We start from the raw sequence: 57,671 nt of genomic DNA on the forward strand, positions 1-57,671 counted from the left end.
ATTTAATTATGTGTATGTGCAAATACTATCCATTATTTTAAAATAGATCAACCTAAAAAGACTTATTGGTTATCAGTAAAAAATTAAGGACCACCGAAGTGATCCTTATCTATAAACAGCCTTTGAATTATTATCGAATAAAGAAATTGATTAATTGCTCTCTGGTTGTATCTGCACCGAACTCAACACAGATATCATATAACTTATTGAGTTTATTTAGTGAAGGTTTGCGTTTTGCATAGCGAAGCTGATGTGATAGATACAGTTGGCTATACCCCGTTCTTTGAGAGAATGCTTCTCTTTGCTTAATCGTTAAGCCATTCCAAAATTTTTTAAAGTCGAAAACTTCCATACATTCACCTGATTGATTAACCTAATAATGATAATAATCAATTTGGTACTTTACCAAAAGGGTTATTTATCTATTTAATACACCATAAGTTAATCAAATTTGTATAAAGAATAGACACCAAAGGACTTGGAAATGAAAAGCATTGCTGAAATTAGAAAAGATAATCTGATTTATATTATTGAGCGTTATTACGAAGGTAAGCAAAAATTGCTGGCTGATGCTCTTGGTGTAGCACCAAGCATGATCTCTCGTTATCTGTCACCAAAAGATTTAAAGAGTCACCGTGAACTCACTGACCCAATGTCACGTAAAATTGAATACGTAACAAAAATATCTAAATATTGGATGGATGTAGACCATCTAAAAATCGGCCACGTTGAGTCAGAAAATGAAGAATATATTCCAACAGAAATTGGAAAAATAATTTCAGATAATATTACGACATTCATGCTAAAAGACGGTATCAAATCAAGAGTGAAACTCGCCATTGATTCCGGGTTAGCTCAATCAACCGTAAATCGCATTATCAATTGTGAAGCCAGTGCAACTGCTGAGAGCATCGATGCAATAGCCAAAGCAATGGATCGCCAAGCATACGAACTACTAATCCCTAAAAATAACAAAAGCGATATCAATTACGATAGAAAGTTATATGCTAGATTACCTGCAAGCGAACAATCAGCAATTGAAAATTTTATTGAGTTTATTATCAATAAACACCATCCAAAAGACCTTGAGTCATCAGCTGAATAACACAAAAAAAACAACCAAATTGGTTAATTTTATATTTTTTATTTTACATTAATTAACCATTTTGGTAATTTACATTCCCTTATTTATGCGCCATAGTGATTATTCATCAGCAAAATCTGATGTCGGGATTGGTCTCCTGATAACTACGAAGGCGCATACACCGCGCAAGCGGTTTTTTTGTATGCGAAATACAGCTACACCTATTCAATGGTGGACTGTGCGGAGGCACCTCAGGGTGCGCCGGTTCCCTTTGTAGCCGGTAAGACCAACTCCGTACAGTTCACCACCAGTCTGATTGGTCTCAGCTGTGGTGATTAACCTAACTACAAAGGTGATCTCCATGACAAGTTTAAGTATTTCTCCATCTAATTTACCCTCCATTGTTCATAACAATATGCCAGTTATTACTACTGAATTATTGGCTAATGTTTATGAAACAGATACCAAAAACATCCAAATGAATTACTCAAGAAATAACCAGCGATTTATTGCTGGTAAACATTTCTTTAAACTCACAGGTTCTATTTTAAAGGATTTTAAAAACAGACCCACTAATTGTTGGTCTGTTGCAAAGCAAGCTCGTAGCTTAATTCTATGGACAGAACGTGGTGCTGCACGCCATGCTAAAATGTTAGATACCGATCGCGCATGGGATGTATTCGAAATTTTAGAAGATAACTATTTCACTAAACATAAACCTAATACTCGTATCGGTAACTCATTACCAAACAACGCATCAACAGAAGAATTACTAGCACTTGTCGATCAGTTACAACGCACCATCCATGAAGGTGAGTTTATCCCTGCCAACCAATGCAAATTCCCACTTACCAACAAAAAACCATCTCAATTAATCGATGAATTTGCTAATAATCCTAATCAGTGCGTTTTGCATAATGCTATTTCATATCTAAAGAAGTGTGGAAACAATGTTACTGAAGCAGAACGAGCTTTAAATCACATTCGTTTTTCTCTTATTGAGTTACATGAAACAATCAGAGAAATACGCATTCACAATCAAAGAGTTGAAAAAATAACTAGGCATTTATAACGTTTTTAGGCACTAGAATAAACTGGTGCCTTTTTGACCTTGTTCACAAATTCATATCCATTTTGGTAAATTATTTATTTTTATCGGTTGACATTGGTTAATTTGTGGTTATGATTAAAAACAAAGATTAACCAATTAGGTTAATAGCTCTTTAACAATATGGATAAAAGAGACTGATTTTTTAATGCGCTCAGACATAACCAATTTGGTGATTAGTCATGATCTTTTATATCAAAGACGGTAAGCATGTATTTACCTTATCTGGCTTAAATGAGTCACAGTCATTTGACAATTTTAAAGCCGGTATTGAGTGGGCTTATGTAAGAAAGCTCGCATTACAAACAGAACAATTAGTAGGTAAACAAAATGTCAGACACTAAGCACTTAAATGTGTTGATTGCAAAAGCTCTTTTACTTAACCAAGATATTACTGATAGCGAACAAGTAGATGCGCTAACAGCTCATATCAATGGTGATATTGAAAAAGAAGAGTTTAAGCAATATGAACACTTTATTAATATCACGTTACTTGCACTTTCATTGGTTCCTAATATCAGCAGCGAACTCAGTGAAGAGCAAATCGTTAACGCTATTATGTCATTTATTGATAACCCTGATATGCGTAGCGTTCGTCATAGAGTTAATCACTTTAACTCATTAATAAATCCAAAAACAACCTCAAATGAGGTAGAAAAAAAGGAAGTACCTCAGGAAGAGGTGACTTTTAACGCCAGTAAAGATAACCAAAACGGTCAACACAAGGAGGCGGAAGATATTCCAAAGGAAGAAAATGACCAACCTGCTTATTTTGAACCTGGTCGTTATCCCGATATTCCTAACGAGGTGTATCACAGTTCAAACGGTATCAGTAGTTCGATGCTAAAAGATGCTCGTATTAGTTTGATGTATTACGAGTTACGCCATGTAACAAAAGTTATTGAACGTGAAAATAAGCGTTGTTTCGACTTAGGTAGTGCATTTCACACGTTAACAATGGAGCCTGAAAAGTTTGATGCTGAATTCAGTGTTAAACCAATTATTCCAGAAGGTGCCTTTACAACAACGGAAACAATGAAGTCATGGATTGACGAATACAACAATAAGTTGCCTAAAAAGCTCTCACAAGATGAGTTAAAAGCGATTATTGAAGAACATAATGCCACTCTGACACCGCAACTTTCCACCAGCGGAAAAGCCGAAGAGATAGGTCAGATATACATGCAGTTGCCCGATGAATTTAAAACCATCCCTGAAGATGGGAAATTTACTGGTGCAGCAATGAAAGCCTGTATCAAAGCCTATAACGATACTTTGCCAACACCATTGAAAACCTCAGGTAATACAGACGCATTACTTGAGCAGATAAACGGCATCAATCCTGAATTATATTTAGCAGAAACAAATAAACCTGAGCCACTTAGAAAACCCGTCAAAAAAGATGATCTCATGCAGGTCATTAAAGAAGTTAACCCTGATGCTGTATTTGAGGATGAAATCATTAGCCAATGGCTTAGTGACGATTCAAAAATTCACGTTCAAACCGTTGACTATGAAATGGCAAATAACATGCGTAACGCTGTTATGAACCACAAAGAAGCATCCAGTTTATTAAATCACCCTAACCGCGTATCAGAAGTGAGCTACTACGGCATTGATGAAGATACTGGTCTTGAAATTCGTGTTCGTCCTGATATCGAAATTCAAACAGAAAATAACCGATTAGGTTTTGACCTCAAATCAGTAGCACTTGGTCGATTTAAACAAGATGCCATTGAAGCCATGATCCGCAGAGAAATCATTAATCGCGATTATCACATCAGTGCAGCTATGTATTGTGATGTGGCAATGCTGGATCAGTTCTTCTGGATATTCGTTAACAAAGACGAGCATTACCACTGGGTCGCTATCGTTGAAGCATTACCTGAATTACTTGAATTAGGTCGTGCAGAGTACAAAAAGACACTGCGTGATATTAGACGCGCTATGGATACAGGATATTGGCCAGCGCCTATCACCACTACTCTCACTATCGGTATCACTGACTTTGAGCAGAGAAAGTTAGAAGAACTGCAAAACGAAGTCGCTTAATAAAACTGCACTTGAACAATCAGTCGCACGCTTGGAGTAAATATTATGTCAGAAGTAGCAACTCTCGAAAGAAACCAATCAGTAATGAATAACACATCATTACTTTTTAATCCTGAATCATTAGACCGTATTGTTAAATTTGCTGAGCTAATGGCATCAGGTACAGCAACGGTGCCAAGACATCTGCAAGGTAAACCATCTGATTGTCTTGCTATCACAATGCAGTCCGCACGTTGGGGAATGGATCCTTTCGTTGTCGGTCAAAAAACTCATGTCATCAATGGTGTGCTTGGTTATGAAGCCCAATTAGTAAATGCAGTTATTACCAGTTCAAATGCTGTTGTAGGTCGGTTCCATTACAAATACGGTGGCGACTGGGAAAAGATTGTAGGCATGAAAGATAAACGTGATGAATCGGGTTTATTTATTGAAGTCGGTGCAATTTTAAGAGGTGAAGAAGAAATTACATGGGGTGAGCCTGTTTACCTTGCTGATGTACAGACTAGAAACTCACCTCTTTGGAAAACAATGCCTAAGCAACAAATCGCGTATCTCGCTGTAAAATATTGGGCCCGTCTTTATTGTCCTGAAGTTATTCTTGGTGTGTATACGCCAGAAGAACTTGAAGATCGTCCGATTAAAGACATCACCCCACAGAAAGAACGTGTAAGCATTGATGAAATCACTACCCAGCAACAACCAAATAATGCTGAACCTGTAAAAGAAGCTCAAGGCGAGTTTATACCTAAGTTCGATGCTGAAGCATTTAGATTAGCTATTGATGATGTTCAGACTGTCGAAGAAGCTAAAAATATTCGTGCAGAAATTGAGAATTTAAAAAATGAAATGGGGATCAACCTGTTTACTGAATTAAAAAATAAAGCAGTACAGGCATACCACCGCATTGATACACGTAATGCCCTAGAAGCTTCTATCAACTCACTTCCTGAATCGGGTTCACCCGAAGCCACAGAAGCATTTGAAAAAGTAGACAAGCTACTTAAATCAAGCAAAAGAAAACTTGGTGATGAATTATACGAGTCTTTCTCTATCACACTTGATGATATGCGCCCTGAATACCAGTAATCCTATTTAATGTGGAGCTGTATCGCTCCACAGGAGTTTAGATATGAATATTAAATTACCTATCAACCCTATTCGTATGCCTGCTGTTTTAAAGCTAACAGGACTTTCTCGCTCAACTATTTATACATTAGAAAAGAACGGAGATTTTCCAAAGCGTATGTATTTGTCGGTGCGTTGTGTTGCTTGGGAAGCGGAAGAAGTTGATGAGTGGTTGAAAAAACGTTCTCAATCAAGAAAGACGCCTAAGTATTACACCGAACGTAAGCGTAATGAAGCTGGGCAGTTTGTGAGTAACGCCTAACCATCCTACCCCTTTAACCAAAGGATATAACCATGAAAACTTTACACGGTCGCTGTATTCAGAGATGGAAGCAACGATTCAAGAGTGTTTGTGATTCTAAGGTTTCACCTTATTACAGAAAACGCGACTTGAAAGGATTTTGTCGTGAATGTGGCGTCATTGCTGCTGACATGATGATCCAAAATATGGCAGAGAATAATGCAATTGTTGACTTCAATGGATGCTGGCAGGGATGGTCGCCTGAATTTTCAAAGTTCTTTGACGAGAACCGAGAAAAATATATTACCGAGGCTCGTTTGTTTCTCAACGAAGAAGCCACTAACGACGAAATAGACGACTTAATCGAAGAAGAAATCTCTAATTGGAATTAGGGCTCAGTGCAAGGATGCAAACAGGAGATAGATATGACAAATAAACTCAAAGAAGAAATTAACGCGATTCAAGGTAGAGCCGCAATGGCAAATATTGATGCATGCATCATGGTAAGACTCTCCTTAACTATTCAAATTGCATCCTTTTTAATCGAGAAAGGAAAAACAATTGAAGCTAAGGACTGGTTACTTGGCGCGTTAGAGTGGGGAGCTGATGTAAACATCTTTGATGACCTAGATGATAGTGACGGGAGTTCAGAAGATATTCAAGCGTGGTTCGATAAGCGAATGGAAGGCGAAATTAGCTTTGCAGAAGCAATTGAATTAATCCGCAAACATTACACCGAACTCGAAAAGCTACGGACAGCTTAATTTAACTCGCAGGGATGCAATAAGAGGAATGAATATGAAAGAGCGTGGAATTATTTTTAATGCTGAAATGGTTCGTGCCATTCTCGATGGGCGTAAAACTCAAACACGGCGGATTATAAAGTCTGTGCCAGCGACTCATAACTTTCATGGCTGGGTAATGTCGAGCACACAAGCTAAAGATGAAGGTAAAGCTTGCTGGGCTATCGGTGATTCACCGCTACTCAAAGAACCTATTCGCCTTAACTGCCCACTAGGTAAAATCGGTGATCGTCTTTGGGTTCGTGAAACATGGCGTAAATTTGATTTTTCAGATGAGTGTGGTTGCAGTGAATATCCATGTGGATGCCCTGAAAACGGAGCTATTATGTATCGCGCAACGCAAGATGACGGTGAATCTAAATGGAGGCCATCTATACACATGCCTCGTAGATATTCGCGCATTACGTTAGAGATCACCGATGTTCGTGTTGAGCGCCTGCAATCAATTAGTGAAGCAGATGCAAAGGCAGAAGGCTTTGATAATTCACAATCTGATGCGACTAATTCCATTGGATGGTTTGAAAAACCAATAAGGGCATTTCGGCGTATTTGGGAAAATATTTACGGTGATGACGGATGGAATAATAACCATTGGGTATGGGTTATTGAGTTTAAAAAGGTGGAATGATGAAAGTTGAACAATCTCAAGTTACTAAGTTAGTAATAACGGATGTTGAGCGACATGATCCTATCCATGTTTACCTTGAGGACTACGGCGATAATCAAAACGGCCGTATCACAATTAGCGAAAGTGGTTGTTCGTGGTCTTGTTTTTGGGGCTCTATGGGTGGATCACTGACTGAGTTTATTCAGAGAATTAATAATCACTACTGGATAGGTAATCTAGATTCTAATTTAATCTATGAGATAGACGCTGATAACGATGCAAATGCTGAATACGCTAAAAAGAAAGTTATCGAACTACGCAAATATGATGAAATAGATAAATACGAAGCAAGGGAATATTGGGATTTAATCGAAGCATCAGATGATGTTAAAGATGATTGTTGCAATAGTTTTTTAGGTGGTAAATTGCTTAGCTTGTTTGGTGATGATGCTTGGTATAACGATTGGCCTTCTATTCCCAACCCTCAATACCTAAGAATGGAATCAAGATTAAACGCTGTTCGTGAGGCATTAAAGCAAATAAAGGCGGAGTGAAAATAAAAAATGGATAAAGAAATGTTAGAATATGCAAAAGAATTAAAAAAACGTAGTGAGTCATTAATTAAAGCTGAACTTGAAAATGACGAATTTAATTACAGGTTAAGAAATTGGGATAAATTAATACATCCCAAAAATTTAATTCAACTATGTAATGCGTTAGAGTCATCAATTAAAACTAACGAAGATAGTAGCAAATTAATAGAAGCATTTTGCGCCGACGATGTTGATTGGCATAAATTAATAGATAAAAAGAACATGGAAAGCTCTCAGCTAATTGATTTAATCATGAAGCTAGTCGATAAATTTTGTAACGCTGAAAATAAAGTTGATAGAGAACAAATGAAATTAGGTGTTCTTTATGCTCGCAATCATTTAATTAGTGCATACAGAGCTAACTTCATTGATTGTGATGAAAAGCAGTTTGCAATGTTTATGAATACGTTAACTTATATTGCAAATAAATCAATTGATATTGAATTAAGAATGGATGATGTATTAGTTTGTAATGACGAAGCTGAAAAATGGATTGAATCAAAATTGGTATATAAAAATGAAGCCAATACTTGATATGTGTTGTGGCTCTCGTATGTTTTATTTTGATAAACATGATGACCGCGTTTTATTTAATGATATTAGAGCCGAAGAACATATTTTATGTGATGGGAGAATTTTAAATATAACACCAGATGTTATTTCTGATTTTAAAAACCTTCCATTACCAGATAATACCTTTTATCAGGTGCTATTTGACCCTCCTCATTTAATTAGAGTTGGTAAAAATAGTTGGATGTTTAAAAAATACGGCTCGTTAAATAAAGACTCATGGAGAGACGATTTAAGTAAAGGGTTTAGTGAAGCATTTAGAGTGCTTAAGCCTGGAGGAACATTGCTGTTCAAATGGAATGAAACCCAAATACCTGTTAAACAAATTTTAGCACTAACAGACCAAAAACCAACAGCAGTACAGCGTGTAGGTAAAAATGATAAGACGCACTGGATCTCTTTTCTTAAGGAGGTTAAATGAAAAAATACGACCTTATCTATTGTGATCCTCCGTGGGATTACAAAAATAAAGTTTCAAACGGTGCTGCTAAAAACCATTATCCAACAACCTCCCTCTTCAATTTAACTCATATCCCTATTCATTCTATTGCATCTGATAACGCAGTTCTTGCCATGTGGTATACCGGTAATTTTGTACTCGAGGCTATTAAATTAGCTGAAGCTTGGGGCTTTAAAGTCCGCACAATGAAAGCTTTTACATGGGTTAAGTTTAACCCTTTAGCATGGCAACGAATTGATAAGGCTATTCAAAACAGTGAGTTATTTGATTATCACGACCTGTTTGAACTATTAGATGCTGAAACAAAAATGAATGGGGGAAACTACACCAGAGCCAATAGTGAAGATGTTTTAATCGCTACTCGAGGCAATGGATTAGAGCGCATTAGTGCTAGCGTTAAGCAAATCGTATTTAGTTGTTTAGGTGAGCATAGCGAAAAGCCATGGGAAGTAAAAAACCGTCTTGAACAGTTGTACGGTGATGTAAGTCGCATTGAGCTATTCGCTCGTGACATGTCACAAGGTTGGGATGCATGGGGCAATCAATGTCCTAACAACAGTATCGAACTTATCAACTCTCATTTTATTTGTAAGGAATAAATATGCCTGATATCGCAGATGATGCTAATGACTTAACGGCTCTACAAATCAATACCGCATTAGCAAACAGAGAGCCACCAGCAAAAAGCTTAACTGGGTTTTGTATCTGGTGTCGTGAAGAGCCAGTAACAGAGAACAGCGCTTACTGTTCTAAAGAGTGTGGGGATGATCACGCTCAGTACAAAAGGAAAAACGGATAATGATTATTGTACTCACGTTATTAGCCGTGTACTTATGGCTTGCTGGATATCTGTTTTCAGAATCTAAGCACGAAAGCGACAATATAAAAGATATTGTGGCCAGACTGTTTTACTCAACAATCTGGCCTGTTGTTGGTGTGCTTTACCTATCGTCACTACTTGCTTATAAAACACTTGGCGAAGAATGACAAAGCGTTAATCTTTCTCTTTTATCCATTCATCCACCATATCAGCCCACTCTTGTAACATCTTCCTACGCTGTTCAGCATATTCAGCTTTGTTGTAAACGGCTCTAACGCCATTTTGAACGTGTGCTAAACATTTCTCTATCCAATCTGAGTTATAACCTGCTTCGTGCAATAGCGTGCTGGCTGTGCGTCGTAAATCGTGAACAGTAACCGGTTCGAACTCAATACCTTTTTCATTGATACGTTTTACGGTGCCATCAATCACGTTATTCAATGCAGCATTAGAAAGTGGCTTTTTAATATCATATCGACCAGGCATTAAGTAATCGCTTCCCATCGCGCAGACTTTCATTCCGGTTAGGATATCCATTGCTTGATCAGAGAGATAAATAACATGCTCTTTTCTCCCCTTCATTCGCCCTTTAGGGATCACCCATTGCCTATTTTTAAAATCTATTTCATCCCATGTAGCATGAATAAACTCAGACTTTCTGACTAATGTCAGCAAGACAAACTTAACGGCCAATTTTAAGGTTGGATAACAACTATAGTTTTCTAATTCACGAAATAAGATACCGATTTCTTTCGGTGACATTGCCCTTTCGCGCGCTTGAAAAGTCCCTATCGAAGATGCCTTTATTGCATCTGCTGGGTTACTAATTTCATAACCTCTATCTATGGCATAAGTAAAAACGGATCCAACAATCTCACGTACTTGTAATGCGGTCGCTTTTGCTCCCCTATCTTTTATCTTTTCACACAATGCTCTAAGCCGTGGTGTGGTGATCTCTTCTAGTTGAAGCTTGCCGAATACAGGATAGATTTCTTTTTCAATAATCGCTTCTTTCATGGCCCTTGTAGAGTCGGCATATTGAGCATCACGAAGGAAATTGACGGTATAGTCTTTGAATACCGTCCCTATTTTTTTACTCTCAATACCGTCACGTTTCTTTGAAGCTGGCGATATACCTACGTTTAGTAGCCTTTTTGCTTCAATTAATTCGGCTCTTGCTTCTGCAAGCGTGATACCGTCAGCACTGTATCGACCAAAAGTAACCGTTTCTCTCCTTCCATTAAAACGATAATCATATCTAAATGAAATAACACCACTTTTTGTCACTGCAACGTATAAACCATCTCTGTCAGACACTTTATAAAGCTTGTCTTGTGGCTTTAAACTTCTCAGTTTTGTATCGGTCAGCATGCTATAACCTCAATGCTGATACCGTCAAATGACAGCAAATTCATGACGGTATCAGTATCTTAATTTTATAATTTATATTTTGATACCGTCTACTATACCGTCATTTTTTTCGGTTCTTGTCAACCATTACCAACCATAGAAAACAAAAAAGCCACCAGTAACATACTGATGGCTCTTGGTTTTTTAACCTTTATCAACTATTACTGATAAACGGTATTTTATTCCCACTCAATGGTTGCTGGTGGCTTACCGCTAATATCATAAACAACACGGGAAATTCCACTTACTTCATTGATAATGCGGTTAGAAACACGACCTAAGAAGTCATACGGCAAATGTGCCCAATGCGCAGTCATAAAGTCCACGGTTTCAACTGCGCGTAATGAAACAACCCAGTCATATTTACGGCCGTCGCCCATAACACCCACTGAACGTACAGGTAAGAACACAGTAAATGCTTGGCTTACTTTGTTATATAAGTCAGCTTTATGTAGTTCTTCAATAAAGATAGCATCAGCACGGCGTAATAAATCACAGTACTCTTTCTTGATCTCACCTAATACACGAACCCCTAAACCAGGTCCTGGGAATGGGTGACGATAAAGCATATCGTAAGGTAAACCTAACTCTAGGCCAATTTTACGCACTTCATCTTTAAACAGTTCTTTTAATGGCTCAACTAAGCCCAGCTTCATATCTTCTGGTAAACCACCCACATTGTGGTGTGATTTAATCACATGAGCTTTACCAGTTGCTGATGCTGCTGATTCAATCACATCAGGATAGATAGTACCTTGTGCTAACCATTTAACTTGTGGCTGTTTAACGGCCTCTTCATCAAAGATTTCAATGAATGTATGACCAATGATTTTGCGTTTTTTCTCAGGATCGTTTTCGCCTTTCAGTGCAGTCAAGAAGCGATCTTCGGCTTCAACATGGATAATATTAAGGTCAAATTTACCTTTAAACATTTCCATCACTTGTTCTGCTTCATTCAGACGTAATAAACCATTATCAACAAATACACAGGTTAAACGTTTACCAATTGCACGGTTTAATAGTAATGCGGTAACAGAGGAATCAACACCACCTGATAATGCTAAAATAACGTGATCATCACCAATTTGCTCCTTTAAACGCGCAACTGTGTCTTCAATAATTGCAGCCGATGTCCACAAAGCATCACAACCACAAATATCTAAAACAAAACGTTTTAAAATCGCTAAACCTTGGTGAGTATGTGTCACTTCTGGGTGGAATTGAACGCCATAGAAGCGTTTTTCTTCATTGGCCATAATAGCAAATGGGCAAGTTTCAGTGCTTGCTACTGTCACGAAGTCTGATGGAATAGCAGTAACTTTGTCACCGTGGCTCATCCACACATCTAATAATGGTTTACCATCTTCACTAACTGAATCTTGAATATCATTGAACAGTGCACAAGTTTCACGAATTTCAACTTGTGAATAACCAAATTCACGCTCACCAGAAACTTCGACGTCGCCACCTAATTGCATCGACATCGTTTGCATACCATAACAAATTCCTAATACAGGAACACCTGCATTAAATACATATTCTGGCGCACGAGGACTATTGTCTTCTGTAGTGCTTTCAGGGCCACCAGACAGAATAATACCATTAGGATTAAATTCACGAATTTGTTCTTCTGTAACATCCCATGCCCAGAGTTCACAATAAACGCCGATTTCACGAATACGACGAGCAATAAGCTGCGTATACTGTGAACCGAAATCAAGGATAAGAATGCGATGATTATGGATATTTGCTGTCATTTGTGGTGAATTCCAAAACAGATAAAGTCATAAAGTTGAAAGGCTTGCGCTGTATTATTACCACAAGCCTTTCTCGGAATAAATTACATACCTAAGCGATAATTAGGTGATTCTTTTGTGATAGTAACATCATGAACATGGCTTTCCTGAATACCCGCACCACTGATGCGAACGAATTCAGCTTTAGTATTTAATTCTTTAATGGTTGCGCAGCCTGTTAAGCCCATGCATGAACGTAAACCACCCATTTGTTGATGAACGATGGTTTTCAATAATCCTTTATAAGCAACACGACCTTCAATGCCTTCTGGTACTAATTTGTCTGCGGCATTATCAGTTTGGAAGTAACGGTCTGATGAACCTTTAGACATTGCACCTAATGAACCCATACCACGGTATGATTTATAAGAGCGACCTTGGAACAGTTCAATTTCACCTGGAGATTCTTCAGTACCTGCAAACATTGAACCAACCATAACGCAAGCTGCGCCCGCTGCTAATGCTTTCGCGATATCACCAGAGAAACGAATCCCACCATCGGCAATAACAGGAATGTTGCGATCTTTTAGTGCTTCTACCGCATCTGCAATAGCGGTAATTTGCGGTACACCAACGCCTGTTACGATACGTGTCGTACAGATTGATCCTGGGCCAATACCTACTTTAACCGCGCTTACACCAGCATCAGCTAATGCTAAAGCTCCTTCTGCGGTTGCAACATTACCACCAATAATAGGTAAGTTAGGATATAAAGCACGAGTATCACGAATACGTTGCAGTACACCTTCAGAATGACCGTGAGAAGAGTCAATAAGCAAAATATCAACGCCAGCAGCAACTAATGCAGCCACGCGCTCTTCATTACCTGCCCCCGCACCAACAGCGGCACCAACACGTAAACGACCATGTTCGTCTTTACAAGCATTAGGTTTACGTTCTGCTTTTTTGAAATCTTTTACAGTGATCATACCTTTCAGGTGGAAGTGGTTATCAACCACTAACGCTTTTTCTACACGTTTTTCATGCATTTTTTGCATAACGATATCGCGTGCTTCACCTTCTTGTACTGTCACTAAGCGTTCTTTAGGTGTCATTACCGCAGTAACAGGTTGGTCTAAATCAGTTACAAAACGAACATCACGACCAGTAATAATACCCACTAATTCGTTATCATTCGTCACAACAGGATAACCGGCAAAGCCATTGCGTTCAGTCATTGCTTGAACTTCACGTAAAGAAGTTTCTGGTGTTACGGTGATAGGATCAGTGACAACACCACTTTCATGTTTTTTCACACGACGAACTTCTTCTGCTTGGCGTTCGATAGACATGTTTTTGTGGATAAAACCAATTCCACCTTCTTGAGCTAATGCGATAGCTAAAGGCGCTTCAGTCACAGTATCCATTGCAGCAGAAAGCATAGGAACATTTAGGCGGATTGTTTCAGTCAGTTGAGTAGATAAGTCGGCAGTATTAGGAAGAACAGTGGAGTGTGCAGGAACTAACAAAACATCATCAAATGTAAGTGCTTCTTTTTTAATTCGTAACATAGCAATATCTCACCAAGGCGGCTTTTAAGAAATAGAAAATATTGCCGCGGCATTATACACACCGAAATCGATTGCTTCTAGCTTTTTTTCAAAATTTTTATTGACCCTACCACTAACTTAGGTAGTATCAATCAATTAAGTCTTTGTTTTAAAATTTGATCTGGCTCACATGACACTACCAATAAACAATAATATTTTTACTGTTAGCCGTCTAAATAAGACCGTTCGTCAGTTATTAGAAATGGAAATGGGTCGCATTTGGATCAGCGCTGAAATTTCCAATTTTACTCAGCCTTCTTCTGGTCACTGGTATTTTACGTTAAAGGATACTCATGCCCAAATTAGAGCTGCGATGTTTCGTGGGCAAAATGCTAAAGTGACTTTTCGCCCTCAGCATGGTCAGCAAGTCTTAGTTCGCGCAACAATTACATTGTATGAACCACGAGGTGATTACCAATTGATTGTTGAAAGTATGCAACCTGCTGGTGACGGGCTTTTACAACAACAATTTGAACTATTAAAACAAAAACTCAGTGCAGAAGGATTATTTGATGCCATTTACAAAAAACCTCTGCCATCACCAGCAAAACAAATCGGGGTCATCACTTCTTCAACGGGTGCCGCATTACACGATATTTTAAATATTCTTCGTCGTCGTGATCCTTCATTACCTGTGCTTATCTACCCAACCGCAGTTCAAGGTGCTGAGGCGCCTATGCAAATTGTTCATGCCATCGAACTTGCTAACCGCCGTAAAGAGTGTGATGTCTTAATCGTTGGCCGTGGCGGTGGTTCATTAGAAGATCTCTGGGCATTTAATGATGAACGCGTTGCCCGTGCTATTTTTGCCAGTGAAATTCCCATTGTAAGTGCTGTTGGTCATGAAACTGATGTAACCATAGCTGATTTTATTGCTGACCTTAGGGCGCCAACACCTTCTGCAGCAGCAGAACTAATCAGCCGAAACAAGCTTGAGCTATTGCGCCAATTGCAATCACAACAACAACGCCTTGAAATGGCAATGGATTACTACTTAGCGAAAAAATTACGCGCAATAACACAGCTTTATCACCGTTTACAGCAACAGCATCCTCATTTACGTCTTGCTCGTCAGCAAAATGTATTAGCTTCCACACAACAGCGTTTAGTTTCTAGTTTTCAGCGACTATTGCAAGCCAAACAACATCAACAAACACAACTACAAAAACGCCTTAATTACCAAGAGCCTAGTTCTCAAATTCAAACATTACTTCGCCAACAACAGCTGTTGATTTACCGTATGCGAGAAAGTATTGCACAACAGCTATCTCGTCAACGTGAACAGTTCGCTATTAGCTGTTCTCGTTTAGAAAGTGTGAGTCCTCTCGCAACACTTTCTCGCGGTTACAGTATTAGTGAAACTATGTCTGGAGAGGTGCTGAAAAATACTAAACAAGTAAAAGTGGGTGATCCTCTAAAAACCCGAGTTGAAGATGGTTGGATCACTAGTGAAGTGGTGAAAACACAAAAGATAAGAGCAAAACGCAAAACAACTGCTAAAAATAACGATTAAGTCAAATCAAGTGATTTAAGCTTTATATAAATATAAAAGAAAGACGGCCTCAAAATCATATTTGGTGCCGTTTTTTATTATTTACTCAGATGACATCTTCAGATAATTATTATTAAATACTAAAAACGCACCTCTCCTGCAAACAAGTAACTTCTACCGCGAGCCGTCTGAGTGTTAGCACCCGGATCTTGCATAATTGGCGCTGAATTACTTCTATCAAGTGCATTAGAATAATTTTTATTCATTAAATTATGCACAGCAAATTTCAATGAGACATTTTTATTAATTTGATAATTACTGTAAACGTCAATTATCGTTGGGATTTTTTCTTGTTCAACCATAGGTACTATACCTAAATCGTAGTCTACCCCTTCCGGTGCTGATTTACGCGATTTACCTGTTATTTGGATCACCGTACCTAATTCTAATGACTGGTCATCAAAGAAGCGAACACCAGTATCAATAGTGGCATAATATTTAGGAAGTTCTGAAGCAGGAGTTTGTCCAAAATCTAAACTCGCAATTGATGTGGGTTGTGAAGTGCGTTGATCACTATAGGAAAGGTTAGCGTAAAATATCCCTGCATCATAATTAGCTTGTAGCTCATAACCACGCAAAGTCACAGGATCGATACTGTTAGTATGAAGATGAATGTTACCGTCATTTTCCATATTGGCGTAGTCATCCAATGTTAATGAATCATCAGCTCTACAACGGATCCCTCCTTTACACACTATAAAAGATTCACTAGAAATATAATTTTTGATCTTGGTGTGATACCACAATCCTTTAAATCGTAAGCTATCCCCTTCAACAATTAAATCAGGACGATAACTATTAAATCCAAGTTGGAATGTATCAGCCTTTTCACTCTTTAAATATGGGTTCATTGAAGCACCGCCTTCATTGGCAAAGAAGATCTCTTGTGAAGTTGGCGCTCTCATAGTGTGAGCATAACTTGCAAAGGGCTGAAATTCAGGAATAATTTCAGCTGCAATTAGCATTCCCGGCTCCCAATTTCTATCATGGCGATTAAGATCCATTGCACCTTCAGGGAAACATGCATCACGGCTAGCACACGCTGGTTTATGCCCTTTTATATTGTAATCCACATAATTTAAATTGAAATTTAGCGTATAAATATCATATTCAAATTTCATTTGTGAAAAGAAGCTGGTTAAATTATTTTTCCCTTGAGGTGCAAATACGTTATTTTCAACCATATTGTTTGCTTGCCAAGCATCTGTTGATGGTGCAATAACGCTACGTTTATATTCTGTAAACATTAACTTTGAGCCTAATGTAAATGCCATATCCAATTCGCCGTAATTAAAGCGACTGGTATTTTTAGCCACTAATGAATCAGAGATATTTTCTGCATTTGCATTACGCAAGCTCATTAAAGAATCACCTTCAAATTTTTGAGAGGCTTGGCTGTGACTTAAACGAATTTCACTATCAAAAAGGTCATTTAATGGCGTATAGCGATATTTTGCATAATAATCTTTAGCATCAATTTTACGTCGATTAAAGTTATTATTATAAAACCGACCACTTAATTCTAATTCATGAGAATCATTAGGTTTAATATTAATTTTCGCCAATTCTGAGTGTGGTTTTTGATTAAAGTGTTTATTAGTGGCAAACTCTTCACTATTAAATCCTGCACCATTCTTATAAGACGATTCTATTTTATGCCCACTTAAAGCAAGCATTGCGCCAACTGAACCATCATCATTAAATAGAGAACGTTGCCCTGCAAAAGCAATCATACCGTTATACCCAAGACCATTCGTGCCACCAGCAGCTTTACTTCTTACTCCCCATGAATTCCCTTTAAATAAAACATCTTCGACACCAATGGTTTTAAAGTTAGCGCTACCCGCCAACGCATTAATGCTATTTTCACCATCTTGTTGACCGCGCGAAATATCCACTTGAATAATAAAGTTTGGGTCAAGCATGCTATTAAATTGGTTATATGGTTGACCGCCATGACTAATTTGACTAGGGGATGTGCTATATGTCGTTTGTGTGACACCATCCACCATCATATTCACGCGCCCAAAACCACTAAGCCCGCGAATATTGACACTAACGCCCGGTTGACTTACATCCATTTGAGTATACGTTCCTGGCGTTGAACGTAATGCTTGTTCTACAGATTCAAGATTATTAATTTCACCAATAGCGCTATAAGCCCCTGGTTTTCCCAATGCTTTTTGTTCTGGCGTTTCTTTTTGTGCTGATGAAACTTTTAAACTACTAAATTGAACTGCTTTATCTGTTTCAGATGCGATGACAAAATGATTAACACTCGAAAATAAAATAAGAGTGCTAAGAATTTTCCTTGTAAATTTCATAATAAACCTATTCTTTATTTTTCTTTAAATAGGCTCACGTTGCTTTATATAAAGTTATTAAACTAGAAAATATTATTATTGTTATATTCGTTTTAAATAATAGCACTGTCTCTCTTAAAGAGAGACAGGCTAAATTATTAAACTGATTTATTATACCGATTATTCTATTTTATATTTTGAGTTTTAAAATAGACTTCAGGCTGTTCTAACATCAGAATAAAGGCATATTCTTTTGCGGTATCACGTAAGCGATTAAAACGTCCTGATTTGCCACCATGCCCTGCACTCATATTAGTATCAAGTAATAGTAGGTTATTATCTGTTTTTAATTCACGTAATTTAGCAACCCACTTCGCAGGCTCCCAATATTGTACTTGTGAATCATGTAATCCTGTTGTGACTAATAAATGAGGATAAGCCTTAGCAACGACATTATCGTATGGGCTATATGATTTTAAGCGGAAATAAACGTCTTTATCGGCAGGGTTTCCCCACTCTTCATATTCTCCTGTTGTTAAAGGAATTGAAGCATCGAGCATGGTTGTCACAACATCAACAAATGGAACTTGGGATACCACACCACGGTATAATTCTGGTGCCATATTCACAACAGCGCCCATTAATAAACCACCCGCACTGCCACCCATAGCGTAAACGTGTTTAGGTGCTCCGTAACCTTCTGCAATTAGGTATTTAGTGGCATCAATAAAGTCAGTAAACGTATTAACTTTATGTTCCATTTTACCTTGGTTGTACCAACGCTTACCTAATTCACCACCACCACGGACATGAACAATCGCATAGACAAAACCTCTATCTAACAAACTTAAGCGAGGAGAACTAAATGATGGATCAATGCTACTCCCGTAAGAGCCATAACCATAAATTAAGATAGGATTTTCACCTTTCTTAAATAAGTCTTTGCGATAAACCAATGATACGGGAACTTCAACACCATCTTGTGCTTTTACCCAAATGCGCTCACTTTCATACAAATCACGTTCAAAACCTTTCACTTCTTGCTGTTTAAGCAGTTTCTTTTGATGTGTTTGCATATTCCATTGATAAGTTGAAGATGGTGTTGTCATGGATGTATAACCAAAACGAAGCTCTTCACTATCTGCTTGAGGGTTAAATCCTAACCATGCCATATAAACAGGATCGTCAAACGTGACATTAGTTGATTGACCTGTTTTCCAATCAATCTGACGCAATGAGACTAGACCTTGTTTTCTTTCTTCCACAACCAACCAGCGATTAAACAGATCAAAACCTTCTAAATCGACATCTTTTTGTGGTGCAATGACGGTTTTCCAAGGTTTATCGATTGATGCCGTTTTATAAAGACCAAACAACTCACTCTCATGATTCGAACGAATATAGAATTCACCATTAAAATGGTCGATATCATATTCGCGCCCTTCTTGACGTGCAGAGAAGATAACCATTGGTTTTTCTGGTGCATTCGCATCAATTAAACGAGACTCTGAGGTTGTTGAGCTTTCAATAGAGACCAGAATGTAATCTTCAGATTTGCTTTTACCCATCCATGTATAAAAGCGATCGTCGTTTTCTTCGAAGATTTTGACGTCTTGTTTGCGATCAGTGCCATATTGATGGCGATAGATTTGATAAGGCAGTAGCGTTTGCGGATCTTTATCAACATAAAATAGTGTTTTGCTATCATTTGCCCACACTAAGTTTGCTGAGATATTGGTTAACACATTCTCTTTCCATGTGCTATCTGACAAATCTTTATAGGCAACATTATAGTTTCTGCGCCCTTCTTTATCTTCAGCAATCGCTATACGTTTGTTATCTGGACTGATAGTCAAATCACCTAATTGATAGAACTCATGCCCTTTAGCACGTTCGTTTCCATCAACGAGAACTTCCCATTCACTCTCGCTATTAACTGGTTTACGCTGATAAATAGGAAAATCTTTACCTTCTTGGTAAATAGTACGATAAGTATAACCATTATAAATGTAAGGCACAGACTCATCATTTTGAGCCATGCGGCTCACCATTTCATTAAAGAGTGTTTCTTCTAAGGCCTTACCTTCTTTCATTACGGATTCGGTATAGGCGTTTTCAGCATTAAGATAATCAAGCACTTTAGGATCTTTACGTGAATCATCTCTTAGCCAATAATAATTGTCAGTACGCGTATCTCCATGTTCTGTCATCACATGAGGTACTTTATTTGCTTTTGGTGGCGTCACTAGGGAGTCCTTTTGATTTTGAGCCAATGCAGGTGTTGTTGAAATTAACAATGCTATGATCGCACTCGTTAATTGCAACGTCATCCGTTTTTTGGTTGCGACTAGCATAACGTTTATTTCCTTTTTAACCTGTCGTTAGAATGTTAGTGTAGAAAACTCAATTGGCATTTCAACCATTATTTTACCTTTCGACAATAACTCAAGAGGCGGTACCGGTAAGGGTTCAGCACGTTTGAGTACTCTTTGCGCTTCTCTATCTAAAGAACGCACACCACTACTGAGAATTAGTTCACTCGATATGACATAACCTTGTTCATCAACAATAAAGCGCACTTTAGAAATCCCCGTTCTCCCTTTGCTTTTTGCTTCTTCAGGATAGGCTTTATAGCGATTAAGATGTCCTTTTGTTTTAGCTTGCCATAATGCTAATGCGCTTTCTGAACTATCCGAATCACTGTCATAATTTGCACTAACATCACTAGATTGCTGTCTTGCCGCAGAGCGGCTACTTGAAGGTGCTGATTGGCTAGACACATTTTCACTAATGGTAGGTGCTGGCTTTACAGGAGAAGTAACAGGGGCTACTTTAGCAGTTTGCTCTACATTGACCCTTTTTTTAGGTTTTTCGATCAAAATATCAGCATTTTCATTCACAATCAGATCATGCTGCTTTTCAGCAATATCTTGCTCTACCTTTTTTTGGCTTGCCACCGCCAGTTGTTGATCGGCGCCTACAATCTGTTTTTCATCGCTGATTGCTTGTACGTTTTCACTTAAGCTCATCATTACAGCTACTTCAGGCTCTTGTATAAATACCGTATTCTCTTTATTGAAATAAAAATAAGCCATGACAAAAACAGCATGTATACCGATAGCCAAAATAAATGCTTTAGAACTATAAAGCTGAAATTTCGGCATTTGATCCATAAAAGAGGAAATAAGCATATTCGTGTTATCAATAAATTAAGGTAATGCGACAGGTGTTATCCAAAGATAATCGGCATGAGCTGAAGTGATATCACTTCCCTCTTCCATCATTATCACGACTGTCACATTTTCATTCGGTGCTAAATCAGCAACGTGCAAAGGTACACCCATTACTTTTGTGGCATGAAAAGAGCCAGCAATTAAAAGTGCGGGTGTCGGCGCATCTAATAAACTTTTCGCCATTGCACGATCACGCAATTGCTGAATAACTGTCATTTTTTCTGCTTGTGTTTTATCAAGCTCACCACCATGAGAAAGCTTGATTGTTTTTTGAATAAGTTGACGAACAGCTGTATCAGTTGAATGTACACCATCAATAATAGGTGGATTTTTATACGCACTAGATATTTCACTGCGATCAATATTTGCCGCTAATAAAGGATAATCAGCGCTTAGCCCTGCTTTAACAATATTGCCATACCATTTCCAAGGCCAACCTGAATTCCATTTTAATGCCGCCATTAATCGCTCATCCCGTAGGTATTCTGAGCCTGAATAACGTTTTTTTGTGTTATCAACTAATGATTGCTGACTTGGTGTTAGCATCTCAAGTAAAACCGCGCCTTGAGGGCGTTTTTTAGGCAGTTCTGTCATTAACCAATATTCAATGTCATGATGATAAGCATTGTCATGTTTTTCACCAATAATCACACGTGCTTGACTTGCTAATCGTGTTAACAATGTATCTGCCGTGATGGATTGCCCTGTCTGAGTATCAATGATGTTTGCCGACTGAATAATTTCTAAATCTAGGGTTGATACCGGTTGTTTTTCTATCGAATGACATGCTGAAAGGCTTATTAATGAGACTAGTAGTAAGATCCTTTTTAATATTGAGAAAAACATAATCATCCTATTAGTTATATATACCTACTTTGGTTAGACGAACAGGTTAATATTATTGCTAATAATTATCAATATCATTCTTATATTAATTTGCATTTGATATTTTATATCTATTCCAAGAGTATAAAAAAAGCGCCTAATAAAAGGCGCTTTATGGATGAAATTATTTAATTAGTTACAATTAATTTTGAGATTGAGCCTGAGCTTCAACAACAGCTAATGCCACCATATTTACGATACGACGTACTGACGCAATTGGCGTTAAAATATGAGCTGGTTTAGCAACACCCATTAATACTGGACCTACGGTCACACCATCAGAACTCGTTACACGTAGTAAATTATAGCTAATACGTGCCGCTTCCATTGTTGGCATAACTAACAAGTTTGCAGAGCCTTTTAATGGGCTGTCTGGCATCACATCACGGCGAATAGACTCTACTAATGCCGCATCGGCATGCATTTCACCATCAATTTCTAATTCAGGTGCACGTTGTTTGATTATCTCTAATGCTTTTCTAAGTTTAATTGATGATGGGCTATCAAAAGAGCCAAAACTTGAGCGAGAAACTAGCGCTGCTTTTGGTTCAATACCAAAGCGGCGAATGGTGTCCGCTGCCATCAGAGTAATATCGGCGAGTTGTTCGGCTGTTGGATCTTCATTAACATAAGTATCTGTAATGAAAGTATTACCACTTGGCAATAACAGGGCATTCATTGCTCCTGCCGTTTCCATACCTTCACGTAAACCAAACACATTTTTGTAGATTTCGAAGTGTTCTGCATAGCTCCCTACTGTACCGCAAATCAAACCATCTGCTTCACCTCTGCGAACCATAATGGCGCCAATAAGTGTTGGATTGCCAATCATTGCACGGCGAGCTTGCTCTTGTGATACACCGCGACGTTTCATAATTTGATGATATTCTTGCCAATATTCTTTGAAACGTGGGTCATTTTCATTATTCACCACTTCAAAGTCTTTACCCGCTTTAATATGTAAACCCAATTTCTGAATACGCATTTCAATCACACTAGGGCGACCAATTAAGATTGGTGAGGCTAATCCTAATGTGACTAATTCTTGAGTTGCATGCAGTACGCGGTTTTCTTCCCCTTCTGCTAACACAATACGTTTTTTCTCTTTTTTCGCTTGAGAGAAAATAGGTTTCATAAATAAGTTCGTTTTATAAACAAACTCATTAAGGTGTTCGATATAAGCAGAGAAATCCTCAATTGGGCGTGTTGCAACACCAGAATCCATTGCTGCTTTTGCAACGGCTGGCGCAATTTTCACAATCAAGCGTGGATCAAATGGTTTTGGAATAATGTATTCTGGGCCAAAAGAAAGCTCTTGATCACCATACGCTGAAGCGACTTCTTCGTTTTGTTCAGCTAACGCTAATTCGGCTATCGCATGAACACAAGCAAGTTTCATCTCTTCATTAATTGTCGTCGCACCAACGTCTAATGCACCACGGAAGATGAAGGGGAAACACAATACGTTATTAACCTGATTTGGATAGTCAGAACGACCAGTACAGATAATTGCATCAGAACGTACCGCTTTTGCTAGTGGTGGTAAAATTTCAGGCTCTGGATTTGCAAGCGCGAGAATAAGTGGATCGCGAGCCATTTTCTTGACCATTTCTTGCGTTAATACGCCAGGCCCTGAACAACCTAAGAAAATATCAGCATCATTAATAACATCATCTAATGTACGAGTGCCGTTATCTTCAATCGCATAAGCAGCTTTGGTTTCTGCCATATTAGCTTCACGGCCACGATAGATAACCCCTTTAGAATCACATACTGTGATGTTTTCGCGTGCTAACCCTAAAGCAACTAATAAATTCATACACGCAATTGACGCGGCACCCGCTCCTGATACCACTAATTTTACTTTGCTAATCTCTTTTTTAATAATGCGCAAGCCATTGAGAATAGCGGCTGTAGAAATAATCGCTGTACCATGCTGATCATCATGGAATACAGGAATATTCATTCTCTCACGCAGTTTTTTCTCAATATAGAAACACTCTGGTGCTTTAATATCTTCGAGGTTAATACCACCAAATGTTGGCTCTAATGACGCAATAATATCAACAAGTTTATCAGGATCTGTTTCATTAACTTCAATGTCAAAAACATCAACGCCAGAAAACTTCTTAAACAAAACGCCTTTACCTTCCATTACAGGCTTACCTGCTAAAGCGCCGATATTTCCAAGTCCGAGTACCGCAGTACCATTTGAAATCACCGCGACAAGGTTACCTTTTGCCGTATAGCGATAAGCAGCAAGAGGATTTGCTGCAATTTCTAAACAAGGAACAGCGACGCCTGGTGAATAAGCTAATGCTAAATCACGTTGGGTTATGAGTGGTTTTGTTGGTGTTACTGTGATTTTGCCAGGTACGGGAAATTCATGAAAATCTAGAGCGCTTTGTTTTAATTTGTCTTCCATCTTCATATCCTTTGTATCAATAGGGTAAGGGCTTCGTTAGTATAATGGTAATGGAGCGTTAAATCATGACGGCTACGACACTTTTTTCAAATTAGTAAACTTGATTTATTAGAAACAATTAATACCTAGTTATAGGTATACTATTAACACTATTTAATTTCATCGCTGTAATAAACTCGAACAGAAAAAAGACAATATTTGTTTATTATTTACCAGGTATTAAATTAACATTTAAAATAATTAAATTTTTTATATAGTTTAAAAAAACAATAACTGTTTTCACTTGTTGATTATTTTTAATATAGGCTCTCTTCTTTACAACTCATTGTAACTATAAAGATTTTATAGAGTTAGATTTTTTGTTAGTCTTTTCGGTTATTTTCTTTTTTACCCGTAACAATAATTGGTGTAATATTGCCAACCGTCAATTTTATTTTCTTATTGTTTTAATAAGATGTCTGATTCTAATTTTTATTCCTCATTTGGAATTTACTTTTTTATTTTCTGCGCTTGGAAAGATTACGCACATTATTATTTTTTTTAGGGAGAGGGGTTATGCCTAGCTACTCAATTATGATAGTGGATGATCACCCTATCATGAGATATGGATTACGGCTATTGCTAGAAAAAGACAAAGATTTTGTCGTAGTAAGCGAAAGTGGCAATGCTCAAGAGGCGGTAACCGCTGCAAAACAGTTAAATCCAGATTTAATTATGATGGATTTAAATCTACAAGGGCGTTCAGGTATTGATATTATTCGAACACTTCGTCGCTCTGGTTTAACATCTTATGTTCTTGTTTTATCCGTTTCTGATTCACGTAATGATGTTTACGCTGCGTTGGATGCAGGCGCAAACGGTTATCTCTTAAAAGAGTGTGAGTTAGATATGCTATTACTTAGCCTACGCAAAGCGGCTGTTGGGCATCCGGTTTATAGTGAGCGAGTGTGGCAATATATTCAGCTTAGACAAAACTATTCTGATCCACTTTCAGCATTGACTAAAAGAGAGTTGGATGTACTTCATGAAGTGTCTGCTGGAATGAAAAATAAGCAAATTGCTGAAAATTTATTTATTTCAGAAGAAACAGTGAAAGTTCACATTCGTAATATTTTAAAGAAATTGCAAGTCACGTCTCGTTTAGCTGCCAGTCTTATTCTTATTAAGCATCAGTACTAAACGTATTACCCCGACACTGGGTCGGGGTAATAAGATATATCGCTTTAACATTCCATTTAAATTTATGTTAAATCATGTATTACTCAATCGGTACTGGATAACTCAATACTTTAAAATGGTTATCAGGTAATTTTTCGATATTAAGCTGATACAGCTCTCGATTTATTCCATTAATCACAATATCAAGTTCGCTAAAGGCGGATTGTATTTCCTCATTGGTTGCCCATGAAGGGATACCTCTTACACCATAATAGAAATAAATTTTACTTTTACCTGAGTCTATTGGCTGAATTTCTTTTATCTGACTAATAAAAAGGTGACCATAGCAGAAGTCTTGATAAGGTTGCCAAGCTTTACGTCCTTTATCACTAAGATTAAACACCCATTCTTCTCCATTTTCGGTTTGTTCAATCAATCCTGCTTCAACTAATGCATGCATTCTTTCTAAAACCCATGGTGCATCATCTTCATTGCTGTAGACAGGCCATTTCCCTTCGCCCAAACACAATAAATAATCACTGTTAAAAAAGGCCTCTAAGGCTATTTTATACTCATCAACTTTTGGGTCATCTTGTTCTTCATCAGCCCAACTAAAAGAAGAGAGTAAAAGCAATATAAGACTCAGTGAAATACTTTTCATATTTTCTTTTACCAACGGAAATCTTTATTCGTATTTATATTACCCTACGCTACACAATTCGTTACACTAACGTGACAGTTTAATATCCGATATATTTTATAATGTAAATAGGATTTTTCACTACACCAAAAGCTGTTATTTTGGAATTGTATAACACTCATTCTCATCAATACTAATATTACGTATTGTCATATAAGGAAAATATCATGTCCACGACAAACCTGACATATACCATGTACGGCATAAAAAATTGCGATACCATCAAAAAAGCGCGTAAATGGTTAGATGATAATCATATTCCTTACGCGTTTCATGATTACCGCAAAGAGGGTTTGACGGAAGCATTATTACGCACCTTTACAGAAAATTTAGATTGGCAGACACTTGTGAATAAAAGAGGAACAACTTGGCGCCAATTATCCGATGAAGAAAAAAACGCAATCACTGATGTTACCTCTGCAATCTCGTTGATGTTAGATAAACCCGCCATCATTAAGCGCCCTATTCTTGTCTCATCAGATAACCGTTTTATTGTCGGTTTTAATACCAATGACTATTTGACCTTTACAGGAGCCTAATATTTATGTCCTGTCCTGTTATTGAACTTGCACAACAATTAATTTCACGCCCTTCGATAAGCCCTGACGATCAAGGTTGCCAACAATTGATTATCGATAGGCTAACTCCTCTTGGTTTTACGATTGAAAGAATGCCTTTCGGTGAGACTGAAAACTTCTGGGCTTGTCGTGGTGGTGAAGGTGAAACACTGGCTTTTGCTGGTCATACTGATGTTGTACCAACAGGTGATCCTAATTTGTGGGATAACCCGCCTTTTGAACCATCTATTCGTGATGGAATGTTATATGGGCGCGGAGCAGCAGATATGAAAGGCTCGCTTGCTGCCATGATTGTCGCGGCTGAACGTTTTGTTCACTCTTATCCGGATCACCGTGGACGGCTTGCTTTTTTAATTACTTCAGATGAAGAAGCTAAAGCCACAGATGGTACGGTGAAAGTCGTACAATCTTTAATGTCACGTGGCGAACGCCTCGATTATTGCCTTGTGGGTGAGCCTTCGAGCCAACATCATTTAGGTGATATGGTAAAAAATGGTCGTCGAGGCTCAATAACAGCAAATTTAATTATTCAAGGTGTACAAGGTCATGTCGCTTACCCTCACCTTGCAGAGAATCCTATCCATCTTGCCTCTCCTTTTATCCAAGAACTCATTAATACGGTTTGGGATGAAGGTAACGAATTTTTCCCGGCGACCACAATGCAAATTGCCAATATCCATGCCGGTACAGGCAGTAATAATGTGATCCCTGGTGAGCTATTTATTCAATTTAATTTCCGTTTTAGTACGGCTATTACAGATGAAGAAATTCGCCAACGTACAGAGGCGTTATTACAAAAACACCAACTTCGCTATCAGCTGGAATGGTCTTTATCTGGTCAGCCTTTTATTACTGGGCAAGGAAAATTACTTGAAGCTGTATGTTACTCCGTTAAACATTACACCAATTTAGAACCAGAACTCTCCACCAGTGGAGGGACTTCTGATGGTCGATTTATTGCCCAAATGGGAGCGCAAGTTGTCGAGTTAGGCCCAGTTAACGCAACAATTCATAAAGTTAATGAATGCGTTAATGCAGCCGATTTACAACAACTTAGTCGAATTTATCAGCGGGTTATGGAGCAACTTATTTTATGATAACGCCTTTAATGCTAACAGGCCGTTCTACTGACCATTTAGTCACTTTATCCGGTCAGCATCGCTTACAATTTAATGCCACTAAGGCTTTTTTAGCATTACAACAACAAGCCACGAAAGCTGGCTTTAAATTAATGCCAGCCAGCTCTTTCCGTGATTTTAATCGCCAATTAGCAATATGGAATGGCAAATTTGAAGGCACTCGCCCTGTTTTAGATGCACAAAGTCAACCAATAGATATTCATGCATTATCAGAAGGTGAACGCTGTATCGCGATTTTAAAGTGGTCAGCGTTACCTGGTGCAAGTCGTCATCATTGGGGTACTGAGATTGATATTTATGATCCTTTTCGTTTACCTGAAGGCCAGTCATTACAATTAGAACCTTGGGAATACGAGGATGGTGGCTATTTTGCAGAACTTAATGAATGGTTAACAGAAAATATGTCAGCGTATGATTTTTATCGCCCTTTTACTCATAAAGAGAGCGATATTGCTTACGAACCTTGGCATATCAGTTATTGGCCTCTATCTCATGAAGCGTCTCTTGCTTATACACCTGATATTCTAAAATCTGTGTTAGAAGAAGAGAATATTGATGGTAAACAGTGGCTATTAGCTAATCTTGACGAGATATTTGCTCGTTACATTATTTTGCCTGAATAATGTTATTTTTCATATGGAGCTTCTTGTTGATCATTAACAGGAAGTCTCCACATAAAGATCAATAAACAACCTAAGATTATCAGTAATAAGATCCTGACCCAAAGCATAGACACAAACCATAGTGAAATTGCAAAGGTAATTAAGATCACTAAAATAGCTTTAGGTTTTGCCCCTTTAGGCATAGCGCGATAAGTTTGCCAATATCGTAAATAAGGACCGAACCAAGAGCGATAAAGTAACCAATAATGGAAACGCTTTGACGAACGAGAAAAACACCATGCCGCAAGTAATAAGAAAGGTGTAGTAGGTAACACAGGCAAAATAACACCTAATGTGGCTAATCCAACACATAACCAACCTGCTATAATTAGTAATACCCGTTTCATGCTGTGTTTTTCCAACCTATGCTTTATTGCGTTATTTTATAGACCAAATAAAAAAGATCCTCATTCTCAACAACAATTTTAAAATATAAGGCTTATTTATGCACTGGTTTGCTGACTATTGGTGGATAATTTTAATTCTTTTAGTAGGAATTATTATTAATGCTATTAAAGATATGAACAAAATCGATCCCAAGCAATTTCTTAAAAATAAGCGGAAGTTGCCTCCACATCGTGATTTTAATGATAAATGGGATGATGAAGATGATTGGCCTAAACAAAATCAAAACAAGAAGGATGAGAATAAGTAGATAACCATTGTTGATAACGCGATGTTAATTGAGCATCTTTTTCAGCCATTAATTGCGCACATTGCTCTCTTAATTGCTTGGTTAAGACTTTTTTTCCTGATAAAGAAAACTCAGCCACACACTGTTCAACTGATTTATTGTCTACAAAAAAAGCGACTAATAACGGATAGTGTTGCTCATAACCGACCAGAAAGTTAGCAACACTCTCATAAACAGTAAGAACTGAACGATGAGCAAAGGCAAAACCCGCCATCATTAACCAATTATCTTGTGCTGTCGCACTATGACTTGGTATTGACTTATCTGCTAAGCAGAGCTTTGTTTGCCGTTCTATCTGCTGATATTGCAAAGCAAAGGCACTTAAAGACGAGCGCAATAGCTGTTCGCCTTTTTCAGTTAGTGGATAAATCGCCATTGCGGTATAACATCCGCTACTTGCCTCTTTATGTACCCCCAGTCGTACTATTTGAAAACCACATTGCATCCAAAACTGCACTAATGTCTCAGTGTAACCAAAGCTCACTGAAAGATAATCAACAGCCTGTTTTTGACTCTCTTTTACAATATTAGCAATCAAAGTCGCAGCAATTTTTTGCCGCCGATATTGAGGTAAAACAGCGATACGACTGATACGCAATGAGTTTAAACACATCGCATCCGGTGTTAAACCATAGGTGACTAATGATTGAGCAACCAGATTACCTCTAGGCCGACGAATACCTAACCAAACATCGTGAGCAAGTTTGAAAGGTAATCCCCCTTCTTCGATACACCACACAGCACCTACGATCTTTTTATTGATTGATGCTGACCAATAACGCTGTTTTCGACCATCAAGTAAACGTCGTAGATCAAGTGGTGTTGTTCGATAATGCGCACTAGTAAGAAGTTGATAAAAACCATGTAATTGTGGAATATTATTATGCCAATTTCCTTGAAGCTGTTGGATATCGACATCACCTTGTTGCTGACAATCAAAATTGTATTCCGGCTCATCAAGCAGTAACAACTGATTAAGCCAATTTTCTAATGGGCAATCTTTAGCCCAACGAATAGGTATTTGTAATTGATAGGTACGCAAATTAGGAATGTTGTCTCCTAATTTAAGCATAAAACCGCGGCCAGTTCCTTCATAACCTTGTACTGTGGTTGTCATTAATACATTAGGAAAGTAACCACACAACGCTTCTAATTGTGCAATGGGCACAGAAGCCGCCTCATCAATAATCAGCCAATCACTTTGAATTTCGTTATTGATACACTGCGCTAATAAATTATCAGGGGAATAAAATGAAATAGCTTTGTTGGTGTGTGAAGATAAAACATCTGTACTATTTTTAGCTGGCGCACATACCAATACATTTCCTTGATATTGCTCGATAAACATACCAGCAAGCGCTGATTTTCCTCGACCTCTTGGTGCAATAACACTCCAAACACCCGATGTCGATAGGAGCAATTTATCTAAAATAACTTGCTGTTCTGTGGTCGGTTTACCCTGTGGAAGCGCCCAAGGTTTAGCTTTTTCAATCAATGTGGGTAATTTAAATGGCGTTGATTGTTGCCATACAATCACTTGACTATCACCTAACGTGATATCTTTTAGCCATTCCATAAAATTTGGTGTTGAAAGTACACCTTGAGCATCATTCCAGCGCTGACTATCGTTATCTATGTAGCTATCCCAATTCTCAATATCGGGTAAGCACAAGATCAATAAACTACCGGCTTTTAATGTGCCCGTTAACATCGCTAAAGCATCGGTATTAAATCCCTCATTAGCATCAAAAACAGCATGTAAGAACTCACGCCCTAATAGGCGAATAGCATGATCAGGTAAAATTGCATTAGGCTTACTGGAGGAAATCGTTATCCAATCACCTTGGCATAATTGGATAATTTGCTGGATTTGTTCTGTTTGCCATGCAGGTTTACCCGCTAATAACAGTAATTGGCGTTGCCCTAATTGAGCTAATTTTTGCTGATATTGATGTAAATGGGAAAATGACACAGCTAGGATTTACCGATTAACAATGAAAGAATACCAGCTGCAATTAATGGCCCAACCGGTACACCCCGGAAAAGCGCTACTCCAATAACCGTACCTACTAATAAGCCGGCAACCGTTGAAGGTTGGTTATTCATTAAAGAAACACCTCTAGCGCCCAACCAAGAAACAGCAATACCAATAGCAATCGCTAATAGTGATTTCCAATTTAAGAATGAGTTAAGCACTTCTTGTCCTGAAATACGCCCCGTTGCAATAGGTGTCATTACCCCAATCGTCAGAATTAAGATCCCGATGGTCATGCCATATTTTTCAACAACAGGAAAATATTGGTTTAATGGTGTGATTTTAATGACTAGCAAAGCCAGCATAGCTAATGTTACAGTCATATTATGACTAATAATGCCAAGTCCTGCGAGAACCAGCAAAATTAATAGTGAGGGATCAACGTTACTCATGTTTGTTCCTAAGCCTTTCGCTTTATAGCGTTAATTATCTTATAGTTACCGACGAATGGTATTAGTTCAAAGACGAAGAAGCAAATGTATCGCAAGATTTGATGCTACCACTGTTATAGCCTATCATAAACCAAGTCTTGCGCTGTTCTGCCGTGCCGTGTGTAAAACTATCCGGTACAACATAACCTTGCTGTTGTTTCTGTAACTTGTCATCACCGATCGCTTGCGCCGTTTTGATCGCAGTTAATAAATCGCTTTCATCAATACGACCTTCACCCGCAATAAAACGTCCCCACATTCCAGCAAAACAGTCTGCTTGCAACTCTAATTTTACGGATAAACGATTTACCTCTGCTTTCGAACGCGCCATTTGTTGTTGTTCACGCATTTGATTAGTGATACCCAATAAATGCTGAACATGATGCCCAACTTCATGAGAAATCACATAACCTTGGGCAAATTCTCCACCACCACCTAAGCTATTTTTCATTTCATTATAAAAGGAAAGATCAAGATAGATTTTTCGATCAGCGGGACAATAAAATGGCCCCATTATTTTTGTGCCAGTTCCACATTGTGTTGTCGTGCTATTGGTATATAGCACGAGTTTAGGATCACTATATTGTTTTCCTGCTTGTGCGAAAATTGTTCGCCAAAAATCTTCAGTACTGGCTAAAATAACACTACTAAAATCGGCAGCTTCATTATAAAGTGCGGTTTGTTGCTCATTACGTTGTGAGGCTTGATTGTTGCTCCCCGTTAATGTGTTAAAATCAAATCCCATAAAGCTGGCGATAACTAAAACAATAATTATTACAAAACCATATTTAGTACGCAGTAAAAGTGCAATTAATCCTAATGGGAGATTACCACCGCCAGATGCGGAGGAAGATTGCCCTCTTCTATCTTCAACATTGTCACTTCTTCGGCGATCATTCCAACGCATAACTTATCCCCACAGTTTAAATAGATGATTTTAGCTTTATAATGAATAAATTTATCACTTGATTTGAGATAATAACAAAAAATTACAAACACTATTCTCTATTTTTTAAGAGCAAGATAATAGAGACTATCAGAGTAAAATAGCACTCGTTAGCACCACGAACAAATGAGCATCATAAGGAATTAAAACGGCTTTCTTAATGATTTCATAATAGAATTCTTATATCTTGCTTCTGTTTTTCTTCACTAATAAATAGATACCTTAAATGACCCGAACTCAACGTTTACTCACTTTATTGCAGATTTTAAAAGAGAATCACTATCCGATAACGGCAGAAGTGTTAGCAAATAAATTACAAATTAGTGTCAGATCTATTTATCGAGATATTGAATCTTTACGTGATCAAGGTGCTGAAATCACGGGTGAAGCAGGTATAGGTTATCAGCTAAAATCCGGTTTACTCCTACCACCACTAGCCTTTGATATTAATGAACTTGAAGCACTTATTCTGGGATTACGCTGGGTAGAAAGTAATACAGATAAAGAATTAAGTCACTCTGCATTACGGGCAATTAATAAAATCAATGCGGTGGTAACAACACAACATCAAACATTGCTTGAACAAAATACCTTGTTTGTTCCCACACACCAAATTATTGAAGTTGATCATGCCATTGCTAAAGATATGCGTTTTAGTTTACGCGAAGAAAAGAAAGCCCAAATAAATTATAAAGATGCCCAAAAACAATTAAGCACTCGAATTATTTGGCCTATTGCTGTGGGCTACTTTCAAGATTCTCAAGTTATTGCTGCATGGTGTGAATTACGCCAAAGCTATCGCCATTTTAGGCTTGATAGAATTATCTCTTATGAAGTATTAAGTGATAATTTGCCTTACCCTAAAAGTTATTTATTCTCACGCTGGAAAAAAGAGATCTTAAAAGAGGCTCCTGACAAAAATTGACACAATGTTTGCGTAATATCTTCCTTGCTGTTCTTCATTTAGCTATTTCAGTTTAAATAACATCATATTAATCAACACAGTAAGGAAATATTATGAATGAACTTATCCTTTATACTAATACAATGTCTCGCGGTAACACTGTTGAACTTTTCTTAAAAATGTTAGATGTGCCTTATCAGCGTGTCGAATTAGAATATGGCGAACCAATGCGTACCCCTGAATATCTTGCTATTAATCCTATGGCAAAAGTTCCTGCATTAGTTGATGGCGAAATCGTGGTTACAGAGACAGCGGCAATTTGTGCTTATTTAGCAGATAAGTTTATTGAAAAAGGATTTGCGCCTGCCATTAATTCACCTGAGCGTGCAGTTTATTATCGTTGGTTCTTTTTTACTGCTGGTCCTATTGAATCCGCATTTACAGTGAAAGAGGTTGGTATTGAACTTAATGAAGAACAGCAAAAATCATCTGGGTTTGGTTCTTTTGAACGAGCCTTTCATTGTTTAGAAACAGGGATAGCTAGTGCCAATCCTTATATTTGTGGCAAAAATCTGACTGCTGTCGATGTGTATGTGGGCTATTTCCTTATATTTTTATGCAAGTATGCGCTTATCCAGCCTACGCCACTGATTAATCAATACCTTGATAGCCTTGCGCTTAATAATGAGATTAAACAATTATTAGAAAGCTTAGGATTACGATAAATTTTTTATTATTAAACGTTATTTATCAAGCTATCTACATAGCTACTGAGTTATGTTCGTTTAATACACTCCATTTTAAACGCACTACTTAAGACAAAAGGCCAGCTTTAAGCTGACCTTTTCTATTTACATCTTGTTTAACTTGACGTAATCGTTTGCGTATTTAGTCTAAAGAAACACCGATTCGACGTGCAACTTCTTCGTATGCTTCAATCAATCCGCCTAAACTTTGACGGAAGCGGTCTTTATCCATTTTATCTAAGGTATTTTTATCCCATAAACGGCTTCCATCAGGAGAAAATTCATCACCTAATACAACTTTGCCATGAAATAAACCAAACTCAAGTTTAAAATCGACTAAAATAAGTCCAGCTTTATCAAAGAGTTTGCTAAGGACATCGTTTGCTTTATAGCTCAAACGTTTCATTTCTGCGAGGTTTTCTTTAGATACCCAATCAAAGGTTTCACAGTAAGATTCATTGACCATAGGATCATGGCGAGCATCATCTTTTAAGAATAAATCAAAGATTGGTGGATTTAAAAGTGTACCTTCTTCGATACCTAAACGTTTAACTAATGATCCCGCTGCACGATTACGGATAACGCATTCAACAGGTACCATATCGAGTTTTTTGACTAGCACTTCATTATCAGAAAGCAAACGTTCCATCTGCGTTGGGATACCCGCTTCTTCCAGTTTATTCATAATGAAATAGTTAAATTTATTATTTACCATCCCCTTACGATCAAACTGTTCAATACGTTGGCCATCTAACGCTGATGTATCATTTCTAAATTCAAGGATAAGAAAATCAGAAGATTCAGTGGTATAGACTGTTTTTGCTTTTCCACGATACAACTCAGCTTTTTTCTGCATCTGACACACTCCAAAGATGTGATAGGTTTAACAAGAAATTTGCTTCCCATACTCTACTCTAGATTAGATAAAAAAGCTTTTAAAACGTGAGTACTATCACTAAAAAAATCTCATCGACAACCCACTACCTACAACGTTTTTTTATTAAAAACTACACCATCATTAGAAATCATATTTCAAGTAATTCCATTAAATAATAGCACTAATAAAAAATAGTTTGATAAAGCCAGAATATATAAAATATAAAAAGTCAGAATAAGAATAATTATAGATTATATCACCATATTATTTCTTTTTTTTAGATTATATTATTAGTAAACACTAGGTCTGTTTCAGGTTACACTTATTTAGCGTAATCAATAATAAAAAACCAGATTAATTTCTTTTTATGGAGAATTAATCTGGTTACCAATATTAGCATCAACACGTTTTGATGATTTATCTCTTATCTATTTTTATATTTAAAATACAAATATTATCTCTTAATAATGTAATGCTTGAATTAAATAATAAAACAGTAGATCTCATAAGCAAACCAACCTAATAAAGCACCGGCAGGTAAATCAATTAAGTAATGTTGTTTCGTAAACATGCAAGATAATGCAATAAACAATGGAAATAAGAAAACCCATGGTCCTAAGCTTGCATAAGCAAGACATGCAGTGAGTGTTGCTACGGAAACATGCATACTTGGAAAACAGTTTGATGAGTCATCAAAATACTGAACGAACTTAAGAAATTTCTCTGATGCGGTTTTACCTGGATTTAAAGTACGCCAATGTGCTGGGGTTGCAACAGGGAATACAATAAAGAAAAACATTTGCATGACTAACAAAACAATATAACTAAAAACAATCATAATAAATTGTCTTGAGTCTTGAATGATCCAATTAAGATATAAAATTGCAGGATAATATAAAAAGCTATAGATCCATGACCACCATGGCCAAAAAGGAATTTTTTCATCAATCGGTGAATTAATAATTTTCACTTCTCTCAATGTATATCGTTGAGTAAAAAAATAAAATTGATAAACACCTACAATAAGTATCCCACTTAATATCAAGTGAATAATCATATCACCAGCGCTCATAAATGCTCCTTCATATAGTCAGAGAGTGCTTTGTTATTTTTATTTAAAAATAAGAATTGAGGCAATATTGCATAAATTTAAACGTATTGCATTAAGATTAATATTATTAATAACTTTAAATTAAATCCTATCATTAAAAGAGTATTCAATTAATGATGTTTAATCTGATAGTTCCAATTGTCTTGTTGTAAACACATTTCAATTTAGATTAATACCATTAAATTAAGATAATAAAAAAAGCCGCACAACCTTTATTGTGCGGCTTCTCATATTTTTCAAAAATAATACTTATTTAACAGGCTTACTGAAAGCGGCTTTCAGTGCAGCAACCATTTGATCATTTTGTGATTGTGTTAATGGTTTACCTTTATCACTGATAAATTGTAAACTACTACGGTTATTTAAATCACCGACTTGTAATTTATAATCCGCCTCATCAACAGTTGGTCTATCAACACCTAATGCACTCCAGTTTGCACTGCTCATTCCTTTATAGGTTACTTCTATTGAACCTTTAGAACGTGTGCGATCGCCCATCTTCATGCCAATACTTTCTAATGCGATTGGTAATCTATCCCAAACCACATCGAATGGAGCACGAACGATAATGACTGGAAGGCCAGCATTATCACTACCACTTTGAACATCAATAATACCTTGTAAGCTACTACTTGCCGTATTTTCGCTTAAATTACGCATACGGTTTAAGCCATCAACCAATTCGTTAAGCATTAAAGTATTGTAACGCTTCACTTCATCCGGATCTGTCATTTCCGTTTCGCCTTGGCGTAAACCTTCGTTAGTCACTGTTAACGAAATAACATTACCTGACTGAGCAATCACTAAACGCTGACGTGTTTGGAAAGGTACGTTTTCATCAGCACGTAACCATGTGATCCAATCTGTATGGATCTCTTTTTGCTCTGCATCACTTTTAACAATCGCAACACCTTTCTCTGTTAAGATAGAGCTAACTTGCTCGTATAGTGTTGTATTTTCTGGTGAATTTGGTAATAACAAACGGCTGTTATCTGCATTGTTTTCACTGCGTGAACCACTTAACAGATTCAGTGCTTGAGTTGGTGGACGAATATCAAGCGCTAAACCAACAGGTTCAGTTTTTTTAGGGGTTGGAATGTCATATTCCCCATTTTGCAAAGGCAACACCATACCCGCCGGAATCGCTAAATTCTTTAGCCCTGCCGTCTCTAAATAAGACTCATCACCACTGACCTGACGTTTATAGCGCTGATCACTTGAACAGGCTGCCAGTAAAACCACCAGCGACAGACCCGCGACTTTCATAATCTTTGATTTATGCAATAGTGTTGCCATTAAAATTCCCTAAGTTTTACAGTATTCCCGCTGTTAACAGCGCTTTCTCAACAATTTGCTGACCTGATGATGTCAACGGAGTCATAGGTAAGCGCAATGTGGCGTCTTCAATCAACCCAATACGTTGACACGCCCATTTAGCTGGGATTGGATTAGGTTCAACAAATAACTGATGATGTAAGTCCATCAGACGTCGATTAAGTTCACGTGCTTTCGCAAACTCACCCGCATTTGCTAATCGACATAATTCTACCATCTCTGACGCAGCAACGTTAGCAGTAACCGAAATAACACCGTGACCGCCAAGTTGCATAAAGTCTAATGATGATGCGTCATCGCCACTTAATAAGATAAAACTATCATCATTAACCAACTCTTGGATTTGACTAACCCTACTTAAGTTCCCTGTCGCCTCTTTAATTGCCACAATATTATCCAACTTGGCTAAACGTGCAACTGTTACTGGCAATAAATCACATCCAGTACGACCCGGCACATTATACAGGATTTGTGGTAATGCAGTGCTTTCAGAAATCGCTTTAAAGTGCTGATACAAGCCTTCTTGTGACGGTTTATTATAATATGGCGTTACACTTAAACAACCTGCGATACCTTTATTTTCAAACTGTTGCGTAAACCAAACAGCTTCAGATGTTGCATTAGCTCCCGTACCAGCAATTACAGGAATACGTCCATCAGCCATATCTAATGTCATTAAAACGACATCAACATGCTCGTCATGACTTAATGTTGCAGATTCGCCTGTTGTACCGACAGAAACAATGGCAGCACTGCCTGCATTAACATGATAGTCAACTAATTTACGTAAACTAACCCGGTCAACATTGCCTTTTGCGTCCATTGGTGTAACCAATGCCACCATACTGCCTGTAAAATTAAATTCGTTATTCACCATAATCATTGCTCCGAGATAGACGTATACTCAATGGTACTCATTCATTGCTCTATTGAAAACTACTTAACTCTAGGTTTCTAATGAAATTTGCTAATATTCTTTGATATGAATTAAAGAGATATAATAATTGAAGATAGTGAGCAAGGGATCTTGGCAGAAATCAAAATTTGTGTTTACCTGTTAAGAATAAACTGAAAGTCAAAAGGAACCTCATTTTGCCCATACCTGATAAACATTTTCTCGTCATTACTGCATTAGGTGCTGATCGCCCTGGTATTGTTGATACCATTACACAATTAGTCAGCCAATGCGGATGTAATATCGAGGACAGCCGACTTGCGATGTTTGGTCAAGAGTTTACGTTTATCATGCTACTCTCAGGTGGCTGGAACGCTATCGCACAGTTAGAAGCGTTGTTGCCGATTAAAAGTGCGGAACTTGATTTATTGACCGTCATGAAAAGAACCAAAAATGGGGCTCCCATTACCTATCCTTCTACCATTGCAGCGAAGGTTGATATTGAAGATGCGCCCGGTATTGTAGAACGCTTTACTAATTTATTTAGCCAGCATAATTTTAATCTCGCTGAATTAATATCTAAAACACATCCTTCAGAAGATGGCTCACCTGCCCGTTTAGAAATCCAAATTACGGCGCATAATCCATTAGATGATCATGGTATTGTTATTAATGAGAAATTTAATCAATTATGTACAGAGCTAAATGCTCAAGGCACAATAAGTATCGTAAATAGTCTGATGATGAAACAGTAAAAAATGGAGAATGACCAAATGAACCCATTAAAAGCCGGTGAAAAGGCGCCTCAATTCAGTCTGCCCGACCAAGATGGAGAAATAATTAATTTATCTGATTTCGCTGGTCAACGTGTGCTCGTTTATTTTTACCCTAAAGCAATGACACCAGGCTGTACGACACAAGCTTGTGGCTTACGTGATGAAATGGACACATTAAAAAAGGCCAAAGTTGAAGTATTAGGGATCAGCACAGATAAATCAGAAAAACTATCCCGTTTCGCTGAAAAAGAGATGTTAAATTTTACATTACTTTCAGATGAAGATCATAAAGTTGCAGAAGAATTTGGTATCTGGGGAGAAAAGCAATTTATGGGGAAAACTTACGATGGTATTCATCGTACAACATTCTTAATTGATAAAAATGGTGTTATCGAACATGTGTTTGATAACTTTAAAACTAGTAATCACCATCAAATCGTTCTCGAATATCTCGCTCAACATCCATAATTAAAACTTCGAATAGATAAAAAAACAGACAGTTTACGCTGTCTGTTTTTTTATCTATGCATTCAATACGGTACTTAGCTTTTCTTTATATGTTGTTCATTCGCAATTTCATCAGGTAATGCATGCAATACAGCTTTTATCAGCGTTGCTAATGGAATAGCAAAGAAAACACCCCAAAATCCCCACATGCCACCAAATATAATCACGGATAAGATAATAACTAAAGGATGCATATTTACAGCTTCAGAATACAGAATTGGCACTAATAAATTGCTATCTAATCCTTGAACAACAAGATAGGCGATAAATAACGCCCAAAAATCAGAGCCTAATCCCCACTGAGATAATGCAATCACAATAACTGGGATCGTCGCTAAAACAGCACCAACATAAGGAACTAAAACAGAAACACCGACGATAACAGCAAGTAATACAGAGTAACGTAAGTCAAAGAATGCAAATACAAAATAAGTGAAAACACCTACAATTATCATTTCAGTGACTTTACCGCGAATATAATTGGTAATTTGCTGGTTAACTTCAATCCAAACTTGCGCTGCCAATATTCTGTTTTTGGGTAAAACACGGCGAACTGCATTAAGCATCTGTTGCTTATCTTTAAGTAAGAAAAACGTCATTAAAGGAACAAGAATAAGATAAATCGACAGTGTAATAATTCCGATTAACGAAGCTAAAGACACTTTTAATACAGATTCAGCCACTGTTGAGAACTTACTACGTAAGTTTTCTGCCATCATATCAACAATACCCGCATCCATTAATGCTGGGAAACGATCGGGTAATTCATGTGCAAATGCATTGAACTTATTGATCATATTTGGGATATCTGAAATCAGTGTCATCCCCTGCTGCCACACGGTTGGCGCTAAAATTAAAATAACAATGGCACTAATACCAATAAAGAGTGTCAGAATTATCGATACTGCCCATATACGGGCACATCCTAATTTTTCGAGTAAATGCGTTGGCCACTCTAAAAGATAAGCAAGCACAATTGCCACTAATAAAGGAGCAAGTATGCCACTGAAAAAATACAGAATTGAAAAGCCAGCAATCAAGATGACCACAAGGGCGATAACTTGTGGATCAGCAAATCGACGTTTGTACCATTGAACAAGCAAGTCCAGCATGAAAATAAAGATCCTTTATAATAATCAGAACAATAGGGCTATATGTATTCATTTACATAAGCAATAATCTTTTGACAGATTTTACGTTAGGTTTTGCTATCATACATCATTAATTATTAATTATTCGTTAAGATAGCCATCAGGATACAGTTGTATGAAACTCAGACTTAAAACCCCTTTAGTCGCGCTTCTTGTTTCTGCGTTGCTATCAACATCAGTAGTGCCAGCGCATGCTGCGATTGATATTGAAGATTCTTTACCTGATATGGGAACTACCGCAGGTTCAACATTAAGCATCAATCAAGAAATCGCTATGGGTGATTACTATACTCGCCAACTGCGAAATAGTGCACCATTAGTTTTTGATCCATTACTTTCTAACTATATTAATAATTTAGGACAAAAGCTCGTTTCTAACGCCAGCTCGGTCAAAACGCCTTTTCACTTCTATTTAGTTAACAACCCAAATATTAATGCCTTTGCTTATTTTGGGGGAAACATTGTTTTGCATTCCGCGCTCTTTCGATATAGCCAAACTGAAAGTGAATTAGCCTCTGTTATGGCTCACGAAATCACGCATGTTACTCAACGTCATTTAGCACGAATGCTGGAAGATCAGGCTAAAACAACACCTCTTGCTGTTGCCGGCGTATTAGGTTCTATTCTGATATTTATGGCAAACCCAAATGCAGGCCTTGCAACATTTACAGGAAGTATGGCGGGTATGCAGCAAAATATGATCACCTTCACCCAAATGAACGAGCAGGAAGCAGACCGTATCGGAATACAGACGCTCTATCGTGCGGGATTTGATCCCAAAGGGATGCCTGATTTTATGCAAATTCTTGCCGATCAGGTACGATATAGCTCTAAACCACCGGAAATGTTATTAACGCACCCCTTGCCCGATAGTCGCTTATCCGATGCAAGAAGCCGAGCAAGCCAATATCCTGCTCGACAGGTTCCACAGTCAGCTGACTTTCTATTTGCTAAAATGCGTGTATTAACCATGCTGACGAAAAATCCAACATCAGAGAATGCATTACAAACAGTACTTGATCAGTTTAAGCAAGGTACTGCTCTTGAAAAATCAGCTGCAAATTATGCGCTTATACTGATCTATTCTCGTGATCGCAAATTTGATGATGCAAGAAAACTGCTCACTCCTATGTTAGAAAAAGAGCCTAACAATATTTGGCTTATTGATGCCATGACAGATATCGATTTAGAACAAAATCGCGCAGGCGATGCAGTTGCAAGATTACAACTGGCATTGAAACAAAGGCCCAATAACAATGTCCTTATTGCCAACTTAGCTAACTCATACATGCATAATAAGCAATATAACGAAGCTAGCCGCCTACTTTATCGTTATACCTTTGATAACCCAAACGATCCTATTGGTTGGCAATTAATGGCAGAAAATTCAGCCAAACAAGGTGATAGAGCGCATGAATTAGCGGCTTATGCAGAAGATTTGGCCCTAAGAGGTGACTTTGAAACGGCGATCCGTTATTTAGGTGATGCAAGCCGACAAGTCAAATTAGGCAGTAATGATCAAGCTCGCTTTGATGCTCGTATAGACCAATTAAGAAAAATTCAGCAAAGAGACAGTCAATTTAAATAGGGGACAAAATGACCAAGAAAGTGACGATTTATCATAATCCACGCTGTTCAAAAAGCCGTGAAACCTTACATTTACTAGAAGAAATGCAAGTAACCCCTGAGATTAATCTCTACTTAGACACTGCGCCTTCAGTAACAGAAATTAAAACTCTTCTTAAAGCACTAGGGTTTGATGATGCAAGAAAATTAATGCGTACAAAAGAAGAGATCTATAAAACACTCAAACTTGCTGACGAAACGTCACAAGATGCATTAATTCAAGCAATGCATAAAAATCCTAAGCTTATTGAGCGCCCTATTGTCGTTGTCGATAATAAAGCTCGTTTAGGTAGACCACCAGAACAAGTGAAAGAACTGTTTAATTAACAAGATTTAAAGCCCATATTTATATTCTTACCTATATGGGCTTCTGTCTATTTACTTCATTATTAATCCCGCAACCGTTTACTCTCTTTTCTCAATTAAGAAATAAATCATCGAATGTTATTAAATTGTAAGTATTACAATTAGCAAAGAGTTTCTTATTTCCATAATAGAAAAAAATCAATCGTTTTATGCTTTCAAAAATTTTCATCTCAAATTCATATTTTTTATGAGTAAGAAATTGCTATTTTTAAAAACTTTTATCAAGATCACACCATACCTTACGAAGTCACGGTTATAAGAAAAAAATAATCATGTGTTTCATTTATATTGTGACTCAAGTCTCTTTACACAAATACATTCCTACATATCATGGGCATCAGAAAATATGATAGCAGAATTGATAAATAATAAATTCTCGTCGAAATATTTTTTCATTATTATCCAAGAAAGAAACTAACAAGAAGTACACATTTAAAACAATACTGCAACACAGCAATAAACTTTCAATTTGTTATTTAGTCTATCTCTTCTTTAGTTGTTAATTTTTAATTTGATGACAATTAATCGGTGTGAAATGAAGTTATAGATGTATATGAAATAAACAACGTTATAGCCAACATTATGGGCAATTAAAACTAACCAATCATCATTATGATGTCGGGTGATTGCTAGGCTAATAGGAAAACAGATGAATATCGTACTTAGATTAAAACTTGTCTCATTCCTCCAGTTCTTTATATGGGGGTCTTGGCTGGTAACATTCGCCTCGTACCTCTTTGGAGAACTGCATTTTAAAGGTAGTGATGTTGGGCTTATTTTTAGTGCTCTTGGGCTTGCCTCACTTATCGCACCTGTCATCATGGGATTTATTGCAGACAAAATAAATAACCGCAAATTAGTATTTATTACCCTGCATATTTTTTCCGCATTAGCATTAGTGTTAATGTCGCAAATGACAACAGTAACCACCCTATTCTTTGCGACTTTGTTGCACTTGTTGTTCTTTATGCCTAGTATCTCAATGGCAAACAGCATCATTTTCGAACTGTTAGAGCAAAAACATTTAGAACCTAACAACTACTTTCCAAAGATCCGTGTTTACGGCACAGTCGGTTTTATCGCGGCCATGTGGGTTATTAGCTTCTTAGGTTTAGGTAATAGCTACCACCAGCTCTTTGTGGCTGCAATTGCTTCTATTATTCTCGCTATTTTTGCCATGTTCTTACCTGCAACAAAAGCTATTGACAAAAATGAAGCTAAAGCAGAAGAAGCAGCATTTAGTCTTTCTAATATTTTGCAAGTATTTAAAAAGAAAAATGTCGTTGTTTTCTTATTCTTCGCAACATTGTTAGGATCTGTACTGCAAATTACGAATACTTTTGGTGTACCATTCCTGCAAGATATTGCACAATCTCCAAATGCAGATGATTCATTCTTTGCACGTTACCCTTCCGTATTCTTATCTATTTCACAAATTTCAGAAGTCGTCTTTATTTTATTCCTACCTCTGCTACTAAAACGTGTAAGAATCGAAACTATTGTTTTATTTAGTATGATTGCTTGGATTTTACGTTTCGGTTTCTTTGCTTACGGCGACTACACATCATTAGGACAAATCGTCTTATTATTATCAATGATTGTGTATGGCTGTGCATTCGACTTCTTTAATATCTCTGGTTCACTGTTCTTAGAAAAAGAGATCCCATTGCAATATCGTTCAACAGCACAAGGTATGTTTATGACCTTAGTGAACGGTTTTGGTACTTATTTAGGTGCGATGTTAAGTGGTTGGGTCATTGATTTATATACTACCAATGGTGCAGTTGACTGGAAATCATTCTGGCTAATCTTCACTGGTTACACCGTTGCAATTACTGCACTTTATCTGATTTTCTTACTGGTACCACAGAAGAAAACTAAAGTAGTAGAAGCACACTAATTATTTAACCCTCCTCCTTTATTGTTTGTCTTTCTCACCGCTTGCCTTTTATAAAGACAAGCGGTTTTTTATCTCGTATTTTTATCGGGAAAGATAAAAAGAAATGTTCACCATTAATAAGCAACAAAAAATTGTTATCTTCAAAGGGTATTTAATTTCGAAAAGAGGGGTTAGATTTAGATTATTCGCCTCACCTAATAAGATGAGTGAGGCCATTTAAAGTTTGAGTATATCTTTCACAAATGGGATGGTCAGTTTACGCTGAGCAACAATAGAAGCATGATCAAGTTCATCGAGCATTTCAAATAAGGTACGCATTTTTCTATCTAAACGTTTTAATACAAAACGTCCAACATCTTCAGGTAGTTCAAACCCACGAAGTTTTGCTCTTAATTGCAACGCTTGAATTTTTTCTTCGTCACTTAAAGGCTGCAAACGGTAGATTTGTCCCCAATCAAGGCGAGATGCTAAATCAGGAAGTTGTAGTTCTATTTGGCGAGGCGGTCTATCCCCTGTAATTAATAAACAGGTTCGCCCATGCTCTAACACTCGGTTATAAAGATTAAATAAGGCGAGTTCCCACTCTTCATCACCCGCAATACATTGAACATTATCGATACAAACTAAGGATAAATGTTCCATACCTTCAAGAACATCGGGAACAAAATAGGCGCGTTTATCAAGAGGAACATACCCCACTGCATCACCTTTTAAGGAGAGCTCTGCACAAGCGGCATGTAATAGATGACTCTTTCCACCTCCGTCACGAGACCAGAAATAGATATAACTGCCATGAGATTGATGAATGGCGGTTCGAATTGCCGCGACTAACGACGCGTTTTCCCCTGCATAAAAGCTATCGAATGTCTCATCATCGGGCAGAGATAGTGGTAATGATAGCTGTGACGGCGTATTCAGAAGCACCTCACCTGAATAGTGTAATAAACATGGTGATTCTAACACAAATTCTCACAAGGTCAGAATCAATATTAAAAAAGCACATGATACTGGTTAAGATAACAGCAAGATCACCATAATAAGTCTATTTTATATACTCCAAGCCCCTTATTGAATTGTTACTTAGCGACCCCTTAAATTATTTAGAGCAAAATCAATAAATATTCCATGTTAATAAGTTTCACTTGGTTATCTGAAGTTTAATTTCGCAACATCATTACCGGAAGGTTGCTGATAAATGTCGAGTTTAAAATATTTGGCTGATGCGTTTATATACTCAAAAATTTCAGATTGAGTTTCTTCATATTCAACCCAAGTGGTTGCACGAGTAAAGCAATATAACTCTACTGGTAATCCCATTGGGGTCGGTGGCATTGTTCTGATCACCAAATACATATCAGGTCGAACATCGCCACGCATTTTTATCCAATTTAGCATGTACTTGCGAAATAATTGTAAGTTAGTCACGCCTTTTGTTTCTAACCACTCATTAATATCACCAATCTCTTCTTCTTTTCCTTCAAGCATTGTTTCTATGCTATTACGAAGCGGAGCGGTATTTTTTAATTCTAATACTAATTCTTGCGTTGCAAATGAAATCGAAGATTGGTCAATATAAAAACTACGTTTAATCCGACGCCCTCCTGATGAAAACATCGGTTGCCAATTAGTATATTTTTCAGTCAAAAAGTCTTTGGTTGGAATACGGGAAATTGTATTATCCCAATTGCGTACAGTAATCGTATGCAATGCAATATCAATAACCTCACCGCTGATATTACTACTCGGCAATTCAATCCAATCATAAAGCTTTAATACTTTTCCATTAGAAATAAGAATATTGGCAACAAAAGAGATAAGTGTATGCTGAAAAACAAACATTAACACCGCAGCAATAGCACCAAAGCTTGAGATAATAATAAGTGGTGACTGTTCAGTAAATAACGCAATGATCAAGATAAAAGAGATAATCCAGACCACAATTTTGGCAATCTCAATATAGCCTTTGATGGAATTATTCCGATGCCACGCTTTTTTAGCATGCCTAATATTGAAGATATCAAGGGCGTTATTAAGTAATGAGGCGATATTGATGATAATAAAGGCACGAGCAACCGTCTCAAAGATAATATTCATTTCCGTTGAAAAAGACGGTAGTAGCTGATTAATATAGAGAACGAGTGTAACAGCAACAATAGATGCACTCTTTTTAGCGATATCTTCTATGGTTTCTTCATCTGAAAGCTCAGTAAATAAAAAAAGTAAACGCTTTGCGATTCGGCGGAAAATCATTTTGGCGAGAAACCATACCACTAACAACACAATAACTAAAAATATTGTGGTAAAAATCTGCTTTGATGTAATGAAATCATAAATTTCAATCAGGTTTTTCATAAATTACGTTATACCTTTATTGAGATACCTCAACCTTAAAACGAATATCACTTAAATCGCAGATAAGATGCCTATTTCGCATAAGAACAGACTACCATTGTCTCATTTATTTTATTTAAATAAACATCATGAGTGAATTATTCATGCTTTTCTAAGTCTTAAACGCTTAAAATATCAAAAATCTTAGTTTTTAATATGACACAAGAATAAAACACAATAAAAAAAGGCGGAGATCATCCACCTTTTTATTAATTTCAGTATATTGCTTTAGATTTTCTTAATCGATTACTTTTTATTTGCTGTACCACTAACCGACTCAATGGTGTTATCCGCTAATTCTGTTTCGGGACGAATAATGCTGACGAGTTTAAAAATCAAACTTAAAACAATACCCACGATGGTTGCTAATGCCATGCCTTTTAATTCAGCCGCACCAATTTGAATGGAAGCACCACTCACACCGACAATCAGAATAATAGCCGTTAATATCAAGTTTTGCGGTTTATTATAATCCACTTTTGAATCTAATAAGACACGAATACCTGATGCACCAATGACACCGTAAAGCAGTAATGAAACTCCGCCCATAACTGGAACAGGCACAGCAGCTATAGCCGCAGCCAGTTTACCAACACAAGATAATAAGATAGCGAGAATTGCTGCACCACCAATAACCCATGAACTGTAAACCTTAGTGATAGCCATAACACCAATATTTTCACCATAAGTCGTATTTGGTGTTGAACCAAAGAAACCCGAAATAATGGTAGAGAAACCGTTTGCGAACATAGAACGATGTAAGCCCGGATTTTTCATTAAATCGCGTTGCACAATATTTGCGGTAACAACAAGGTGTCCAACGTGCTCAGCAATAACAACTAACGCGGCGGGTAGAATAATAAAGATAGCACTCCATTCAAAACGTGGTGAATAGAATGTTGGTAGTGCAAACCAGTTAGCTTCTTTAATTGGCGTAATATCAACAACGCCCAAGAAGAAAGAAAGAGCATAACCTGCTAATACCCCAATAAGAATAGGAATAATAGCAAGAAATCCTCTAAACATCACTGAACCTAAAATAGTCACACCTAAAGTGACCATAGAGATAAGCAATGTTTGACTATCAACTGGTGCATCCGCACTGGGTAATAATCCTGCCATTCCTGCTGCGGTTCCTGCTAATTCAAGCCCGATGACGGCAACGATTGCGCCCATTGCTGCAGGCGGGAACATCACATTAATCCAACCTCGCCCTGCTATTTTTACAATACCTGCCACAAGACAAAATAACACGCCACAGACGATAAATCCTCCAAGTGCTAATTCATACCCTAATGGTAATAGCAAAAGCACCGGTGAGATAAATGCAAAGCTTGAACCTAAATAAGCAGGAATGCGTCCTTTACAAATAAAGAGATAAAGCAGGGTTCCGATCCCGTTAAATAATAAGATTGTTGCCGGATTAACTTTAAATAAAATTGGCACAAGTACGGTGGCGCCAAACATTGCAAACAGATGTTGAAGGCTCAACGGGATTGTTTGTAATAATGGTGGGCGCTCTTCTACCCCGATTGCACGACGAGTCATGCTTACGACCTCTCTTTAATATGAATGTGAAATTGGTTTGTATTTTTAACTTCATACTCGTCTTATTTTAAGTCGCCAAGTTGCTGACTAAGCCCTCTCACACTAGTCATCTAACAACACCTTAAAATATTTAGAGTTTAATAATAAATAAGTGATCCAAAAAAAAGCCGACTATCAAAGTCGGCTTAATTATTATTTTGTACCAAATATCTTATCACCAGCATCGCCAAGACCTGGAACGATGTACCCGTGCTCATTAAGATGGCTATCAATAGATGCAGTATATAATTCCACATCTGGATGAGCTTCTTCTAATGCCTTAATACCTTCTGGAGCAGCAACTAGTACTAATACTTTAATTGAAGTACAGCCCGCATTTTTTAATAAATCAATTGTGGCAATCATAGAGCCGCCTGTTGCTAACATAGGATCAACAACAAGAGCCATACGTTCTTCAATATTGGATGCTAATTTCTGGAAGTAAGGGACAGGTTTTAATGTTTCTTCATCGCGGTAAACGCCAACTACACTGATTCGGGCACTAGGAATATTTTCTAATACTCCATCCATCATCCCGATACCTGCACGGAGGATAGGAACTACTGTGATTTTTTTTCCTTTAATCTGTTCTATCTCTACCGGACCACACCAACCTTCTATTGTTACCGTCTCTGTTTCTAAATCGGCGGTAGCTTCATACGTCAGTAGACTGGAAACTTCTGAAGCCAGTTCACGAAAGCGTTTAGTGCTTATATCATGATCTCGCATCAGCCCCAATTTATGTTGAATGAGTGGGTGTTTTACCTCAACGATCTTCATAATTTCTCCTAATGTACGACGCAGCCTGACAAAAAAATCGCGAGATTATACCGCTTTTTTGCCAACATTCCATCGTTTTTCTATTGATATTGATCAAGCGCACAGCTTTTAACCACACCAACATGAATAATTGTGACCTATAAAGAAGATCCTCGCAAACGTTTGCTTTGCCTGTTAGAATAGCGTCCGCACACATTTTTTCTTAACAGCAACTTGCCGTGAGGGCTCTACGTGACTAACAAATCCTCTCTCAGCTATAAAGATGCCGGTGTCGATATTGATGCAGGTAATGCTTTAGTCGATCGTATCAAAGGTGTAGTAAAAGAAACCCGCCGTCCTGAAGTTATGGGGGGTTTAGGTGGTTTTGGCGCACTTTGTGCAATTCCTTCTAAATACCGCGAACCTATTTTAGTTTCAGGCACAGATGGCGTAGGAACTAAACTTCGCCTTGCGATGGATTTAAATCGCCATGATGACATCGGGATTGATTTAGTCGCAATGTGTGTCAACGATTTAATTGTTCAAGGTGCAGAACCCCTTTTCTTCCTTGACTACTATGCCACAGGAAAATTGGATGTCGATACCGCAGCTCGTGTCGTAACAGGTATTGCAGAAGGTTGTAAGCAATCTGGTTGTGCATTAGTAGGTGGCGAAACAGCAGAAATGCCCGGTATGTATCATGGCAATGATTATGATATCGCAGGCTTTTGTGTTGGCGTGGTTGAAAAATCAGAAATTATTGATGGCAGTAAAGTTAAAGCTGGTGATGCACTCATTGCTTTAGCATCCAGTGGTCCTCATTCTAATGGTTATTCATTAGTCAGAAAAATTCTTGAAGTCAGCAATACGCAAGCAGATAGCACATCACTAGGTGACAAATCATTGGCTGACCATTTGCTAGCTCCTACTCGTATCTATGTAAAATCCTTACTGTCGCTCATTAAAAATGTTGATATTCACGCGGTAGCGCATATCACTGGCGGTGGATTCTGGGAAAATATTCCTCGTGTATTACCTGAAAACACACAAGCGCGTATTGACAGTAAAAGCTGGGAATGGCCGTTGGTTTTCAAATGGTTACAAGATGCTGGACAAGTCAGCACACATGAAATGTATCGCACCTTTAACTGTGGTGTTGGATTGTTAATTGCCGTTAACCCAAATGATGTTGAAAAAACATTAGCCCATCTTGCTGAGTGTGGTGAAAACGCATGGTTAATTGGCAAAATCGCGCCACAAGCTGCGGGTGAAGCACAAGTTATTATTAACTAATGAAAACATGTGAATGAAAAATATTGTCGTCCTTATCTCTGGAAACGGCAGCAACCTACAGGCGATTATTGACGCCTGTAGGGCAAATAAAATCACAGGTAATGTGGTTGCTGTCTTAAGTAATAAAGCTGATGCATATGGTCTTGAACGGGCAAAACTTGCTGATATTCCAGCTTATTTTGTTGATCCAACTCTATATAATGACAGAGCTGATTACGATAAAGCATTAATTGAAAAAATCGATGCTTACCAACCCGACATTGTGGTTTTAGCCGGTTTTATGCGCATTTTATCGCCTGATTTTGTGACTCATTATCAGCATAAATTATTAAATATTCATCCTTCTTTGCTTCCTAAATACCCCGGATTACATACCCATCGCCAAGTTTTAGCGAATAAAGACTCTTTTCATGGCGTTACCGTCCATTTTGTTACAGAAGAACTTGATGGTGGTCCTATGATTATTCAAGCGCGCATTCCTGTTTTAGCTGACGATACTGAACAATCCTTACAAACAAGAATACAAGCAGAAGAGTACCGTATCTATCCATTGGCGATCGGATGGTTAGCTGATGAGCGATTAAAAATGCAGAATAATCAAGCTTTTCTCGATGACATTGCGCTTTTCGACAACCTTGGGTAACTATTTCATTTAAGATAAAAAGTCACATTGTGCTACACTGTAGCCCGCGTGACTTTTTTTGTGTCATCCTTTTCTCTTTTTATTCAATGCATTCACCGAGGTGCTTATGTCCGGTGGTAAGAAAGTTCCACCTATAAAATTACGTCCTCTCGAACGAGAAGATCTCTCTTTTGTTCACCAACTTGATAATAACGCTAGCGTTATGCGCTATTGGTTTGAAGAGCCTTATGAGGCTTTTATCGAGTTAAGCGACCTTTATGAAAAACATATTCACGACCAAAGTGAACGCCGTTTTATTGCCGAAAATGACGGCACTAAAATTGGACTTGTCGAGCTGGTTGAAATTGATTATGTTCACCGTCGTGCTGAGTTTCAAATTATCATCGCCCCTGCGCATCAAGGCCATGGATATGCTGCACGAGCAGCGAAGCTGGCAATGGATTATGCTTTTTCTGTACTTAATTTATACAAGCTCTATTTAATCGTCGATAAAGAGAATGCTAAAGCGATTCATATTTATGAAAAGCTTGGCTTTAAAAAGGAAGGTGATTTAATAGATGAGTTTTTTGTTAACGGTGCCTACCGTTCTGCGATTAGAATGTGTACTTTCCAAGCACCTTATTTTGAAAAAAAAGCCAAAGAGGCAAAACCCGAAAATTTTGTTAAACCGGGTGCGACTATAAAGCAACATGTCTGATTTATTCAGATATTAAGATTTAACTTTAACCCTAGTTGGAGTTCAGATGTCCCAGGAACGACTCTATATTGATAAAGAGATCAGTTGGCTTGCGTTTAACGAACGTGTATTACAAGAGGCGGCTGATAAACGAAACCCGTTAATTGAAAGAGTCAGGTTTCTGGGGATCTATTCAAATAATCTTGATGAGTTCTATAAAGTCCGTTTTGCTGATGTTAAACGCCGTATTTTAATTAATGAAGAGCGTGGCTCACGCTCTGCATCAAGCCATGCTCGCCATCTTATCAAAAAAATTCAGTCAAAAGTGGCTAAAGCTGACCAAGAGTTTGATGCTTTATACAATGATTTGTTACTTGAAATGGCGCGAAATCAAATCTTTTTAATTAATGAACGCCAAATCTCACCTAATCAACAAATTTGGTTACGCCAATATTTCCGTCAAAATTTAAGAAAACACATCACCCCTATTTTAATTAATCCTGAAACCAATTTGGTTGAATTTCTTAAAGATGACTATACCTATTTAGCAGTTGAAATTGTGCAAGGGCAAACTATTCATTATGCTCTGCTAGAAATTCCATCAGATAAAGTCCCTCGTTTTGTTATTCTGCCAACAGACCAAGGGCGTAGTAAGAAAAAGTCCATGATTTTATTGGATAATATTTTACGCTACTGTCTTGATGAAGTGTTTAAAGGCTTTTTTGATTATGAGTCATTAAGTGCTTATTCCATGAAAATGACACGAGATGCAGAGTACGATCTTGCGACAGAAATGGAATCAAGCTTACTTGAAATGATGTCATCGACATTAAAGCAACGCCTTACAGCAGAGCCTGTCCGTTTTGTTTATCAGCGTGATATGCCTGATGAAATGGTGGCATTGCTGCGCAGTAAGTTAGGTTTATCGAATAATGACTCCGTCATTGCTGGTGGTCGTTATCATAATTTTAAAGATTTTATTAACTTCCCAAATGAAGGAAGTAAATTTCTATTAAATAAGCCGATCCCTCGCTTACGCCATATTTGGTTTGATAACTTCCGTAATGGTTTTGATGCCATACGTGAACGCGATGTCTTGCTCTATTATCCTTATCATACTTTTGAACATGTGCTGGAATTGTTGCGCCAAGCTTCTTTTGACCCAAGTGTTATCTCAATAAAAATCAATATTTACCGTGTTGCTAAAGATTCTCGGATCATTGATTCGATGATCCACGCTGCGCATAACGGCAAACGTGTCACGGTCGTTGTTGAGTTACAAGCACGTTTTGATGAAGCAGCGAATATCCACTGGGCAAAACGCCTAACAGAAGCAGGTGTACATGTTATTTTCTCTGCTCCGGGTTTAAAAATTCATGCGAAATTATTTATTATTTCTCGCTTAGAAGATGGTGAAATCATTCGCTATGCCCATATTGGTACGGGGAACTTTAACGAAAAAACAGCCCGTCTTTATACTGACTATTCACTATTAACCGCTAACACTGAAATTACCAATGAAGTCCGCCGCGTCTTTAACTTTATTGAAAACCCTTATCGCCCTGTGACTTTTGAACATTTGATGGTTTCACCACAAAATTCACGTATTCTTTTAAATCAATTAATCACAAATGAAATTCACAGTGCTCAAGCCGGACATCCTGCAGGGATCACATTAAAAGTGAATAATTTAGTTGACGAAGAGTTAGTTAATCGCCTTTATGACGCATCAGAAGCCGGCGTAAAAATACGATTATTAGTCCGTGGAATGTGTTCTTTAGTCCCTAATCAACCAGGATTTAGTGAAAATATTCAGGTCACCAGTATTGTTGACCGCTTTTTAGAACACGACCGTGTTTATGTGTTCACTAATAAAGGCGATGAAAAGATCTTTCTCTCTTCTGCAGATTGGATGACAAGAAACCTTGACTACCGTATTGAAGTTGCAGTGGCTTTGCTTGATCCTCAACTCAAACAGCGCGTTCTAGATATACTGGATATTCAATTTAATGACACAGTAAAAGCACGTTATATCGATAAAGATTTAACAAATAGCTATGTTCCTCGTGGAAATAAACGTAAAATCCGTTCCCAGCTTGCTGTCTATGAGTACATTAAATTGTTAGAACAACCAGATTCACGAGCGTAATTTTATGCCTTTATCACAAGATGACACTTCACCACGTCCTTTAGAAATTGCGGCTATTGACCTCGGTTCTAATAGTTTTCATATGATAATTGCACGTGTTGTTAATGGTGCATTGCAAGTATTAAGTCGTTTAAAGCAGCGAGTTTATCTTGCTGATGGGCTTGATGATAATAACGAATTAAGCGAAGAAGCTATGTTACGTGGGCTTTCTGCTCTTTCTCTTTTCGCTGAAAGGTTACAGGGCTTCCCCGCAGAAAATGTCACCGTCGTAGGAACACATACTTTGCGTGTCGCCACTAATGTTAAAGTCTTTCTTCAACGAGCCAAAGACGTTATTCCTTATCCTATTGAAATTATTTCAGGCCATGAAGAAGCACGACTTATTTTTATGGGTGTTGAACACACTCAATCAGAAAAAGGTCGGAAACTCGTTATCGATATCGGTGGTGGTTCAACAGAACTCGTTATTGGTGAAAATTTTGAGCCCATTTTAATCGAAAGCCAACGCATGGGTTGCGTCAGTTTTAGTCGTCAATTTTTCCCAGAGCAGAAAATTAGCGAATCCGCTTTTCGTAAAGCGCGAGAAAAAGCAGCGCGTAAAATGGAAAAAATTGCATGGCAATATAAAATGACTGGCTGGGATGTGGCTTTAGGGGCATCAGGAACAATTAAAGCAGCCCATGAGATCTTAGTTGAGTTTGGTGAAAAAGACGGTGTTATCACACCTGAACGCCTACTTATGCTCACTAAACAAGTTTTACGATTTAAGAAATTTAAAGATATTGCCCTGCCGGGTTTATCTGATGAACGTAAACGTGTTTTTGTACCAGGTTTGGCTATTTTATGCGGCATTTTTGATTCTTTAGGATTAAAAGCCTTACACCTATCTGATGGTGCATTACGTGAAGGTGTGCTTTACGAAATGGAAGGCCGATTTCGCCATCAAGATATTCGTCAGCGCACAGCTAAAAGCCTTGCAGAGCACTATAATATCGATAGAGAACAAGCAAAACGTGTTCTTGACACAATGCAATCGCTTTACGCTCAGTGGGCACAACAAAATCCTAAACTGGTTCGCCCTGATTTAGAAGCTATTTTAGTTTGGGCTGTCATGTTACATGAAGTAGGATTAAGCATTAATTTAAGTGGATTACATCGCCATTCTGCCTATATTCTTTCAAATACTGATTTACCCGGTTTTAATCAAGAGCAACAGCTGTTATTAACAACCCTCGTTCGCTATCACCGAAAAGGGATCAAGTTAGATGAGTTGCCTAAATTTAATCTTTATAAAAAGAAACAGTATTTTCCACTCGTACAAATACTAAGGCTGGCGACTTTACTGAATAATCAACGACAATCAACAACAAAACCTGCCTCTTTGCGTTTAGTTACAGATGAAAATCATTGGACACTTTATTTTCCTAAAAAATATCTTTCCGATAACACATTGATGGAATTGGATTTAGAAAAAGAACAAGAACATTGGCAGTCAGTTCCCGGTTGGAAACTGGATATAAAAGAGGAATCTGCTTAACAATATGATATTATACAGAAAAAGACGCTAGTCAATGCGTCTTTTGTTGCATCTATCATACAACGACTATCACATAACAACATAGGTTTGATTTGTGACCATAATATGAACATCACCAACGCAATATTGTTCAAGATTCATATATTTTATACGGAGAAGACCGATAATCATCCTAAAATGGAATAATTAGTATCAGTGGTTATCTCCCTCGTAAGAATTAAAAAGGAATAACATGTCTCAAACAGCTATCAACAATGATACTGCGGCTGCCATCAATCCGTATTCACAAAAAGTGGCACACCTGCGTCAGCAAATTTTGAGCATCTTTCTCGAAGATGAGCCTTTTGTTGAAACCGTTTTAGGTGAAGCGAGTGAAAATGATAGGCTGAGCCACCATGAACTTCATGAAAAAATCACCACTGTTAGAGAATTACTACAAGATCTACACGCGGCAGATATTGCAGATATTCTTGAAGCCCTTCCCTATGACGAACGTCTAGCTTTGTGGCATTTGGTTGATAATAATGAACGTGGTGCTGTTTTAGTCGAAGCTTCTGTCGCCGTTTGGGACAGCTTAATTAAAGATATGACTGACCGTGAATTATTACGATCGGTCGCCACATTACATGTGGATGAGCAAGCGTACATCGCAGAACACTTACCTCGCGATACAATGCGTCGCCTTCTTACCTATTTAGAACCAAGCCTGCGTAATAGAATAAGAGAAGTTCTGCAATATCCCAAAGACAGTGTCGGCCAGATGATGGATTTTGAGTTCGTCACTGTGCGAGGGAATGTCACGTTAAAAACGGTACAGCGCTATCTACGCCAACGAGGTTCTATTCCTGAAGCAACGGATAAAATTTTCGTTATTGATAATAAAAACCATCTGTTAGGTGAACTTCCATTAACGACTGTTTTGACGCAATCTCCTGATAAGCTTGTCTCTGATGTAATGAAAACAGACACCGTTAGCTTTATGCCTGAAGAAAAAGGTGAAGATGCAGCGGGTGCGTTCGAACGTTATGACTTAATTTCAGCGGCTGTTGTTGATAGTAATGGCCTTCTAATGGGTCGATTAACGGTTGAAGATATCGTTGATAACATGCACGAAGAGAGCGATACCAATATTCGTCGTATGGGTGGTTTGAGTCCAGAAGAAGATGTCTTTGCACCAGTCGGGCAAGCGGTTAAAACACGTTGGACATGGCTTGCTATTAACTTATGTACCGCCTTTGTGGCTTCTCGTGTGATTGGTGTGTTTGAACATACGATTTCCCAATTAGTCGCTCTCGCTACATTAATGCCGATTGTTGCGGGTATTGGGGGAAATACAGGTAATCAGACTATTACAATGATTGTACGTGCTTTAGCACTACATCAAATACAAACGGGTAGTTTCTCTTTCTTAATTTTAAGAGAATTAGGTGTCGCCCTTATTAATGGTATTGTGTGGGGAGGCATAATGGGAATTGTCACCTT

General features: G+C 37.7%; 58 protein-coding genes (1 of these 58 running past the window's edge). 35 read left to right on the forward strand and 23 right to left on the reverse strand.

Translation table 11 applies throughout. The features are described from left to right. Window positions 1-130: 130 nt before the first annotated feature. The gene (locus GWI59_RS08015; RefSeq protein ID WP_161724419.1) at window positions 131-352 is read right to left on the reverse strand and encodes a hypothetical protein; all 222 of its coding nucleotides are present in this window, start codon (window positions 350-352) and stop codon (window positions 131-133) included. 132 nt (window positions 353-484) lie between these two features. Between GWI59_RS08015 and GWI59_RS08020 the strand changes: the two genes are divergently transcribed. The 16 genes from GWI59_RS08020 (at window position 485) to GWI59_RS08090 (ending at window position 9,630) form a co-directional block, all read left to right on the forward strand. Continuing rightward, on the forward strand, window positions 485-1,105 hold the full coding sequence (locus GWI59_RS08020) for a helix-turn-helix domain-containing protein (RefSeq protein WP_069368903.1): 621 nt from the start codon (window positions 485-487) through the stop codon (window positions 1,103-1,105). Between the two features lie 177 nt (window positions 1,106-1,282). Next, the gene (locus tag GWI59_RS17690) at window positions 1,283-1,423 is read left to right on the forward strand and encodes an ash family protein (protein ID WP_128860637.1); all 141 of its coding nucleotides are present in this window, start codon (window positions 1,283-1,285) and stop codon (window positions 1,421-1,423) included. Between the two features lie 22 nt (window positions 1,424-1,445). Beyond that, entirely contained in the window at window positions 1,446-2,156 is a 711-nt protein-coding gene (locus GWI59_RS08030) for an ORF6N domain-containing protein (RefSeq protein ID WP_069368902.1), read from the forward strand. Window positions 2,157-2,374: 218 nt separating this feature from the next. Then, window positions 2,375-2,536 (forward strand): hypothetical protein, encoded by a 162-nt coding sequence (locus GWI59_RS17405; RefSeq protein WP_004243375.1) that lies wholly within the window; start codon window positions 2,375-2,377, stop codon window positions 2,534-2,536. Then, window positions 2,523-4,244, forward strand: coding sequence for a PD-(D/E)XK nuclease-like domain-containing protein (locus GWI59_RS08035; protein ID WP_161724421.1), 1,722 nt, complete (start codon window positions 2,523-2,525; stop codon window positions 4,242-4,244). Before GWI59_RS17405 ends, GWI59_RS08035 begins: the two co-directional genes overlap by 14 nt. 45 nt (window positions 4,245-4,289) lie before the next feature. Further along, window positions 4,290-5,330 (forward strand): RecT family recombinase, encoded by a 1,041-nt coding sequence (locus GWI59_RS08040; protein ID WP_156868310.1) that lies wholly within the window; start codon window positions 4,290-4,292, stop codon window positions 5,328-5,330. 43 nt (window positions 5,331-5,373) lie between these two features. After that, complete coding sequence (locus tag GWI59_RS08045) at window positions 5,374-5,631, forward strand: helix-turn-helix transcriptional regulator (protein WP_161724424.1); 258 nt, start codon at window positions 5,374-5,376, stop codon at window positions 5,629-5,631. Between the two features lie 32 nt (window positions 5,632-5,663). Beyond that, window positions 5,664-6,002: a hypothetical protein gene (locus tag GWI59_RS08050; RefSeq protein WP_161724426.1), complete on the forward strand. Its 339-nt coding sequence runs from the start codon at window positions 5,664-5,666 to the stop codon at window positions 6,000-6,002. Between the two features lie 33 nt (window positions 6,003-6,035). Then, window positions 6,036-6,374, forward strand: coding sequence for a hypothetical protein (locus GWI59_RS08055; RefSeq protein ID WP_161724428.1), 339 nt, complete (start codon window positions 6,036-6,038; stop codon window positions 6,372-6,374). 34 nt (window positions 6,375-6,408) lie between these two features. Then, complete coding sequence (locus GWI59_RS08060; protein ID WP_161724430.1) at window positions 6,409-7,041, forward strand: hypothetical protein; 633 nt, start codon at window positions 6,409-6,411, stop codon at window positions 7,039-7,041. Further along, window positions 7,041-7,574, forward strand: a complete 534-nt coding sequence (locus tag GWI59_RS08065) for a hypothetical protein (protein WP_161724432.1) — start codon at window positions 7,041-7,043, stop codon at window positions 7,572-7,574. Before GWI59_RS08060 ends, GWI59_RS08065 begins: the two co-directional genes overlap by 1 nt. 9 nt (window positions 7,575-7,583) lie before the next feature. Then, complete coding sequence (locus tag GWI59_RS08070; RefSeq protein ID WP_161724434.1) at window positions 7,584-8,147, forward strand: hypothetical protein; 564 nt, start codon at window positions 7,584-7,586, stop codon at window positions 8,145-8,147. A 19-nt stretch (window positions 8,148-8,166) separates the two neighbouring features. Next, window positions 8,167-8,604, forward strand: coding sequence for a class I SAM-dependent methyltransferase (locus GWI59_RS08075; RefSeq protein WP_237612101.1), 438 nt, complete (start codon window positions 8,167-8,169; stop codon window positions 8,602-8,604). Continuing rightward, window positions 8,601-9,242 (forward strand): MT-A70 family methyltransferase, encoded by a 642-nt coding sequence (locus GWI59_RS08080; protein ID WP_161724444.1) that lies wholly within the window; start codon window positions 8,601-8,603, stop codon window positions 9,240-9,242. The genes GWI59_RS08075 and GWI59_RS08080 overlap by 4 nt, the downstream gene beginning before the upstream one ends. A 2-nt stretch (window positions 9,243-9,244) precedes the next feature. Beyond that, complete coding sequence (locus GWI59_RS08085) at window positions 9,245-9,442, forward strand: hypothetical protein (protein WP_036936127.1); 198 nt, start codon at window positions 9,245-9,247, stop codon at window positions 9,440-9,442. Further along, window positions 9,442-9,630 carry a hypothetical protein gene (locus GWI59_RS08090; RefSeq protein ID WP_004250848.1) on the forward strand — a complete coding sequence of 63 codons (189 nt, stop codon included), beginning with the start codon at window positions 9,442-9,444 and terminating at the stop codon, window positions 9,628-9,630. Before GWI59_RS08085 ends, GWI59_RS08090 begins: the two co-directional genes overlap by 1 nt. 7 nt (window positions 9,631-9,637) lie before the next feature. Here GWI59_RS08090 and GWI59_RS08095 read toward each other — a convergent pair whose 3' ends face one another. The 3 genes from GWI59_RS08095 to guaB all read right to left on the reverse strand — a co-directional run bounded on the left by GWI59_RS08095 (window position 9,638) and on the right by guaB (window position 14,180). Beyond that, window positions 9,638-10,834 (reverse strand): tyrosine-type recombinase/integrase, encoded by a 1,197-nt coding sequence (locus GWI59_RS08095; RefSeq protein WP_069368889.1) that lies wholly within the window; start codon window positions 10,832-10,834, stop codon window positions 9,638-9,640. A 218-nt stretch (window positions 10,835-11,052) separates the two neighbouring features. Further along, window positions 11,053-12,630 (reverse strand): glutamine-hydrolyzing GMP synthase, encoded by a 1,578-nt coding sequence (gene guaA, locus GWI59_RS08100; RefSeq protein WP_006533010.1) that lies wholly within the window; start codon window positions 12,628-12,630, stop codon window positions 11,053-11,055. An 83-nt stretch (window positions 12,631-12,713) separates the two neighbouring features. Then, window positions 12,714-14,180, reverse strand: coding sequence for an IMP dehydrogenase (gene guaB, locus GWI59_RS08105; protein ID WP_072064176.1), 1,467 nt, complete (start codon window positions 14,178-14,180; stop codon window positions 12,714-12,716). Between the two features lie 169 nt (window positions 14,181-14,349). Between guaB and xseA the strand changes: the two genes are divergently transcribed. Then, window positions 14,350-15,732, forward strand: a complete 1,383-nt coding sequence (xseA, locus tag GWI59_RS08110; protein WP_006533013.1) for an exodeoxyribonuclease VII large subunit — start codon at window positions 14,350-14,352, stop codon at window positions 15,730-15,732. A gap of 119 nt (window positions 15,733-15,851) precedes the next feature. Here the strand turns inward: xseA and GWI59_RS08115 are convergent, their stop codons facing one another. From GWI59_RS08115 to maeB, 5 genes are all read right to left on the reverse strand, one after another. Next, window positions 15,852-18,095, reverse strand: a complete 2,244-nt coding sequence (locus GWI59_RS08115) for a TonB-dependent receptor (RefSeq protein ID WP_161724446.1) — start codon at window positions 18,093-18,095, stop codon at window positions 15,852-15,854. 164 nt (window positions 18,096-18,259) lie between these two features. Further along, window positions 18,260-20,428: a S9 family peptidase gene (locus tag GWI59_RS08120; RefSeq protein WP_161724448.1), complete on the reverse strand. Its 2,169-nt coding sequence runs from the start codon at window positions 20,426-20,428 to the stop codon at window positions 18,260-18,262. A 27-nt stretch (window positions 20,429-20,455) separates the two neighbouring features. Beyond that, the gene (locus GWI59_RS08125; RefSeq protein ID WP_229096582.1) at window positions 20,456-21,238 is read right to left on the reverse strand and encodes an energy transducer TonB; all 783 of its coding nucleotides are present in this window, start codon (window positions 21,236-21,238) and stop codon (window positions 20,456-20,458) included. A 45-nt stretch (window positions 21,239-21,283) separates the two neighbouring features. Then, window positions 21,284-22,153, reverse strand: a complete 870-nt coding sequence (locus GWI59_RS08130) for a ChaN family lipoprotein (protein ID WP_161669416.1) — start codon at window positions 22,151-22,153, stop codon at window positions 21,284-21,286. Window positions 22,154-22,334: 181 nt separating this feature from the next. Further along, a complete protein-coding gene (gene maeB / locus GWI59_RS08135; protein WP_109847327.1) occupies window positions 22,335-24,617 on the reverse strand; it encodes an NADP-dependent oxaloacetate-decarboxylating malate dehydrogenase in 2,283 nt (760 codons plus the stop codon). A gap of 555 nt (window positions 24,618-25,172) precedes the next feature. Between maeB and GWI59_RS08140 the strand changes: the two genes are divergently transcribed. Continuing rightward, a complete protein-coding gene (locus GWI59_RS08140; RefSeq protein ID WP_069368881.1) occupies window positions 25,173-25,796 on the forward strand; it encodes a response regulator in 624 nt (207 codons plus the stop codon). Between the two features lie 79 nt (window positions 25,797-25,875). Here GWI59_RS08140 and GWI59_RS08145 read toward each other — a convergent pair whose 3' ends face one another. Further along, window positions 25,876-26,436, reverse strand: coding sequence for a hypothetical protein (locus tag GWI59_RS08145; RefSeq protein ID WP_109847326.1), 561 nt, complete (start codon window positions 26,434-26,436; stop codon window positions 25,876-25,878). Between the two features lie 206 nt (window positions 26,437-26,642). Between GWI59_RS08145 and GWI59_RS08150 the strand changes: the two genes are divergently transcribed. From GWI59_RS08150 to GWI59_RS08160, 3 genes are read left to right on the forward strand one after another with little or no spacing between them, the layout of a single operon-like run. Beyond that, window positions 26,643-27,014 (forward strand): ArsC family reductase, encoded by a 372-nt coding sequence (locus GWI59_RS08150; protein ID WP_072064184.1) that lies wholly within the window; start codon window positions 26,643-26,645, stop codon window positions 27,012-27,014. A gap of 5 nt (window positions 27,015-27,019) precedes the next feature. After that, window positions 27,020-28,150 carry a succinyl-diaminopimelate desuccinylase gene (gene dapE / locus GWI59_RS08155; RefSeq protein ID WP_006533026.1) on the forward strand — a complete coding sequence of 377 codons (1,131 nt, stop codon included), beginning with the start codon at window positions 27,020-27,022 and terminating at the stop codon, window positions 28,148-28,150. Beyond that, complete coding sequence (locus tag GWI59_RS08160) at window positions 28,147-28,815, forward strand: M15 family metallopeptidase (RefSeq protein ID WP_072064186.1); 669 nt, start codon at window positions 28,147-28,149, stop codon at window positions 28,813-28,815. The genes dapE and GWI59_RS08160 overlap by 4 nt, the downstream gene beginning before the upstream one ends. A gap of 2 nt (window positions 28,816-28,817) precedes the next feature. On the opposite strand, the gene GWI59_RS08165 is transcribed toward GWI59_RS08160, so the two are convergent. Beyond that, window positions 28,818-29,201 (reverse strand): DUF454 family protein, encoded by a 384-nt coding sequence (locus GWI59_RS08165; RefSeq protein ID WP_006533028.1) that lies wholly within the window; start codon window positions 29,199-29,201, stop codon window positions 28,818-28,820. Window positions 29,202-29,299: 98 nt separating this feature from the next. Here GWI59_RS08165 and GWI59_RS08170 point away from each other — a divergent pair, with 98 nt between their 5' ends. After that, entirely contained in the window at window positions 29,300-29,509 is a 210-nt protein-coding gene (locus GWI59_RS08170) for a YpfN family protein (protein ID WP_109847325.1), read from the forward strand. Here the strand turns inward: GWI59_RS08170 and GWI59_RS08175 are convergent. From GWI59_RS08175 to ypfJ, 3 genes are all read right to left on the reverse strand, one after another. After that, a complete protein-coding gene (locus GWI59_RS08175) occupies window positions 29,472-31,520 on the reverse strand; it encodes a GNAT family N-acetyltransferase (RefSeq protein ID WP_161724450.1) in 2,049 nt (682 codons plus the stop codon). The two genes, GWI59_RS08170 and GWI59_RS08175, sit on opposite strands and share 38 nt — an antisense overlap. A gap of 2 nt (window positions 31,521-31,522) precedes the next feature. Next, on the reverse strand, window positions 31,523-31,975 hold the full coding sequence (locus tag GWI59_RS08180) for a DUF441 domain-containing protein (RefSeq protein ID WP_006533030.1): 453 nt from the start codon (window positions 31,973-31,975) through the stop codon (window positions 31,523-31,525). 61 nt (window positions 31,976-32,036) lie between these two features. Beyond that, complete coding sequence (gene ypfJ, locus GWI59_RS08185; protein ID WP_161671029.1) at window positions 32,037-32,921, reverse strand: KPN_02809 family neutral zinc metallopeptidase; 885 nt, start codon at window positions 32,919-32,921, stop codon at window positions 32,037-32,039. 265 nt (window positions 32,922-33,186) lie between these two features. Between ypfJ and GWI59_RS08190 the strand changes: the two genes are divergently transcribed. Further along, window positions 33,187-33,885: a helix-turn-helix transcriptional regulator gene (locus tag GWI59_RS08190; protein ID WP_006533032.1), complete on the forward strand. Its 699-nt coding sequence runs from the start codon at window positions 33,187-33,189 to the stop codon at window positions 33,883-33,885. A 92-nt stretch (window positions 33,886-33,977) separates the two neighbouring features. Then, entirely contained in the window at window positions 33,978-34,589 is a 612-nt protein-coding gene (locus GWI59_RS08195; protein ID WP_072064191.1) for a glutathione S-transferase family protein, read from the forward strand. A gap of 163 nt (window positions 34,590-34,752) precedes the next feature. Here GWI59_RS08195 and purC read toward each other — a convergent pair whose 3' ends face one another. From purC to dapA, 4 genes are all read right to left on the reverse strand, one after another. Further along, window positions 34,753-35,466 (reverse strand): phosphoribosylaminoimidazolesuccinocarboxamide synthase, encoded by a 714-nt coding sequence (purC, locus tag GWI59_RS08200; RefSeq protein ID WP_109400621.1) that lies wholly within the window; start codon window positions 35,464-35,466, stop codon window positions 34,753-34,755. Between the two features lie 502 nt (window positions 35,467-35,968). After that, a complete protein-coding gene (locus GWI59_RS08205) occupies window positions 35,969-36,559 on the reverse strand; it encodes a phosphatase PAP2 family protein (protein WP_006533036.1) in 591 nt (196 codons plus the stop codon). A gap of 288 nt (window positions 36,560-36,847) precedes the next feature. Next, window positions 36,848-37,894: an outer membrane protein assembly factor BamC gene (bamC, locus tag GWI59_RS08210; protein WP_109847322.1), complete on the reverse strand. Its 1,047-nt coding sequence runs from the start codon at window positions 37,892-37,894 to the stop codon at window positions 36,848-36,850. Window positions 37,895-37,910: 16 nt separating this feature from the next. Then, window positions 37,911-38,810 carry a 4-hydroxy-tetrahydrodipicolinate synthase gene (gene dapA / locus GWI59_RS08215; protein ID WP_023581903.1) on the reverse strand — a complete coding sequence of 300 codons (900 nt, stop codon included), beginning with the start codon at window positions 38,808-38,810 and terminating at the stop codon, window positions 37,911-37,913. A gap of 215 nt (window positions 38,811-39,025) precedes the next feature. Between dapA and GWI59_RS08220 the strand changes: the two genes are divergently transcribed. Together GWI59_RS08220 and bcp are read left to right on the forward strand one after the other, a co-directional pair. Beyond that, window positions 39,026-39,583 carry a glycine cleavage system transcriptional repressor gene (locus GWI59_RS08220; protein WP_072064193.1) on the forward strand — a complete coding sequence of 186 codons (558 nt, stop codon included), beginning with the start codon at window positions 39,026-39,028 and terminating at the stop codon, window positions 39,581-39,583. Between the two features lie 18 nt (window positions 39,584-39,601). Next, the gene (gene bcp / locus GWI59_RS08225; RefSeq protein WP_072064194.1) at window positions 39,602-40,072 is read left to right on the forward strand and encodes a thioredoxin-dependent thiol peroxidase; all 471 of its coding nucleotides are present in this window, start codon (window positions 39,602-39,604) and stop codon (window positions 40,070-40,072) included. Window positions 40,073-40,146: 74 nt separating this feature from the next. Here bcp and GWI59_RS08230 read toward each other — a convergent pair whose 3' ends face one another. Then, window positions 40,147-41,223, reverse strand: a complete 1,077-nt coding sequence (locus tag GWI59_RS08230; RefSeq protein WP_072064195.1) for an AI-2E family transporter — start codon at window positions 41,221-41,223, stop codon at window positions 40,147-40,149. A gap of 154 nt (window positions 41,224-41,377) precedes the next feature. On the opposite strand from GWI59_RS08230, the gene GWI59_RS08235 reads away from it, so the two are divergent. From GWI59_RS08235 to GWI59_RS08245, 3 genes are all read left to right on the forward strand, one after another. Then, window positions 41,378-42,850 (forward strand): tetratricopeptide repeat protein, encoded by a 1,473-nt coding sequence (locus GWI59_RS08235; protein ID WP_072064196.1) that lies wholly within the window; start codon window positions 41,378-41,380, stop codon window positions 42,848-42,850. Window positions 42,851-42,858: 8 nt separating this feature from the next. Next, a complete protein-coding gene (arsC, locus tag GWI59_RS08240) occupies window positions 42,859-43,215 on the forward strand; it encodes an arsenate reductase (glutaredoxin) (RefSeq protein ID WP_072064197.1) in 357 nt (118 codons plus the stop codon). A gap of 688 nt (window positions 43,216-43,903) precedes the next feature. Further along, the gene (locus tag GWI59_RS08245; protein ID WP_072064198.1) at window positions 43,904-45,154 is read left to right on the forward strand and encodes an MFS transporter; all 1,251 of its coding nucleotides are present in this window, start codon (window positions 43,904-43,906) and stop codon (window positions 45,152-45,154) included. A gap of 216 nt (window positions 45,155-45,370) precedes the next feature. Here GWI59_RS08245 and hda read toward each other — a convergent pair whose 3' ends face one another. The 4 genes from hda to upp all read right to left on the reverse strand — a co-directional run bounded on the left by hda (window position 45,371) and on the right by upp (window position 49,912). Continuing rightward, entirely contained in the window at window positions 45,371-46,078 is a 708-nt protein-coding gene (gene hda / locus GWI59_RS08250) for a DnaA inactivator Hda (RefSeq protein ID WP_006533048.1), read from the reverse strand. 222 nt (window positions 46,079-46,300) lie between these two features. Continuing rightward, window positions 46,301-47,506 (reverse strand): mechanosensitive ion channel family protein, encoded by a 1,206-nt coding sequence (locus tag GWI59_RS08255; RefSeq protein ID WP_006533049.1) that lies wholly within the window; start codon window positions 47,504-47,506, stop codon window positions 46,301-46,303. Window positions 47,507-47,791: 285 nt separating this feature from the next. Next, complete coding sequence (uraA, locus tag GWI59_RS08260) at window positions 47,792-49,093, reverse strand: uracil permease (protein WP_072064200.1); 1,302 nt, start codon at window positions 49,091-49,093, stop codon at window positions 47,792-47,794. 192 nt (window positions 49,094-49,285) lie between these two features. Beyond that, window positions 49,286-49,912 carry a uracil phosphoribosyltransferase gene (upp, locus tag GWI59_RS08265; protein ID WP_006533051.1) on the reverse strand — a complete coding sequence of 209 codons (627 nt, stop codon included), beginning with the start codon at window positions 49,910-49,912 and terminating at the stop codon, window positions 49,286-49,288. Window positions 49,913-50,143: 231 nt separating this feature from the next. On the opposite strand from upp, the gene purM reads away from it, so the two are divergent. The 6 genes from purM to mgtE form a co-directional block, all read left to right on the forward strand. After that, window positions 50,144-51,184 (forward strand): phosphoribosylformylglycinamidine cyclo-ligase, encoded by a 1,041-nt coding sequence (gene purM, locus GWI59_RS08270; protein ID WP_161669419.1) that lies wholly within the window; start codon window positions 50,144-50,146, stop codon window positions 51,182-51,184. Between the two features lie 13 nt (window positions 51,185-51,197). After that, on the forward strand, window positions 51,198-51,827 hold the full coding sequence (gene purN / locus GWI59_RS08275) for a phosphoribosylglycinamide formyltransferase (RefSeq protein ID WP_006533053.1): 630 nt from the start codon (window positions 51,198-51,200) through the stop codon (window positions 51,825-51,827). A gap of 106 nt (window positions 51,828-51,933) precedes the next feature. After that, window positions 51,934-52,524: a spermidine N1-acetyltransferase gene (speG, locus tag GWI59_RS08280; RefSeq protein WP_006533054.1), complete on the forward strand. Its 591-nt coding sequence runs from the start codon at window positions 51,934-51,936 to the stop codon at window positions 52,522-52,524. 46 nt (window positions 52,525-52,570) lie between these two features. Then, window positions 52,571-54,652: a polyphosphate kinase 1 gene (gene ppk1 / locus GWI59_RS08285; RefSeq protein ID WP_006533055.1), complete on the forward strand. Its 2,082-nt coding sequence runs from the start codon at window positions 52,571-52,573 to the stop codon at window positions 54,650-54,652. Between the two features lie 4 nt (window positions 54,653-54,656). Further along, window positions 54,657-56,189 (forward strand): exopolyphosphatase, encoded by a 1,533-nt coding sequence (ppx, locus tag GWI59_RS08290; protein ID WP_072064204.1) that lies wholly within the window; start codon window positions 54,657-54,659, stop codon window positions 56,187-56,189. A 232-nt stretch (window positions 56,190-56,421) separates the two neighbouring features. Further along, window positions 56,422-57,671: the 5' portion of a magnesium transporter gene (gene mgtE, locus GWI59_RS08295; RefSeq protein WP_006533059.1), read on the forward strand. 214 nt of this gene lie beyond the right edge of the window; the window shows 1,250 of its 1,464 coding nt (coding positions 1-1,250); it begins with the start codon at window positions 56,422-56,424; the stop codon falls past the right edge of the window.

This window comes from Proteus sp. G2673 (assembly GCF_009915125.1).
Lineage (GTDB): Bacteria > Pseudomonadota > Gammaproteobacteria > Enterobacterales > Enterobacteriaceae > Proteus > Proteus penneri.

Coding starts and splice junctions, on each gene's coding strand:
- GWI59_RS08015 (WP_161724419.1), bottom strand. CDS start 352: ATGGAAGTTTTCGACTTTAAAAAATTTTGGAATGGCTTAACGATTAAG.
- GWI59_RS08020 (WP_069368903.1), top strand. CDS start 485: ATGAAAAGCATTGCTGAAATTAGAAAAGATAATCTGATTTATATTATT.
- GWI59_RS08030 (WP_069368902.1), top strand. CDS start 1,446: ATGACAAGTTTAAGTATTTCTCCATCTAATTTACCCTCCATTGTTCAT.
- GWI59_RS17405 (WP_004243375.1), top strand. CDS start 2,375: ATGATCTTTTATATCAAAGACGGTAAGCATGTATTTACCTTATCTGGC.
- GWI59_RS08035 (WP_161724421.1), top strand. CDS start 2,523: ATGTCAGACACTAAGCACTTAAATGTGTTGATTGCAAAAGCTCTTTTA.
- GWI59_RS08040 (WP_156868310.1), top strand. CDS start 4,290: ATGTCAGAAGTAGCAACTCTCGAAAGAAACCAATCAGTAATGAATAAC.
- GWI59_RS08045 (WP_161724424.1), top strand. CDS start 5,374: ATGAATATTAAATTACCTATCAACCCTATTCGTATGCCTGCTGTTTTA.
- GWI59_RS08050 (WP_161724426.1), top strand. CDS start 5,664: ATGAAAACTTTACACGGTCGCTGTATTCAGAGATGGAAGCAACGATTC.
- GWI59_RS08055 (WP_161724428.1), top strand. CDS start 6,036: ATGACAAATAAACTCAAAGAAGAAATTAACGCGATTCAAGGTAGAGCC.
- GWI59_RS08060 (WP_161724430.1), top strand. CDS start 6,409: ATGAAAGAGCGTGGAATTATTTTTAATGCTGAAATGGTTCGTGCCATT.
- GWI59_RS08065 (WP_161724432.1), top strand. CDS start 7,041: ATGAAAGTTGAACAATCTCAAGTTACTAAGTTAGTAATAACGGATGTT.
- GWI59_RS08070 (WP_161724434.1), top strand. CDS start 7,584: ATGGATAAAGAAATGTTAGAATATGCAAAAGAATTAAAAAAACGTAGT.
- GWI59_RS08075 (WP_237612101.1), top strand. CDS start 8,167: ATGTTTTATTTTGATAAACATGATGACCGCGTTTTATTTAATGATATT.
- GWI59_RS08080 (WP_161724444.1), top strand. CDS start 8,601: ATGAAAAAATACGACCTTATCTATTGTGATCCTCCGTGGGATTACAAA.
- GWI59_RS08085 (WP_036936127.1), top strand. CDS start 9,245: ATGCCTGATATCGCAGATGATGCTAATGACTTAACGGCTCTACAAATC.
- GWI59_RS08090 (WP_004250848.1), top strand. CDS start 9,442: ATGATTATTGTACTCACGTTATTAGCCGTGTACTTATGGCTTGCTGGA.
- GWI59_RS08095 (WP_069368889.1), bottom strand. CDS start 10,834: ATGCTGACCGATACAAAACTGAGAAGTTTAAAGCCACAAGACAAGCTT.
- guaA (WP_006533010.1), bottom strand. CDS start 12,630: ATGACAGCAAATATCCATAATCATCGCATTCTTATCCTTGATTTCGGT.
- guaB (WP_072064176.1), bottom strand. CDS start 14,180: ATGTTACGAATTAAAAAAGAAGCACTTACATTTGATGATGTTTTGTTA.
- xseA (WP_006533013.1), top strand. CDS start 14,350: ATGACACTACCAATAAACAATAATATTTTTACTGTTAGCCGTCTAAAT.
- GWI59_RS08115 (WP_161724446.1), bottom strand. CDS start 18,095: ATGAAATTTACAAGGAAAATTCTTAGCACTCTTATTTTATTTTCGAGT.
- GWI59_RS08120 (WP_161724448.1), bottom strand. CDS start 20,428: ATGCTAGTCGCAACCAAAAAACGGATGACGTTGCAATTAACGAGTGCG.
- GWI59_RS08125 (WP_229096582.1), bottom strand. CDS start 21,238: ATGCCGAAATTTCAGCTTTATAGTTCTAAAGCATTTATTTTGGCTATC.
- GWI59_RS08130 (WP_161669416.1), bottom strand. CDS start 22,153: ATGTTTTTCTCAATATTAAAAAGGATCTTACTACTAGTCTCATTAATA.
- maeB (WP_109847327.1), bottom strand. CDS start 24,617: ATGGAAGACAAATTAAAACAAAGCGCTCTAGATTTTCATGAATTTCCC.
- GWI59_RS08140 (WP_069368881.1), top strand. CDS start 25,173: ATGCCTAGCTACTCAATTATGATAGTGGATGATCACCCTATCATGAGA.
- GWI59_RS08145 (WP_109847326.1), bottom strand. CDS start 26,436: ATGAAAAGTATTTCACTGAGTCTTATATTGCTTTTACTCTCTTCTTTT.
- GWI59_RS08150 (WP_072064184.1), top strand. CDS start 26,643: ATGTCCACGACAAACCTGACATATACCATGTACGGCATAAAAAATTGC.
- dapE (WP_006533026.1), top strand. CDS start 27,020: ATGTCCTGTCCTGTTATTGAACTTGCACAACAATTAATTTCACGCCCT.
- GWI59_RS08160 (WP_072064186.1), top strand. CDS start 28,147: ATGATAACGCCTTTAATGCTAACAGGCCGTTCTACTGACCATTTAGTC.
- GWI59_RS08165 (WP_006533028.1), bottom strand. CDS start 29,201: ATGAAACGGGTATTACTAATTATAGCAGGTTGGTTATGTGTTGGATTA.
- GWI59_RS08170 (WP_109847325.1), top strand. CDS start 29,300: ATGCACTGGTTTGCTGACTATTGGTGGATAATTTTAATTCTTTTAGTA.
- GWI59_RS08180 (WP_006533030.1), bottom strand. CDS start 31,975: ATGAGTAACGTTGATCCCTCACTATTAATTTTGCTGGTTCTCGCAGGA.
- ypfJ (WP_161671029.1), bottom strand. CDS start 32,921: ATGCGTTGGAATGATCGCCGAAGAAGTGACAATGTTGAAGATAGAAGA.
- GWI59_RS08190 (WP_006533032.1), top strand. CDS start 33,187: ATGACCCGAACTCAACGTTTACTCACTTTATTGCAGATTTTAAAAGAG.
- GWI59_RS08195 (WP_072064191.1), top strand. CDS start 33,978: ATGAATGAACTTATCCTTTATACTAATACAATGTCTCGCGGTAACACT.
- purC (WP_109400621.1), bottom strand. CDS start 35,466: ATGCAGAAAAAAGCTGAGTTGTATCGTGGAAAAGCAAAAACAGTCTAT.
- GWI59_RS08205 (WP_006533036.1), bottom strand. CDS start 36,559: ATGAGCGCTGGTGATATGATTATTCACTTGATATTAAGTGGGATACTT.
- bamC (WP_109847322.1), bottom strand. CDS start 37,894: ATGGCAACACTATTGCATAAATCAAAGATTATGAAAGTCGCGGGTCTG.
- dapA (WP_023581903.1), bottom strand. CDS start 38,810: ATGGTGAATAACGAATTTAATTTTACAGGCAGTATGGTGGCATTGGTT.
- bcp (WP_072064194.1), top strand. CDS start 39,602: ATGAACCCATTAAAAGCCGGTGAAAAGGCGCCTCAATTCAGTCTGCCC.
- GWI59_RS08230 (WP_072064195.1), bottom strand. CDS start 41,223: ATGCTGGACTTGCTTGTTCAATGGTACAAACGTCGATTTGCTGATCCA.
- GWI59_RS08235 (WP_072064196.1), top strand. CDS start 41,378: ATGAAACTCAGACTTAAAACCCCTTTAGTCGCGCTTCTTGTTTCTGCG.
- arsC (WP_072064197.1), top strand. CDS start 42,859: ATGACCAAGAAAGTGACGATTTATCATAATCCACGCTGTTCAAAAAGC.
- GWI59_RS08245 (WP_072064198.1), top strand. CDS start 43,904: ATGAATATCGTACTTAGATTAAAACTTGTCTCATTCCTCCAGTTCTTT.
- GWI59_RS08255 (WP_006533049.1), bottom strand. CDS start 47,506: ATGAAAAACCTGATTGAAATTTATGATTTCATTACATCAAAGCAGATT.
- uraA (WP_072064200.1), bottom strand. CDS start 49,093: ATGACTCGTCGTGCAATCGGGGTAGAAGAGCGCCCACCATTATTACAA.
- upp (WP_006533051.1), bottom strand. CDS start 49,912: ATGAAGATCGTTGAGGTAAAACACCCACTCATTCAACATAAATTGGGG.
- purN (WP_006533053.1), top strand. CDS start 51,198: ATGAAAAATATTGTCGTCCTTATCTCTGGAAACGGCAGCAACCTACAG.
- speG (WP_006533054.1), top strand. CDS start 51,934: ATGTCCGGTGGTAAGAAAGTTCCACCTATAAAATTACGTCCTCTCGAA.
- ppk1 (WP_006533055.1), top strand. CDS start 52,571: ATGTCCCAGGAACGACTCTATATTGATAAAGAGATCAGTTGGCTTGCG.
- ppx (WP_072064204.1), top strand. CDS start 54,657: ATGCCTTTATCACAAGATGACACTTCACCACGTCCTTTAGAAATTGCG.